This is a genomic window from Streptomyces sp. NPDC096048 (assembly GCF_044763415.1).
Taxonomy (GTDB): Bacteria; Actinomycetota; Actinomycetes; order Streptomycetales; family Streptomycetaceae; genus Streptomyces.
In genome coordinates, this window is the sequence record NZ_JBIWGG010000012.1 from 114,656 (window position 1) to 170,625 (window position 55,970).

Genomic DNA, 55,970 nt, shown 5'->3' on the forward strand with positions numbered 1-55,970 from the left:
GCGGCCCGGATCTTCCAGTTCGTCCCCGTTCACATCCCCCTTTTGCGGGCGTCGACTGCGTGCTGGTGGGCTCGGTTGATGGTGGAGTCGACGGAGACGGTCCATTCCACCCGGCCCACCGCGTCATCGCGGACCTGAACGTGCTCCAGCAACCGTGCCCAGGTGCCGTGCCGTCCGCCTCCCAGCGGGCGAACCGCTCGTAGACGGTCTGCCACGGCCCGAACCGGTCGGGAAGATCCCGCCACGGAGCCCCAGTCCGCAGCCGCCGCAGCACCCCGTTGACCACCTGCCGGTGATCACGCCACGGACGGCCCCGTCCGTCCACCTGAGGCAAAAGGGGCTCTATCCGCCTCCATGCCGCATCCGTCAACTCACCTCGACCTGCCACAAGATCAATTATCGGACCGGCTATAGAGTCCTGCCCGTGGCGAATCATCGGGACGAGACTAGGACGGCCTACGACGGTGTCGTCGAGCTGTACGCATCGCTGTTCGCAAACCGGCTGGAAACACAGCCTTTCTCCCGGGCCATGATCGGCACCTTCGCCGAACTGGTGCGCGCGACGGGCAACCTGCGGACAGCGGACGTCGGGTGCGGGCCCGGACATCTGACGGCCATGCTGCACGAACTCGGCCTGGACGCCTTCGGACTAGACCTTGCCCCCGGCATGGTCGACCACGCCCGGCAGGCCCATCCGGCGCTGCGCTTCCAAGAGGCGCGGATGGAATCCCTGCCGATCGAGGACGCCGCGCTCGGCGGCGTGCTGGCCCACTACTCAATGATTCACACCCCTCCGGGGGAACTACCGGAGCTGCTCGCCGAACAGGTACGCGTCCTGGCACCGGACGGTCTGATCCTGGTCTCCTTCTTCGGGACCGACGGACAAGTACCGGTCCGGTTCGACCACAAGGTGGCGCCCGCCTACAGCTGGCCGGTGGATCGCCTCGCCGAACTGCTGGGCGATGCTGGGCTCGATCCCTTCGCACGGCTGCTCCACGATCCATCCTCTGATCGGGGCTTCCTCGACACCCATCTACTGGCCCGCCGTTCGTAGCCACTGCCCAGTTCCCCCAGCCGATCGGCGCACCTCCGGATTGCCAGCTCAGCCGAATCTCGCTGATCAGACCGGAATTGTCAGACACCCCCTAGCAACGGTCGGGGCCGAAGTTCGGGGCCGTCCCGGGGCCGTCGGAGGGTGCTCAACGACGACCAACGTTGACAACCACCGACAGCCAAGTCGCAGGTCGCAGCGTTGATCGATCACGTGGCCGCAGGTCAGAGACCCGGCCCCACACTTCTTCGGCTACTAGCGGTACCCCCGGGGAACGCTGGAGCGCTGTCCGGGGCTCAGCGCGACCTGCGGCTCAGCGCTGCGCTCACGTACGCTGGGCGTATGTCGACCACGCAGGAGCGCACGGAGGAGCAGGACTTCCCGTACGACGTGTTCTCCAGGGCCTGTCCCTCGCGCGGCACCCTGGAGCACGTCACGGGGCGCTGGGGCGCGCTGACGCTCGGCGCGCTGTACGAGGGCTCGTTCCGGTTCAACGAGCTGCGGCGCCGCGTCGACGGCGTCAGCGAGAAGATGCTGGCCCAGACCCTGCACGCGCTGGAGCGCGACGGTCTGGTGCACCGCGAGGCCCAGCCCACCAACCCGCCCCGCGTGGACTACGAACTCACGCCCCTGGGACACACGGTGGCCGGACGACTCGTCGCGCTCATCCAGTGCCTGGAGGAGCGGATGGACGAGGTGCTGGCGTCGCGTGAGCGGTACGACGCCCGGCGGACCCCTACGGTGTGATCCTCGGCGCCCGCTGGCACTTCGGGCAGAAGTAGCTGGAGCGGTTCATCCACGGCCGACGGCGCATCGGTGTGGCACAGCGGCGGCAGGGCAGGCCCTCGCGGCCGTACGCGTCGAGCGACCGGTCGAAGTAGCCGGACTCGCCGTTCACGTTGACGTAGAGGCTGTCGAAGCTGGTGCCGCCCGCGGCGAGGGCCGCGTTCATCACGTCGCGCGCGTGGCCGAGGAGTTCGGCGGTGCGGGGGCGGGTGAAGGTCGCGGTGGGGCGTTCGTAGTGCAGGCGGGAGCGCCACAGGGCCTCGTCGGCGTAGATGTTGCCGACGCCGCTGATCAGTGACTGGTCGAGCAGAGCCCGTTTGATCGTGGTGCGCTTGCGGCGCAGCGCGAGGTGGAACGCCTCGTCGTCGAAGAGCGGGTCCAGGGGGTCACGGGCGATGTGCGCGATGACGTCGGGGAGTCCGTCGGGGCTGGTCTCGTGCAGGGAGAGGCCGCCGAAGGTGCGCTGGTCGACGAAGCGGAGTTCGGTCGACAGGGCGTCGGAGAAGCGGACGCGGATGCGCAGGTGCTTCTCGGCCGGTGCCTCGTGCGGCTGGACCAGCAGCTGGCCGCTCATGCCGAGGTGGGCCAGGATCGCCTGCCCGGTGTCCTCCAGCGGCAGCCACAGGTATTTGCCGCGGCGGCTGGGCATGCCGATGCGGTGGCCCTTGAGGCGCTGGGCGAAGTCGTCGGGGCCCGCGATGTGCCGGCGTACCGCGCGCGGGTGCAGCACCTCGGCGTCGGCGACGGTGCGGTGGGCGACCCAGCGCTCCAGACCGCGCCGGACGGCCTCGACCTCGGGCAACTCGGGCATGGCATCCCCTCGGACGGTCCGGTGGACGAGCCGAACGCCCGCCCCTGGAGCGGGGTGGGCGTTCGGAACGTGCGGTGCATCAGATGGAACGGACGGATCAGGCAGAGGCCGACGGGGCGTCGGCGCTCGGCTGGGCCGCCGCTTCGGCGGCGGGCTGGGCCGCCGCTTCGGCCGCGGTCACCTTGGCGCGCTCGTCCGCCGCGGCCCGGATGGACCGCCACGCGGATTCCGCGGCCTGCTGCTCCGCTTCCTTCTTGCTGCGGCCGGTGCCGGTGCCGTACGAGACGCCTCCGACGCGGGCGGCAGCAGTGAAGGTCTTCTCGTGGTCCGGGCCGGTCTCCGTGACCAGGTACTCGGGGACGCCGAGCCCTTCGGTCGCGGTGAGTTCCTGGAGGCTGGTCTTCCAGTCCAGGCCGGCGCCGAGGTTCGAGGACTTCTCGATCAGCGGGTCGAACAGGCGGTGTACCAGTTCGGAGGCCGCGTCGAGGCCCTGGTCGAGATAGACCGCGCCGATCACCGCTTCAAGGGTGTCGGCGAGGATGGACGCCTTGTCCCGGCCACCCGTGCCCTCTTCACCGCGGCCGAGCCGGATGAAGGAGCCGAGGTCGAGCCCACGGCCCACCTCCGCCAGCGCACGCGAGTTGACCACCGCGGCCCGCAACTTGGCCAGCTGGCCTTCGGGCAGGTCGGGGTGGGTGCGGTACAGCGTGTCCGTGACGACGAGGCCGAGGACGGAGTCACCGAGGAACTCCAGCCGCTCGTTCGTCGGCAGACCGCCGTTCTCGTACGCGTAGGAACGGTGGGTCAGTGCACGCACCAGAAGGGCGGACTCGAGCTGATAGCCGAGCCGCCCTTCCAGAAGCGTGTGGGACGAGGCCTGGGTGTCCGCCTTCTTCTTGGCGGGTGGGTCCGCCTTGGCGTCTTCCGCCTTCTTGGGGACTGACACAGTGCCTCTCACCAGCCGCTCAGACCTCGAGGACCTGGCGCTTGTTGTAAGTGCCGCAAGACGGGCACGCGATGTGCTGCTGCTTGGGCTCGTGGCAGCGCTCGCACGCAACCAGGGTGGGGACCGCAGCCTTCCACTGCGACCGGCGGTGGCGCGTGTTGCTGCGCGACATCTTCCGCTTCGGAACAGCCACGGCTACTTCTCCTGCTTCTCGTCGACGCCAGGTTCGGCGCCGCTCATCTCGTCCTTCTCGCCGTCTCCGAGTGAACCGGCGAGTCCCTGCAAAGCCGCCCAACGAATGTCGACGGCATCGTGGTGGTGGTCCGGGTCCTCTGCCAGGCGTACTCCGCACTCGGAGCACAGACCCGGGCAGTCTTCCTGGCACACCGGCTGCATCGGCAGTGCGAGCACCACCGCGTCGCGCAGCACGGGTTCGAGGCCGATCAGTCCGTCCTCGACGAAGAGCCTGTCCTCGTCTTCCTCGGCGTCGTCGGCCGGTTCCGCCACAGGGCGGCCCCGGTCGTCGGCGTCAGGGTACGAGAACATCTCCTGGAAGTCCGCCACAAGCTGCTGCTCGAGCGGCTCCAGACACCTTACGCACTCCCCCTCGGCCTTGGCACGGGCGGTGCCTGTGACGAGCACCCCTTCCATGACCGACTCGAGCCGGAGATCGAGTTCCACCGGGGCGCCTTCCGGCACTCCGATGACTCCCTGGATACCGAAGTCCTTGGGAGCGTCGACCGTGCGGGTCAGGCGCTGCAGCGCACCGGGCCGCCGCCCCAGCTCGTGTGTGTCGAACACGAGGGGGTTGCGGTGGTCGAGGCGCGCGTTCAGAGCCATTCCTGCTTTCGGTCTTCGTGAGTGTGGGGGTGCCGCCCTCGGTGTTCCCGGGCAGCGGCGATCGCGGACGTACGCGCGACCGAAGAGCCAGGATACTGGACCATTCGCTTTCGGCCCAATCCGGCCGGGTGCGGCGTGCGGGGCGGAGTCCTCGGCTACAGCCCGCGGCCCTGTTCGTAGGCCCTCAGCTGCTCGGCGCTGATCATGCTGGTGTCGAAGAGACTGGTCTCGTCGAGGGCCTGCGGCTGAGCCTGCGGGGGCTGCTGCGGCTGCTGGGGCTGGGCGTAGCCCTGCTGGCCGTCGTACGCCTGCTGCTGGGCGTCGTACTGGTAGGCGTACGGGTCCGCCGTCTGCTGCTGGTAGCCGTACGGGTCCTGCTGGCCGCCGTAGGCCTGCTGGTAGCCCGCGTAGGGATCGGGCTGCTGCTGGGCGTAGCCGTACGCCGGCTGCTGCGTCGGCATCTCCGGCACGGCCTGCGCCGGTACCTGTGCCGCGGCCGGCTGCTGCTCGCCGTACTCCCGCTGCTGCGGCTGCGGCTGCCCGGTGGGGGCGTCGGAGAGGCCGGCGAGGTAGTCCGCGTCGCTGGAGTGCTGGACGGTGGTCATGTCGTCCGCGAGGGCGCCGAGGTCGTCGGTGGCGATCCGGCCGTGCAGCTTCTGGCGGCCCCGGCCGACGGCGTCCAGGGTCTTGGCGAGTACGGCCTCGAAGGCGCCGAGCTTGGTGTCGACGTAGGTGTCGGCGTCGCGGCGCAGGATCTCCGGGTCGTGGCTGCGCTCGGGGGCGTCCTCGTCCTCGTAGCCGTTCTCGTCGAGGCCGGGTCCGGTGCCGAGGAGCTTCTCGCGGCCCCGGCCGACGGAGCCGAGGGTCTTGGTGAGGACGACCTCGAAGTTGGCGAGCTTGGAGTCGACGTAGTCGTCGGCCTCGGCGCGGACCTCCTCGGCCTCCTGGCGGGCCTCGGCGAGGATCCGGTCGGCCTCGGCCTGGGAACGGCGGGCGACCTCGGTGTCGGAGATCAGGGAACCGCGCTCGGCCTGCGCGCTCTCGATGATCCGGTCGGCCTCCTGGCGGGCCTGCGCGACCATCTGGTCGCGGTCGCCGATCAGCTCCTGGGCCTGGGCGAGGGATCCGGGCAGCTCGGCGCGCAGCTCTTCCAGCATCGAGAGCAGTTCGGCGCGGTTGACCACGCACGAGGCCGACATGGGCATGGCGCGGGCGCCGGAGACCATCGCGCTGATCTCGTCGAGCTTCTTCTGCACGTCCACCGTGTGCTCGCCACTCTCTACAGCTGTGTTGGAGACGGACGGGACGACTGTACGACCCTGGGGTGTCCGGGGGACACCGGGTGACGGCTTGTCAGTCTCCGGCAGCTGTACGACGGGGGCGTCAGTCCTTCTTCAGGCGCGCGGAGAGGGCTTCGAGGACCAGCGGAGGCACCAGGTGGGAGATGTCGCCGCCCCAGGTGGCGACCTCCTTGACCAGGGAGGACGACATGAAGCTGTAGGTGGGGTTGGTGGGGATGAAGAGGGTCTCCACGCCCGAGAGGCCGTTGTTCATCTGGGCCATCTGGAGTTCGTAGTCGAAGTCGCTGACGGCGCGCAGGCCCTTGACGATGGCCGGGATCTCGCGCTGCTTGCAGAAGTCGACGAGGAGGCCGTGGAAGGATTCCACGCGCACGTTCCCGTACTCGGCGGTGACCTGGCGGATGAGGTCGATCCGCTCCTCGATCTCGAACAGGCTCTTCTTGGACCGGTTGATCATCACCGCGACGTAGACCTCGTCATAGAGGCTGGAGGCACGGGCGATGATGTCGAGATGTCCGTTGTGGATCGGGTCGAATGACCCGGGACAGACGGCGCGGCGCACTTGAGTTCCCTCGCTCTCCGGTCCGGTCATCGTGCGTCTTCGCACGTAGAGGCGGCGCGACCGTACCAAAACGTTCCCTCGCCGTAGCGACGGGACCGGATCGCGTCGAAGCCCTGGGGCCAGCGGAATTCCCCGCCCCTGGTGCTGCGCTCCACGGTGACGAGCGCTTCCCCGGTGAGCCACCCCTCCGAGCGGAGTGTGAGCAGGATCTCCCGAAGATCGTCGTCCGAGACGGCGTACGGAGGATCGAGGAAGACGATGTCGTACGGCTCGGCCGGGGCCGGGGTACGGATGATCTGTTCCGCTTTGCCCGCACGGACCTCGGCGCCGGGCAGGCCGAGCGACTTGACGTTCTCCCGGACCGTACCGGCGGCGCGGGCGTCGGCCTCGACGAGCAGGACGTGCCCGGCGCCCCGGGACAGCGCCTCCAGGCCGACGGCGCCGGAACCGGCGTACAGGTCGATGACCCGCTCGCCGTCCAGCGGGCCGCCGAGCAGGGACTGCCAGGTGGAGAAGAGCCCCTCGCGCGCACGGTCGGAGGTGGGCCGGGTGCCGGTTCCCCGCGGGACGGCGAGGCGGCGTCCGCCGGCTTTGCCGGCGATCACGCGGGTCATCTTCGGGTCCTTGTCGGTCTGCTCGGGTGTGCGGACGGTGTCCGCTCCCAGTCTGTCAGCCCTTCTCCAGGTACTGCTCCCGCTCGTCGTCCAGCAGTGCGTCCAGAGCCGTCCGCAGCCCGGGCAGGCCCGTCAGCTCCGGGTCGGCGGCCACCACCGCCGCCGCCTCTTCCCGGGCCTCGGCGATGATCTCCTCGTCCTCGATGACGGCGAGGACGCGCAGGGAGGTGCGGGCGCCGGACTGGGCCTGGCCGAGTACGTCGCCCTCGCGGCGCTGTTCGAGGTCGATGCGGGAGAGCTCGAAGCCGTCGAGGGTGCCGGCGACGGCGTTCAGGCGCTGCCGGGCGGCGCTCGCCTCGGGCATCTCGGTGACCAGCAGGCACAGGCCGGGAGCGGAGCCTCGGCCGACGCGGCCGCGCAGCTGGTGGAGCTGGGAGACGCCGAAGCGGTCGGCGTCCATGATCACCATCGCGGTGGCGTTGGGGACGTTGACGCCCACCTCGATGACGGTCGTGGCGACGAGGACGTCGGTCTCCCCGGCCGCGAAGCGGCGCATGACGGCGTCCTTATCGTCGGGCTGCATACGGCCGTGCAGGACCTCGACCCTGAGGCCCTGGAGCGGGCCTTGCGCCAGCTGTTCGGCGGTGTCGAGGACCGCCAGCGGTGGCCGCTTCCCCGCGTCACCCTCGGGGGGCTTGGGGGACCCCTTCTTCGGGTCGTCGTCCTCGTCGCCGATGCGCGGGCACACGACGTACGCCTGGTGGCCGTTGGACACCTCCTCGCGGACCCGTTCCCAGGCGCGGGCGAGGAAGTGCGGTTTGTCGGCGGCCGGGACGACATGGCTGGCGATCGGGGAACGGCCGGCCGGAAGCTGGTCCAGGACGGAGGTCTCCAGGTCGCCGAAGACGGTCATGGCGACGGTGCGCGGAATCGGCGTGGCGGTCATGACGAGCAGATGCGGCGGCTGCTTGCCCTTGCCGCGCAGGGCGTCGCGCTGCTCGACGCCGAAGCGGTGCTGCTCGTCGACGACGACCAGACCGAGGTCGTGGAACTGCACCTTGTCCTCGATCAGCGCGTGTGTGCCGATGACGATGCCGGCCTCGCCGGTGGCCAGGTCGAGCAGGGCGTGACGGCGGGCGGCGGCGCCCATCGAGCCGGTCAGCAGCACCACCTTGGTGGCGTGCTCCGCGCCGCCGAGCATGCCTCCCTCGGCCAGCTCCCCCATCATCTCGACGACCGACCGGTGGTGCTGCTGGGCGAGCACCTCGGTGGGCGCCAGCATCACGGCCTGCCCGCCCGCGTCGACGACGGCGAGCATGGCGCGCAGGGCCACCATCGTCTTCCCGGAGCCGACCTCCCCCTGGAGCAGCCGGTGCATCGGGTGGTCGGTGGCGAGGTCGTCGAAGATCTCCCCGGAGACCTTCCGCTGGCCGTCGGTGAGGGTGAAGGGGAGACGGTCGTCGAAGGCGGTGAGCAGGCCGTCCGGGCTCGGTTTCCGGGGGACGGCGGGGAGTTGGGTCTCCGCGTGGCGGCGGCGGGCGAGGGCGACCTGAAGGACGAAGGCCTCGTCCCACTTCAGGCGGGCGCGGGCGTCCTCGATGTCCGCCTTGGTGTGCGGGCGGTGGATCTTCAGGAGGGCCTCGGGGAGGGAGACCAGGCCGCGTCCCACGCGCAGGGAGTCGGGGAGGGGGTCGACGGCCTCCTGGGCGCTGGGCAGCACCGTCTGGATCGCCTTGCCGATCTTCCAGGACTCCAGCTTGGCGGTGGCCGGGTAGAGGGGGATGAGGGCGCCCGCCCAGGACTCGACGCTCTCGGCAGGGTCGTCGTCGTCATTGCCGCGCAGCAACTCGTACGCCGGATGGGCCAGTTGCAGTCGGCGGTTGAAGACGGAGACCTTGCCCGCGAACATCGCGCGGGTGCCCGGCAGGAGCTCCTTGTGGGGCTTGTGGACGCCGTTGCCGAAGAAGACCAGCTGGAGGCGGCCGTGGCCGTCCGTGATGGTGACTTCGAGGCGCTGTCCCTTGCCGCGCGGCGCCTTCGACGAGGCGAAGGTGTGCAGGCGGGCATCGGCGACCTGGGCCACCACCGTGACGTGCTCGTCCATCGGCAGGTCGGCGAGGTGGGTGAGCTGGCCGCGCTCCTCGTATCTGCGGGGGTAGTGGTGGAGGAGGTCGCCGACGGTGTGCAGGCCGAGATGCTCGGCCATCACCTTCGCGGTGGCGGGGCCGAGCACCTTCTTCAGGGGTTCTCGCAGTGCGGGCACGAGATCCATTGCACACCACGCCACTGACAATGGCCCCACACCGCCCCGGAAACCGGCGGTATCGGCCGGCCGCCTCCCGGGAAACCGGCGGTACCGGCCGGCCGCCTCCCGGGAAACCGGCGGTACCGGCCGGCCGCCTCCCGGGAGACCGGCGGTACCGGCCGCGACCGTCCTACTCCACGCCGATCAGCAGCAGCGAACCCTGTCGGCCGCCTCGGTAGACCACCGTGTCGACGGCGAGATACGCCTCCCGGACGCGGGCCTCCAGGTGGGCGGTGACGGTCTCGGGTGCCTCGTCGCCGAGGACCAGGGTGACCAGCTCGCCGCCTGCCGCGAGCATGCGGTCCAGGACAGTCGCGGCGACCTCCGTGACGTCCGCGCCGATCACGGCCACGTCGCCGTCGACGAGGCCGAGCACGTCACCGGCCTGGCAGATGCCGGCCGTGGTCCACGACTGGCGTTCGGCGACGGCGACCTCGGCGTGGCGGGTGGCGCCCGCCGCCGAGGTCATCGCCACCACGTCCTCGTCGAAGCGCCGCTCGGGCTCGTGCACGGCGAGCGCGGCGATGCCCTGGATCGCGGAGCGGGTCGGGATCAGGGCGACGCGGATGCCTTCGGTGCGGGCCTGCTCCGCCGCCGCGGCGGCGGTGTGGCGCAGTTCGGCGTCGTTGGGCAGCAGGACGACCTCGCGCGCGTGCGCCCGCCGTACGGCCTGGACGAGTTCCCCGCTCGCGGGCGGCTCCCCCGGGCGGGCGAGCACGGTGGTCGCACCCGCCTCGGTGTAGAGCCCGGCCAGACCCTCCCCCGGCACGACCGCCACCACGGCGCGCTGGGTGCGCTCACGGGGCGGGCGCTCGCTCCCGGCGGTGTGCGCGTCGCCGTGCCCGAAGTGGGTGATCCGGATCCGGTACGGCCGCCCGGCCTCGACGCCCGCCTCCACGGCGGCGCCCGCGTCGTCGACGTGCACGTGGACGTTCCACAGTCCGTCGCCGCCGACCACGACGAGCGAGTCTCCGAGGGCGTCGAGCCGCTGCCGCAGCCGCGCCACGGCCGCGTCCTCGGCCTCCAGGAGGTAGATCACCTCGAAGGCCGGGCCGCTCTCGTCGCCCTCCTGCGCGGCGCACTCCCCCGCGGCGGCCTCGTCGCCGTGCGCCACACACGCGCGCGGCACGGCGACCGGCTTCGGCCCCGGCGCACGGCCCGTGAACGTCTCCACCAGGGCCGCGAGGACCGTCACGAGGCCGTGGCCGCCGGCGTCGACGACTCCGGCGCGTTCCAGGACGGGCAGCTGGCCCGGGGTCGCGGCGAGCGCCGCGCGGGCACCGTCGTAGGCCGCCCGGGCCACCGCCGCGCAGTCGTCCTCCGCACCGTCCTCCGCACCGACGGCCGCGTCGTCCGCCGCGTCGGCGGCGGCCGAGGCGACGGTCAGGACGGTGCCCTCGACCGGGTGGGCCACGGCCTGCCGGGCGGATTCGGCCGCGTGCCGCAGGGCCAGTCGCAGGCCCGGACCATCGGTGTGAGCGGGTTCACCCCCGGCGGTGAGCACCTGGGCCATGCCGCGCAGCAGCTGCGCGAGGATCGTTCCGGAGTTGCCGCGCGCGCCGATCAGCGCGCCGTGCGCCATGGCGCCCACGGCATCGGCCAGCGAGGGACCGCCGCCCGCGTCCGGCACCTCGGCGCCCGGCACCTCGGCGCGCGGCTCCCCGGCGTCCACCGCGTGCGCCGCGAACACCGCCTCCACAGCGGCGACGGCCGACTCGACGGTCAGATACAGGTTGGTGCCGGTGTCCCCGTCCGCGACCGGATAGACGTTGATCGCGTCGATCTCCTCGCGTGCCCGCCCCAGTGCCCGCAGCGACAGACCGCACCAGGTACGCACCGCCAGAGCGTCGAAGAACCTCTGCGGCACCTGCGCCACCTGCGCCTCCCTGAGCTGCTGGACGTGGCAGGCAGCGTAGACCTTGGGAGGGCGCCCACCGGAAGTGGGCCGGGGCGGGCCCCTGAGCTGCCATGGTAGTTTCGTTGTACGGGAGCAGCCGTTGTATGCTGCTCCGGTTGCCCGATCCCGATCGGGCTCTCCCCCCTGGCACCGCCACTCAGATACCGGACCGTTCGCGACTCCGGAACCTTGATCCCGGCATGCCGGGGTCAACCGTAAGTGCATCTGAAGTCTTTGGAGTGACCCGTGGCTGCCAACTGCGACGTCTGTGGCAAGGGGCCGAGCTTCGGCAACAACATCTCGCACTCGCACCGCCGTACGTCCCGTCGCTGGAACCCGAACATCCAGCGTGTGCGTACCGTGGTCGGCGGGACGCCGAAGCGCGTGAACGCTTGCACCTCGTGCATCAAGGCCGGGAAGGTCTCGCGCTGACGCGTCAGCTGAGCGCGCGGCCACTGCCTGGTCCGCTGCATGGAGCCGGTCCACCTTGGGTGGGCCGGCTTTTTGCCGTGCCGGAAGCCTTGCCCGGCCGGTAGTCCCGCCCACGCCCCGAACACGCTCCGCCCACACTCCGCCCGTGCCCCGCCCACGCCGCAGGCCACGCCGCAGGCCACGCCGCAGGCCACGCCGCAGGGGGGCGTCCCGCAAGAACGCCCCCAGTGGCCTCGCCCGGACTTTCAGCCGGTCCCGCCCGGACTTTCAGCCGTGGTCCCGCCCGAGCGCCCAGCCGTGGTCCACCGGCCCGATGCCGGCGCCGAGCCCGAAGCCGGCCGCGATCGCCCCGGTGACGTACTCCTTGGCCGCCGCGACCGCCTCGGGTACCGACCGCCCCTTCGCCAGACCGCAGGCGACGGCCGACGCGAGGGTGCAGCCCGTGCCGTGCGTGTGCCGGTTGTCGAGGCGGGGGGCGCGCAGCCAGTGCTCCTCGGATCCGTCGGTGAGCAGGTCGACGGCGTCACCGGTCAGGTGGCCGCCCTTGATCAGCACCCAGCGCGGCCCGTACTCCAGCACGGCCGCCGCGGCCCGGCGCAGGTCGGTGTCCGACTCGACCCGTACGCCGGTGAGTTGCGCCACCTCGTCGAGGTTCGGGGTGGCGACGGTGGCGACCGGGAGCAGCTTGGTGCGGACCGAGTCCAGCGCGGAGGCGGCCAGCAGCGCGTCCCCGTGCTTGGAGACGCCGACCGGGTCGACGACCGCCGGAGCGTCCGTGCCGCCGATCAACTCGGCGACCGCCTCGACCAGTTCCGCGGAGGACAGCATCCCGGTCTTGACCGCCTGGACGCCGATGTCGTCCACGACGCTGCGGTACTGGGCCCGCACGGCCTCCACGGGCAGTTCCCAGGCTCCCTGTACGCCCAGGGAGTTCTGCGCGGTCACCGCGGTGAGCACGCTCATGCCGTGCGTGCCCAGCGCGAGCATCGTCTTCAGGTCGGCCTGGATGCCGGCGCCGCCGCCGGAGTCGGAACCGGCCACGGTGAGGACCAGGGGCGGTGTCATGACTCCACGTCCTCACCGAAGTGGTCCCAGCCGCCCTTGCGGGTCCAGGGCGCCCCGTCGACGGTCACCTGGGGCAGCGCGGAGGGGTTGAGGACCTCGCCGATGACCTTCCAGCGGGCGGGCAGCTTCACGTCCGGCGGGAAGGTGGCCACGATCGCGTGGTCCTCTCCCCCGGTGAGCACCCACTGCATGGGGTCGACGCCGACGGCCTGGCCGATGTCGTTCATCTGGGTCGGGATGTCGATCTGACCGGAGCGGATGTCGATCCTGACCTTGCTGGCCTCCGCGATGTGACCCAGGTCCGCGATCAGTCCGTCGCTCACGTCGCACATCGCGGTGGCGCCCAGGCCCGCGGCGGCCGGCCCCGCGTGGTAGGGCGGTTCCGGGCGGCGGTGGGCCTCGACGAAGGCGCGCGGCGAGCGGAAGCCCCGGGAGAGTACGGCGAACCCGGCCGCGGACCAGCCGAGCCAGCCGGTCACCGCCACGAGGTCGCCGGGCTGGGCGCCGCCGCGGGTGACGGGCTCCTGGTTGCGCAGGTCGCCGAGCGCGGTGATGGAGACGGTGATCGTGTCGCCGCGCACCACGTCGCCGCCGACCACGGAGGCGCCCGCGACCTGGCACTCGTCGCGCAGCCCGTCCATCAGCTCGGTCGGCCAGGTCACCGGCAGTTCAGCGGGCACGACCAGGCCGAGCAGCAGTGCGGTCGGTACGGCGCCCATGGCGGCGATGTCGGCCAGGTTCTGCGCCGCCGCCTTGCGGCCCACGTCGTACGCGGTGGACCAGTCCCGGCGGAAGTGCCGCCCCTCCACGAGGATGTCGGTGCTGGCCACCACCCGGCGGTCGGGCGCGGCCACCACCGCGGCGTCGTCGCCGGGACCGACCCGGACCGCCGGGGTGGTGGTGAGACGGGAGGTGAGCTCCCTGATGAGCCCGAACTCCCCCAGCTCACCAACAGTGCCCTTCATCGCCTTGGCTCCCCTTCTGTCCCTGTCCGTGCCCGGTCGCGCGTCATCTCTGTCCTCGCTACGGTCGAAGTGGCCGTCGCCGCGGTCGGCGTCATCGTCGGCTCGTGTCATTCCCGCACCCCGGCACGCGGGGCCCGCACCCCGCGGGTCTCCCCGCGAAGAGCGGTGACGCGATACCGTGGCGTTCCTTTTCCCCACATGATCCTCGTGGCCGCTCTGGAGGTTCCGTGGTACAGGCGTACATCCTGATCCAGACGGAGGTCGGCAAGGCGTCGACCGTCGCCGAGACGATCAGCAAGATCCCTGGAGTGATCCAGGCCGAGGACGTGACAGGACCCTACGATGTCATCGTCCGCGCCCAGTCCGACACCGTCGACGACCTGGGTCGCATGGTGGTCGCCAAGGTCCAGCAAGTGGACGGCATCACCCGTACTCTGACCTGCCCGGTCGTTCATCTCTGACCCCCCTTCCGCCCGCTCGCTCTCGCTCTGCTGATCGCCGCCGCAGGCTGCTCCTCAGCAGACGACAGCGGGTCGGCGGTGGTTCCCGCCCCGGACACGAGGTCACCGAGCTGTGCCGGAACCCGGACAAGGCGCTGTCACCGACGGACGGCGGGCCGGGGAAACCCGCTGATCATACTGCGGAAGGCGACCCCCGAGGGGATCGCCTTCCGGTCCGGACGTGCGGCAGGATGTCAGCGCAGTCCCGTGGACCGCCGCAGCGCCGCCTGGACCAGCCGGTCCACCAGTTCCGGGTAGCTCACGCCGCTCGCCTGCCACATCTGCGGGTACATGGAGATCGGCGTGAAGCCGGGCATGGTGTTGATCTCGTTGATCACGAACTCGTCGTCCTCGGTGAGGAAGAAGTCCGCGCGCACCAGGCCCTCGCAGGAGGCCGCGTCGAACGCCTCGACGGCGAGCCGCTGGACCTCGGCGGTCTCCTCGGGCGTGAGCGGGGCGGGCACGATGCCGGGTGTGGAGTCGATGTACTTGGCCTCGAAGTCGTAGTACGCGTGCTCCGAGGGCGGCGGGATCTCGGCGGGGACGGAGGCGCGGGGGCCGTCCTCGAACTCCAGGACCCCGCACTCGATCTCCCGGCCGCGCAGCGCCGCCTCGATGAGGATCTTCGGGTCGTGGCGCCGGGCCTCCTCGATCGCCTCGTCGAGGCCGGAGAGGTCGTCGACCTTGGTGATGCCGATCGAGGAACCCGCGCGCGCGGGCTTCACGAACAGCGGCCAGCCGTGCTCACCGGCGAAGTCCACGATCCTCTCGCGGGCGCCGGAACGGTCCTGCTCCCACTCGCGGGGCCGGATCACCACGTACGGGCCGACCTTCAGCCCGTAGGAGGTGAACACCGCCTTCATGTACTCCTTGTCCTGCCCGACGGCGGAGGCGAGCACGCCCGCTCCGACGTAGGGCACACCGGACAGCTCCAGCAGGCCCTGGAGGGTGCCGTCCTCGCCGTACGGGCCGTGCAGCACGGGGAAGACGACGTCGACCTCACCCAGCGCCTTGGGCACCGAGCCGGTTTCGCTGTAGACGACCTCGCGGCTCGCGGGGTCGACGGGAAGCAGCACGCCGCCCTCGGTCGACTCGGCCAGCTCCTCGACGTCGGGCGTACGGCGGTCGGTGATCGCCATGCGTTCCGGTTCGTCGGCGGTGAGGGCCCAGCGGCCGTCCCTGGTGATGCCGATCGGCAGGACGTCGTACCGCGTCCGGTCGATGGCCGCGAGGACGGCGCCGGCGGTGACCACGGAGATCCCGTGTTCGGAGCTGCGCCCGCCGAACACGACGGCCACACGCGGTTTGCGAGGCGGCTGCTCGGGGCTCTGGGGGAGGTTCTCGGTGCTCATATCGCGTTGAGAGTACCCGCCCGCGGTGCCGCGAGACAGCGTCGGCGGGACCGCGTGGCGCGGGTGGACGCCCGGCTTCCGTGCCGGTGCGGCTCAGCGTCGCTCAGCGTCGTTCGGGCTTCGCGCTGCGCGACATCAGCTCCTTGAGCGCGACCACCGGAGGCTTGCCCTCGTGCACGATGCCGACGACCGTCTCGGTGAGCGGCATGTCGACGCCGTGCCTGCGGGCCAGATCGAGCACCGACTCGCAGGACTTGACGCCCTCGGCGGTCTGCTTGGTGACCGCGATGGTCTCCTGGAGGGTCATGCCCTTGCCGAGGTTGGTGCCGAAGGTGTGGTTGCGGGACAGCGGCGAGGAGCAGGTCGCCACCAGGTCGCCGAGTCCGGCCAGTCCGGAGAAGGTCAGCGGGTCGGCGCCGAGGGCGACACCGAGGCGCGTGGTCTCGGCGAGGCCGCGGGTGATGAGGGAGCCCTTGGCGTTGTCGCCGAGGCCCATGCCGTCCGCGATGCCGACGGCGAGCCCGATCACGTTCTTGACGGCGCCGCCGAGTTCGCAGCCGATGACGTCGGTGTTGGTGTACGGGCGGAAGTACGGCGTGTGGCAGGCGGTCTGGAGGCGCTGGGCGACGGACTCGTCCGGGCAGGCGACCACGGCGGCGGCCGGCATGCGGGCGGCGATCTCCCGGGCCAGGTTGGGTCCGGTGACCACGGCGATGCGCTCGGCGCCGACCTTGGCGACGTCGTCGATCACCTCGCTCATCCGCATCGCGGAGCCGAGTTCGACGCCCTTCATGAGGGACACCAGGATCGTGCCGGGCGCCAGCAGGGGTGCCCAGTCGGCGAGGTTGGAGCGCAGCGTCTGGGAGGGGACCGCGAGGACGGTGAAGTCGGCGTTCCGCGCGGCCTCGGCGGCGTCGGTGGTGGCCCGCAGGCCCGCGGGGAGTTCCACGCCGGGCAGGTAGTCCGGGTTGGTGCGGGTGGAGTTGACGGCGTCGGAGAGTTCGGCGCGGCGCCCCCACAGGGTGACGTCGCACCCCGCGTCGGCGAGGACCATGCCGAAGGCCGTGCCCCACGATCCGGTGCCGAAGACGGCCGCCTTGACCGGGTTGCTCACGTGCTCTGCCCTTCTGCCTGCTGCGACTGCCGGGTCTGTGTCTGCTCGTTCGGCGCCTGGTGGTTCTGTGCCTGCCCGTTCAGCGCCTGCTGATTCTGGGCCTGCCCGTTCAGCGCCTGCTGATTCTGGGCCTGCTGGTTCTGGGCCTGTGTCCGGCGCCGCTGCTCGATCCGCTCCCGGCGCGGGTCGTAGGGGGTCTCGGGCGCCTTCTCGCCGCGGATCTCCTCCAGCTGGCGGGTGACGGCGGCCATGATGACCTCGGTGGCCTCCTTCAGGAGCTCCGTGGTCATCTCCTTGTCGTAGAACCGCGACAGGTCGACCGGCGGCCCCGCCAGCACACGGTGGGTCTTGCGCGGGAGAAGGCTGGGCTTCCTGGAGTACGGCGGCAGCAGTTCGTTGCAGCCCCACTGGGCGACCGGGACCACCGGGCACTTGGTCTGGAGGGCGACGCGTGCGGCACCGGTCTTGGCGGTCATCGGCCAGCCGTCCGGGTCGCGGGTGAGGGTGCCCTCGGGGTAGAAGGCGACGCACTCGCCGCGCTGCACGGCGTCGATCGCGGCCCGGAACGCGCTGAGCGCGTCCGTGCTCTCGCGGTAGACGGGGATCTGTCCGGTGCCCCGCATCGCGGCACCGACGAATCCCTTCTTGAAAAGGCCGCTCTTCGCCAGGAATCGCGGGACGCGCCCGGTGTTGTACTGGTAGTGCGCGTACGCGAAGGGGTCGACGTGCGAATTGTGGTTCACGGCAGTGATAAATCCACCGTCGGCCGGAATGTTCTCCATTCCCCGCCAGTCCCGCTTGATCAGAACCACCAGCGGCGGTTTGCAGATCACCGCGGCGAAGCGGTACCAGAAGCCGATTCTGCGGCGGGGCACGCTGACACCTTTCCTCCAGGGCCTGGGGCCGGACAAGTGTCGCCCCGGGCCGCCCGTCTGTCGAGAACACCGTACGCCCCGGAGAGTGAACCGCCAGGTCCCCCAGGTGACAATGACCGCGACGAGAGAAGGACGGAACGCCCGTGCAGTGGACCTTGGTCGTACCCGTGAAGCCCCTTGCCCGGGCCAAGAGCAGGCTGGCGGACACCGCGGACGGCGGGGTGCGGCCGGACCTCGCGCTGGCGTTCGCCCAGGACACCGTGGCGGCCGCGCTGGCCTGCCCGGCGGTGGCGGATGTGGCGGTAGTCACGGACGACGCGCGGGCCGGACGGGAGCTGGCGGCGCTGGGCGCGAGGATCGTCCCGGACGAGCCGGGCGGCGGCCTGAACGCCGCCCTGGCACACGGCGCGGCCGCCGTACGCGCGGCACGTCCCGAAAGTCCGGTGGCCGCGCTCAACGCCGATCTGCCCGCGCTGCGGCCGGCGGAATTGACGCGGGTCCTGGTGGCGGCCGCGCAATTCCCCCGCGCTTTTCTCCCGGACGCGGCCGGAATCGGAACGACCCTGCTGGCCGCGGCGCCGGGCCGGGAATTGACCCCCGCATTCGGTACGGATTCCCGGGTCCGCCACCGGGCGTCCGGCGCGGTGGAACTGAGCCTCGGCTCGGTGGATTCCGTACGACAGGACGTCGACACCGGCGGCGATCTGCGCATCGCGCTGGCGCTGGGGGTGGGGCCCCGTACGGCCGCGGTGGCGGCGCGGTTGCTGATCGCCGGGCAGTAGGCTGCCGACATGCAGGCGACCGCATACACGTACGACCCCGAAAGCCGCTGCGGGCAGGTGCTGCTCGACGACGGCACTCCCGTGCCCTTCGACGCGGCGGCGTTCGACGCGGGGGGCCTGAGACTGCTGCGGCCCGGACAGCGGGTGCGGATCGAGAGCGAGGGCGCGGGCGCCGAGCGCCGGATCACGCTGGTGACGCTCCAGACGTTCTGAGCGTGCCGCTCCGCGGGCTCCCCTGCTCCCCTGCTCCGCCTGCTCCGCCGGGACCTGTGGGACCTACGGGCCCCGAACACGCCGCGGGCCGGACTCCGAGAGGGAGTCCGGCCCGGCGCGTGAGTGCCCCTGTGCCCGGTCGCCTGCTGCTACCTGCTGCTACCTGCTACTTCTTGCGGGCGGTGGCCTTCTTGGCGGTGGTCTTGCGGGCGGTCGACTTCTTGGCCGGGGCCTTCTTGGCGGTCGCCTTCTTCGCGGGGGCATTCTTGGCCGTGGTCTTCTTCGCCGCCGCCGTGGTGGTCTTGGCGGTGGACTTCTTGGCGGGGGCCTTCTTCGCCGTCGCCGTCTTCGCCGCGCCGGCGGTCTTCTTCGCGGTCGTCTTCTTCGCCGTCGCGGTCGTCTTCTTGGCCGCGCCCGTGGCCTTCTTGGCGGCGCCCGTGGCCTTCTTGGCGGCGGCCTTCTTGCCCGCGGCCTTGGAGATGGTGGGCGGCGGGCCGGACAGGCTGCCCTTCGGGGCCTTCTTGACCGCGATGTCGTTCTTCGGGAGCTTCTTCGAGCCGCTCACCAGGTCCTTGAAGCCCTGGCCCGCGCGGAAGCGCGGCACGGAGGTCTTCTTGACCCGAACCCGCTCGCCCGTCTGAGGGTTGCGGGCGTAGCGGGCCGGGCGGTCGACCTTCTCGAAGGAACCGAAGCCGGTGACCGAGACCCGGTCGCCCGAGACCACTGCACGGACGAGGGCGTCCAGGACCGCGTCGACAGCGTCGGCGGCCTGCTGCCGGCCGCCCAGCTTGTCGGCAATCGCTTCTACGAGCTGCGCCTTGTTCACGTCTTCCCCTTCGGAGACATCGCCAGAACGAATGTGTTCAAGCTTTTTCGCACGTTAGGCAGATATATACCGCAAATCAAACACGAAACGGGCTAATCACCCTTGTGCCGCAACGGACTCGGGCGGTCCCGGCCTGTTCAGCCTTCCTCTTCGGGGAATCGACCCTCGTCGAGGTCGGCGGTGAACCGATCCAGGCGCCTTGCCGCACCGGCGAGATCGTGTTTGGCCGCGGCCGTAATGACCAGCAGCTTCCGGGTCAGCGCCATCCGTACGCCCTCCGGGACTTGCAGTGCGCGCACTCTTGTGTGCGCTTCCTTGAGCCGGACCGCGACCGCCGTATAGAGCTCGAGTTGGCCGTCGTGTTCCATGCACAGATTGTGCCATCTGGGGCGAGTTGTCGCCTGCGCAGGGGGCAACTGCGGCCTCGAACGGCCTTCCGAGCACACCGAGAAGCCGCGCCTCCGGGACTCGCGTACCCCGGCAACCACGCCTCTAACGTGGGAAGTTGAGCGACTCAACCGTGCCCCGCACGCGCGACCGGGAGCAGAAACGGCTGTACCCCCGATCGGGCCGATCGGGGGTACAGCCGGGGTGTTGGGTGGCCGAAACTCGACCTTGCGGGGGCCTCCGAGGAAGCCCCGCGGTCAGACCTGGAGGGTCTGCGGCTTGAACGACGGGCGCTTCGCCTCGTACGTGGAGATGGCCGCCTCGTTCTGGAGGGTGATCGAGATGTCGTCCAGACCGTTCAGCAGCCGCCAGCGGGAGTTCTCGTCCAGCTCGAAGGAGGCGGTGATGCCCTCCGCGCGGACCTCACGGGACTGGAGGTCGACCGTGACCTCGGCCTGCGGGTCGTTCTCCGTCAGCTCCCACAGGGCGTCCACGATCTTCTGGTCGAGGACCACCGTGAGCAGGCCGTTCTTCAGCGAGTTACCGCGGAAGATGTCGGCGAAGCGGGAGGAGATCACGGTCTTGAAGCCGTAGTTCTGCAGCGCCCAGACGGCGTGCTCACGGGAGGAGCCGGTGCCGAAGTCGGGGCCGGCGACCAGGACCGTGGCGCCCTCGCGCTCGGGCCGGTTGAGCACGAACTGCGGGTCCTTGCGCCAGGCCTCGAACAGCCCGTCCTCGAACCCGTCCCGCGTCACCTTCTTGAGCCAGTGGGCGGGGATGATCTGGTCGGTGTCGACGTTGCTGCGCCGCAGCGGGACGGCCCGGCCGGTGTGCGTGGTGAATGCTTCCATGACTCTCAGACTCCAGCGGGCGTGGGGACGTCGGCGGACAGGTCGGCCGGGGAGGCCAGGTGGCCCAGGACCGCCGTCGCGGCCGCGACCTGCGGCGACACCAGATGGGTACGGCCGCCCTTGCCCTGCCGCCCCTCGAAGTTGCGGTTGGAGGTGGACGCGGAGCGCTCACCCGGGGCCAGCTGGTCCGGGTTCATGCCCAGGCACATCGAGCAGCCCGCGTGCCGCCATTCGGCGCCGGCCTCCTTGAAGACCACGTCCAGGCCCTCGGAGACGGCCTGGAGACCCACCCGCGCGGAGCCGGGGACGACCAGCATCCGTACGCCGTCGGCGACTTTGCGGTCCCGCACGATCTCGGCGGCGGCGCGCAGGTCCTCGATGCGGCCGTTGGTGCAGGAACCTACGAAGACGGTGTCCACCTTGATGGAGCGCAGCGGCTGCCCGGCCTCCAACCCCATGTACTCCAGGGCCTTTTCGGCGGCGAAGCGCTCCGAAGCGTCTTCGTACGAAGCCGGGTCGGGGACGGTGGCGGACAGCGGCGAACCCTGGCCCGGGTTGGTGCCCCAGGTGACGAACGGCGCCAGCTCGGCGGCCTCGATGACCACCTCGGCGTCGAACTCGGCGTCGTCGTCCGTGCGCAGCGTCTTCCAGTACTCCACCGCCGCGTCCCAGTCCGCACCCTCGGGGGCGTGCGGGCGGCCCTGGAGGTAGGCGAAGGTGGTCCCGTCGGGGGCGATCATGCCCGCGCGAGCGCCGGCCTCGATCGACATGTTGCAGATGGTCATCCGGGCCTCCATCGAGAGCTTCTCGATGGCCTCGCCCCGGTACTCCAGGACGTAGCCCTGGCCGCCGCCGGTACCGATCTTCGCGATGATCGCCAGGATCAGGTCCTTGGCCGTGACGCCGTCGGGCAGTTCGCCGTTGACGGTGATCGCCATGGTCTTCGGACGGGCCATGGGCAGCGTCTGGGTGGCCAGCACGTGCTCGACCTGGGAGGTGCCGATGCCGAACGCCAGCGCGCCGAAGGCACCGTGCGTGGAGGTGTGCGAGTCGCCGCAGACCACGGTGGTGCCGGGCTGGGTCAGTCCCAGCTGCGGGCCGACGACGTGCACGACGCCCTGCTCGACGTCGCCCAGCGGGTGCAGCCGGACGCCGAAGTCCGCGCAGTTCTTGCGCAGCGTCTCCAGCTGGACCCGGGAGACCGGGTCGGCGATGGGCTTGTCGATGTCGAGCGTCGGGGTGTTGTGGTCCTCGGTGGCGATGGTCAGGTCGAGCCGTCGCACGGGGCGGCCGCTCTTGCGGAGGCCGTCGAAGGCCTGCGGGCTGGTCACCTCGTGCAGCAGGTGCAGATCGATGAAGAGGAGGTCGGGCTCGCCCTCGGCGCGCCGGACGACGTGGTCGTCCCAGACCTTCTCCGCGAGTGTCCTACCCATCGCTTTCCCTCCGGCCGGCGACGAGGCGCCGACCCAACTAGAGATCTTGGGGAAGCGGCTGCCCTCACCCCTGTGTTTCCGGGCAACCGCCACCAGGCCCACTCGTCACGGGCCGTTGTGACTTCCTGCCATCAAGAGTGGCGGGTTCCATGGAAAATTGAACTTGCGTTTCACAGAGTGAGACGGGAGTATCGTTTCATGGACAACAGTAGCGGCGTCGGCGTTCTGGACAAGGCGGCCCTCGTCCTGAGCGCTCTGGAGTCCGGCCCGGCCACCCTCGCGGGATTGGTCGGTGCGACCGGACTGGCACGACCCACGGCCCACCGCCTGGCCGTGGCGCTGGAGCACCACCGTATGGTGGCGCGCGACATGCAGGGCCGTTTCATTCTCGGCCCGCGCCTGGCCGAACTGGCCGCGGCGGCGGGCGAGGACCGCCTGCTCGCCACGGCGGGCCCGGTCCTCACCCACCTGCGCGACGTCACGGGCGAGAGCGCCCAGCTCTACCGCCGCCAGGGCGACATGCGCATCTGCGTGGCCGCGGCCGAGCGCCTTTCGGGCCTGCGGGACACGGTCCCGGTCGGCTCCACGCTCACAATGAAGGCCGGCTCCTCGGCGCAGATCCTCATGGCCTGGGAGGAGCCCGAGCGCCTCCACCGCGGACTGCAGGGCGCCCGCTTCACGGCGACGGCGCTGTCCGGGGTACGCCGCCGCGGCTGGGCCCAGTCCATCGGCGAGCGGGAGCCGGGCGTGGCGTCCGTCTCCGCGCCCGTGCGCGGCCCCTCCAACCGCGTGGTGGCCGCCGTGTCCGTCTCCGGCCCGATCGAGCGCCTGACGCGCCACCCGGGCCGCATGCACGCCCAGGCCATCATCGACGCCGCCGGCCGCCTCTCGGAGGCGCTGCGCCGCACGGGCTGACCGCGCCCACACCTCGGTACGTCACCGGGAACGGGCCTGCCTCAACGCCGCGGCGGGCCCTCCCCCATGCCCTCAGGCCTCCCCGGACGCCGCCCGCTCCCCCGAGCGGTACGCGAGCCGGCCCCCGGCCCGCTCGCCCCGCCGCTCCGGCGGCACCTGCCCCGCGCCGCCGCCGGCCCGAAGGCCGGCATGGCCGCGTAGATCGACTCGTACGACCCCTCGGACACCAGGTACGCCGCGTGCCGCGCGGGCCGAGGCGGGCCGGCCGCTGGAGCTGCTCGGCCGGGAGGCCTCCCGGGAGTTGGCCTCCCTCTCCCCCGGACACCGTTCGCCGGCGACGGCGGTGGCCGCGCCGAGGCGGCTGGACTACCCCTGGGACGCCGAACTGTTGGCTCCGTACGCCGAGTTGATGATCGAGGTGGCCCGGCGGGACCTGGACTTCATGGCAACCCACGGCTCGGAGGCGGAGAAGGCCCGGCTCGGAGGCGGAGAAGGCCGAGACGGCGGTCGCGTCGGCGGTGATCTTCCGGCCGGTACCCCCCGGCGCTGCACCGGCCGGCGCAGGAGGAGGAGTCGGCGCGGCGCTACGGCATCGAGTGAACGCCGAAGGGGGCTCCCGCCTGAGCGGGAGCCCCCTTGGGCTCATGTACCCCCGACCGGATTCGAACCGGCGCTACCGCCTTGAGAGGGCGGCGTGCTAGGCCGCTACACAACGGGGGCGAGGAACTGCGTTTCCGCAGATCCGAGCTGGTCTACCAGGACTCGAACCTAGACTAACTGAACCAGAATCAGTCGTGCTGCCAATTACACCATAGACCAATGTGGTTTAGACCAGTTCGTACCCCCGACCGGATTCGAACCGGCGCTACCGCCTTGAGAGGGCGGCGTGCTAGGCCGCTACACAACGGGGGCCCTAGCGATCCTGCGTCAGCGACGGCGGGAGCTACCCTGACCGTCCCCGCGGGAAGGATCTGTACCCCCGACCGGATTCGAACCGGCGCTACCGCCTTGAGAGGGCGGCGTGCTAGGCCGCTACACAACGGGGGCCTTGCGGATGATCTCCGCGGCGCAGATAAGCTCTGCGAGCTGGCCTACCAGGACTCGAACCTAGACTAACTGAACCAGAATCAGTCGTGCTGCCAATTACACCATAGGCCACTGGAACGCAAGCCCCGGGGGGGATCTTGTTCTAGCGTTGCGCTTCCGGTTCCCGGCCTTTTCGGCCCGCTCACCGGCGGCGCAGGAAGAACATTACCCGAAGGTGGACGGGGCTCCAAAACGGGTATCGGCGCCGAGGAGCGCGGGGAGTTCGGAGAGCGAGGCGATACGGCGGGGCCCGACGGGCGGATCGACGGTCGCGTACACGCCGCCGCGGTCGATCCACACCGACAGCAGCCCGGCGTCGGCGGCGCCGCGTCCGTCGATCTCCGGGTGGTCGCCGACGTAGGCCACCTCCGGCGGGGCGAGACCGAGGGCGTCGCAGGCCGCCAGGAAGGCACCGGGCTCCGGCTTGGAGACGCCCAGCTCCGCGGCGCACAGGATGGCCTCGAAGCGGTCGTGCACGCCGAGGACGCGCAGTTTGCGGTCCTGGACCGTGAGGCTGGAGTTGGAGAGCACCGCGTGCCGGTGACTGGCGGCGAGGGCGTCCAGGACGGGCAGGACGTCCGGGAACAGGGACCAGGCGGCCTCGTAGTGCGTGACGTACCGCTGGAACCAGTCGTCGGCCTCGGCGTCCGTCAGCCCGGGCCTGCCCAGGAAGACCCGGGTTCGGTCGCGGCGCTGTGTGACGAAGTCGACCTCGCCGGCCGCGAACCGGGTCCACTGCTGGTCGGTGATCTCCCGCCAGCGCACGAGGGCCTCCTCGGCCGTGCCGTACCCGGCGAGGAGCCCTTCGGCCACCAGATGGGCGCGCATGCCCTCGCGGTCGGCGGTGGTGTAGTCGAAGAGGGTGTCGTCGACGTCCCAGACCACGGCGCGAATGCTCATGATCCGACGGTAACGCCGCCGGTCCCGCCGTGTCCGGCCGTACGACGCGGGGGCGGCCCCCGGAAGTCCGGGAGCCGCCCCTCGGTCGCGGGTACGTGCGCTCAGGCCGCGAGCCTCGCCAGCGCCGCGTCGATCCGGGCCAGCGCCTTCTGTCTGCCCAGGACCTCCAGGGACTCGAAGAGGGGCAGGCCGACCGTGCGGCCGGTGACGGCGACGCGGACGGGGGCCTGGGCCTTGCCGAGCTTGAGGCCGTGGGCCTCGCCCGCGGCCAGGACGGCCTCCTTGAGGGACTCGGGGGACGTCCAGTCGGCCGCGTCCAGCTTCTCGCGGGCGGTGCGCAGCAGGGCGTCCGAGCCCTCCTTCATCGCCTTGGTCCAGCTCGCCTCGTCGAAGACCGGCTCCGGCAGGAACAGGAAGTCGACGTTGTCCGTGATCTCGGCAAGGACCTTCAGGCGGGTCTGCGCGTGCGGCGCGATCGCCTGCCACTTGGTCTCGTCGAAGTCCTCGGGCGCCCAGGGGGCGACGGGAGCCTTCAGCCACGGGCGGCAGCGCTCGGTGAAGTCCTTCACCTCGAGCATGCGGATGTGGTCGCCGTTGATCGCCTCGCACTTCTTGAGGTCGAAGCGGGCCGGGTTGGGCTGGACGTCGGAGACGTCGAAGGCCGCGACCATCTCCTCGATCGTGAAGATGTCCTGGTCGGCGGAGAGGGACCAGCCGAGCAGGGAGAGGTAGTTGAGCAGGCCCTCGGGGAGGAAGCCGCGCTCGCGGTAGAGGTTGAGGCTCGACTGCGGGTCGCGCTTGGAGAGCTTCTTGTTGCCCTCGCCCATGACGTACGGCAGGTGGCCGAAGGCGGGGGTCTCCTTGGCGATGCCCAGCTCGGTCAGCGCCTTGTACAGGGCGATCTGGCGCGGGGTGGAGGAGAGCAGGTCCTCGCCGCGCAGGACGTGGGTGATCTCCATCAGGGCGTCGTCGACCGGGTTGACGAGCGTGTAGAGCGGGGCGCCGTTCGCGCGGACGATGCCGTAGTCCGGGACGTTCTCGGGGAGGTAGGTGATCTCGCCGCGGACCAGGTCCGTGAAGGTGATCGGCTCGTCGGGCATCCGGAAGCGGACGATGGGCTCGCGGCCCCGCGCCTTGTACTCCTCGACCTGGGCGTCGCTCAGGTCGCGGCAGTGGCCGTCGTAGCCGGAGGGCTTGCCGGCGGCGCGGGCGGCCTCGCGGCGGGTGTCCAGCTCGTCCTGGGAGCAGTAGCAGCGGTAGGCGTGGCCGGCGTCCAGGAGCTTCTGTGCGACATCCTTGTAGATGTCCATGCGCTGCGACTGGCGGTACGGCGCGTGCGGGCCGCCGACCTCGGGGCCCTCGTCCCAGTCGAAGCCCAGCCAGCGCATCGAGTCCAGGAGCTGCTGGTACGACTCCTCGGAGTCCCGGGCCGCGTCGGTGTCCTCGATGCGGAAGACCAGAGTGCCCTGGTGGTGCCGGGCGAACGCCCAGTTGAACAGGGCGGTGCGGACCAGGCCCACGTGCGGGTTACCGGTGGGGGACGGACAGAAACGGACGCGTACGGGGGAGCCGGATGCGCTAGCCACGCTTGACAACCTTGTTGGTGAGAGTGCCGATGCCTTCGATGGTGACGGCGACCTCGTCGCCGACGTTGAGGGGGCCGACGCCGGCCGGGGTGCCCGTGAGAATCACGTCGCCGGGAAGCAGCGTCATCGCCTCGGAGATGTTGACGATCAGATCCTCGATCGAGTGGATCATCTCGCTGGTGCGGCCGAGCTGCCGCTGGCCGCCGTTGACCGTGAGCTGGATGGTCAGGTCGGCCGGGTCCAGGTCGGTCTCCACCCAGGGGCCCAGCGGGCAGGCCGAGTCGAAGCCCTTGGCCCGGGCCCACTGCTTCTCGCGGCGCTGCACGTCGCGGGCGGTGACGTCGTTGGCGCAGGTGTAGCCGAAGATCACGTCCTTGACGCGTTCGCGCGGGACCTCGCGGCACATGCGGCCGATGACGACGGCAAGCTCGGCCTCGTGGTGCAGTTCCTCGGAGAAGGAGGGGTACTGGATCGCGTCGCCGGGGCCGATGACCGAGGTGGACGGCTTGAAGAAGGCGAACGGGGCGTCGGGCACCTCGTTGCCGAGTTCGCGGGCGTGCTCGGCGTAGTTGCGGCCGAAGGCGACGACCTTGTTGGGGAGGACGGGCGGCAGCAGCCGCACCTTGCTCAGGGGCACCTTGGTGCCGGAGAGCTCGAAGTCCGCGAACGGGATGCCCTTGATGATGTCGAGGACGAGCTGGTCCGGCTGGTCGCCCTCGACCGCGCCGAAGGCGACGTTCCCGTCGATGGAGAACCTGGCGATGCGCACGGGTTGCTTGGCCCCTTGCTGAGCTGGCTGGAGTATGACGCTCCAGGCTAACGCGGCAAGGCAGGGGGCGCCGCGCGCATTGCGTGCCGTGGCCCCGGGGACGGCGGTTCGTGAGCGCGGGCGCCCGTGTGCCCGGACGGCCGCCCTGAACGTCCGGCGGCCGGGTGACGTACTACTCTGCGACGGAGGCCGCGACGGGGATCTCCATGAGCGTCGTACGCCGGGGGTTGGCGGTCTGGGCGGGGAGCTCGACGGCATGCTCCGGCTGCTCCGGCGTCCGCAGGTCGTCGACGCCGTCGAGGTGCGCCAGCGTCGTGCGTCGCGGGTTGGCGATCTTGTGGAACATCATCGTCGTCTTCACGGTTGTACGAGACCCTGTCGTGTCCGGGCGCCGGAGGGCTGCAAGAACCCTTGCGAGGGCGCGGGTTGTCGGTTTTGCCTTCTCTGTAAAGCGTCAGGCTAAACATGCGATTCCCCGCCAACCCGAGCGAGACCCCTGATCTGCATGTGAGTTTGCTCACTTATCAAGGGTCAAACCGGTCAATTCAGGCTCGCGCAACACCGCGACGAAAGCGACATTGCCCACCTGAACCCACCATTCCGCTCCTGATCATGTCGACTGGGACACCTTCCGGGCACTGACGACTCGCGGACATACGTCCGTTTTGCGGGTGATCACTTTCTACGTCCGGTGACTCGTCCCTCACGTGCTGTCACCTATGTCACGGGGTGACCCATGGGCCTTGTTGGAGATCCTGCACTGTGCTGGAATTCCACGGACCGCTGCGGGATCGAACCGGCGCACAGGGGGCGCACACCAGCGCCGAGCGGCGGCGAGATGGGGGAACCAGCGCCGGTCACTCACGACCGCCACGGGGGCGTATTCAGGGCGCCCCTATGACGCCGACACCGTGCCCGTCCGTTCACGCGGAGGGGCGCCTGGTCCAGAGGTTGCGACGCTAGTGCAGGGACGTTTCAAGAGGGATGGCAGCGCTTCGGCGGAGCCGGAGCCGCAGCACGGCGGGACTGGCCCCAAGGCCGTCAGCTCCTCGCCCCAGCACGCCCAGAACCCGGGCCAGGCCCAGTCCGGCGACAACGGCGACCGCTCCGGTCAGGCCGGGACGTCGTCCGCCGCCGGCCAGAAGCCGCCCGCGAAGCCGGCCAAGGGCTCGACCGGCCCCGGCCCGCGAATAGCCCTGCGCAACTGGCGGATCTCCACCCGTCTGGTGTCGCTGCTCGCGCTCCCGGTGGTCGCGGCCACCTCGCTGGGCGCGCTGCGCATCAACCAGTCGATGGACGACATCCAGCAGCTCGACAACATGAAGCTGCTGACCGAGATGACCAAGCAGGCCACCGAGCTGGCCGCCGCGCTCCAGGAGGAGCGCGACCAGTCCGCCGGTCCCCTGGCGCACGGCTCGACCTCCAGCGCGATCGCGGTCAAGGGCGACCGGGAGAAGACCGACCGGGCCCTGAAGAACTTCCTCGACAGCTCCGAGGAGATCGACGCCGCCAGCAAGGACGGCAACCTCGTCGGCGTCCGCGACAGCCTCGTCGGCCTCGCCAGCGACCTGAACGACCTGAACAAGATCCGCGGCACCGCCTACAAGGCCAAGGAGAACTCGACCCAGACCGTCGAGGCCTACCACCGCCTGATCACCCACCTGCTCGACCTCTCGCAGGACATGGCGGAGGCGACCAGCAACCCCGACATGATCCAGCGCACGCGCGCCCTGTCGGCCTTCTCCTCGGCCAAGGAGTACGCGTCGATCCAGCGCGCGGTCCTCGCGGCGGCGCTCCCCGCGAACACCACGAGCAAGGGCAACCTCTCCGAGAACGACCGGCTCTACGCCCAGTCGGCGCTGCAGAGCCAGACGTCCGAGATCCGCAGCTTCACCAGCATCTACGGCGACGGCGCCGAGGAACTCCTCAAGCCGATCTCCGAGGGCAACCCGGTGATCGAGACGTCCGACCAGTACGCCGGCCGCGCCCTCGGCCAGGTCAACGGCCTGGCCGACCTGAAGACCAGGTCGTACCAGGACTGGCTGGACGACAGCTCCACCAAGATCCAGCAGATGAAGAACATCGAGCTGAAGCTGCTGGAGGACATGGAGCAGCAGGCCCGCGAGCTGCGCAACGAGTCCGAGCAAGAGGCCATCATCTCGGGTGTCCTGATCCTGCTCGTGCTCGGTGTCTCCCTGGTCGGCGCGTTCGTCGTGGCCCGGTCCATGATCCGGTCGCTGCGCCGCCTGGAGGACACGGCGACCAAGGTCGCCCAGGACCGCCTGCCCGAACTGGTCAAGCAGCTCTCCGAGACCGACCCGCAGGACGTCGACACCTCGGTGGAGTCGGTCGGCGTGCACTCCCGGGACGAGATCGGCCGAGTGGCCGCGGCCTTCGACGACGTGCACCGCGAGGCGGTCCGCCTCGCCGCCGAGCAGGCCCTGCTGCGGGGCAACGTCAACGCGATGTTCACCAACCTCTCGCGCCGCTCCCAGGGTCTTATCCAGCGCCAGCTGTCGCTGATCTCCGAACTGGAGTCCCGCGAGGCCGACCCGGACCAGCTGTCCTCGCTCTTCAAGCTCGACCACCTCGCGACGCGCATGCGCCGTAACGGTGAGAACCTCCTCGTCCTCGCCGGTGAGGAGCCCGGCCGCCGCTGGACCCGTCCGGTCCCGCTGGTCGACGTGCTCCGCGCCGCCGCCTCCGAGGTGGAGCAGTACGAGCGCATCGAGCTGGCCTCGGTGCCGACCACCGAGGTCGCCGGCCGCGTGGTCAACGACCTCGTGCACCTGCTCGCCGAGCTGCTGGAGAACGCGACCTCGTTCTCCTCCCCGCAGACCAAGGTCAAGGTCACCGGTCACGCGCTGCCCGACGGCCGCGTGCTGATCGAGATCCACGACACCGGCATCGGCCTCTCCCCCGAGGACCTCGCCGCGATCAACGAGCGGCTCGCCTCGCCGCCCACCGTGGACGTCTCCGTCTCCCGCCGCATGGGTCTGTTCGTGGTCGGCCGCCTCTCGCAGCGCCACGGCATCCGCATCCAGCTGCGCCCGTCCGACTCCGGTGGTACGACCGCGCTGGTCATGCTGCCCGTCGACGTCGCCCAGGGCGGCCGCAAGCCGCAGCCCAAGCAGGGACAGCCCGCCACGGGCAACGGCGGTCCCGCCGCCGCGCAGGCCGCGGCCGGTGTCGCGGCGGCCCGGCGTGGTGGTGGCCAGGGCGGTGCCTTCGGCGGTGGTGGCGGTGCCCTCGGCGCCGGTGCGCCGGGCGGCGGCCGGCTCGGTGCCGGTCAGGGGCCGCGTGCCGCACTGCCCGGGCGGGACGCGGGCGGTCGCCCGGGTGCGCCGGGCGGCGCGCGCGGGCCGCAGTCCCCGACGGGACCGAACCAGCAGAACCGCCCGGCTCCGGCCGGCGCGGGAGCCGGTGCCGGCGCCGGTCAGGCGCCCGGTGCTCCGCAGGGCATGCAGGCCGCGGGCATGAACGCACCCCAGGGCAACGCGCCGCAGGGCGGCCAGGATGCCTTCGGCGGCGGACGCGCCCCCTCCGCGCCCCCGCAGCGCGGCAAGCGCCGCGGCAAGGGGAACGGCGACGCCGAGCAGGGCCGCCCGCAGCTGCCGCCGCGCGGCGGTCCGCGGGCCGAGCTGCCCGGCGGCAACCCGCAGCCCCGCACGCCCAGCTGGAGCGACGAGAACGCGCAGCCGCCCGTGCCGCGCCCCTCGCTGGACGCCCCGCGCGGCCACGAGGAGCCGGGCAGCTCGCGTACGGACCGCACGCCGCGCTTCGACGACCGGCAGGGCCCGGGCTCGACCACCGAGATGCCGGCGGTCCCCCGGCTCGGCGAGTCCCAGGGCCCCGGCGCCACGGCCGAGTTCGCCCGCCCGGACTTCGACGCCCCGGCACCTCGCCGGGACGACCCGCAGAACACGGGGCGCTTCGCCCAGACGGGCCAGAACCAGCCCGGTCAGAACCAGGCGGGCCAGAACCAGGCCGGCCAGAACCAGTACAGCCAGGACCAGTACAGCCAGGACCAGTACGGCCAGGACCAGTACGGCCAGGGCGAAACGCACGGCGCCCCGCAGAACGACCAGTTCGCGCGGTCCGAGCCGGCCGCCCCGCAGCAGAACGGCGGATCCTTCGTCCGCTCGGACGTCTTCGGCGGTCAGCCCGGTCAGCCGGGCCCGACCGGCCCGGCCTCGACGGGACCGTTCACCGGCGCCCAGGGCTTCGACAACGGCTCGACCGGGCAGCACCGCCTGCCGGAGCGCCAGAACCCGGCCCCCACCGGCCAGTTCGAGCGCCCGCAGGTCAACGGCGCGCACGGCGGGAACGACTTCGGCGCCCCGCAGCAGCGTCCGGCCCACCAGGAGCCCGCGGACGGGAACGCCAACGGGAACCTCAACGGCACCGCCGCGCAGCGGCCGAGCGACGGATGGGCCCTGCCCCCCGCCTCCGGTCCCGGTGACGGACGTACGCCGCTGTACGACACGCTGGAGACCAACTGGTTCCACGGCGACCGCGAGGCGAGGGCCCAGCAGGGCCCCCCGGCCGCGGCCCCGGAGCCGCAGGCCCCCCAGCCCCAGACCCCGGCGGCCCCCCAACGGCCCGCCACCTCCTCCTGGCGCAGCTCGCCGAACGACGACCTCGTCCGGCAGGCCGAGCGCGTCCGGCAGCCGGCGGCCGGCGGGATCACCACATCCGGCCTGCCGCGCCGGGTGCCCAGGGCCAACCTGGTCCCGGGCACGGCTCAGCAGCAGTCGCACCAGAACGGTCCGCAGGTATCACGTGCGCCCGACGAGGTGCGCGGCCGGCTGACCAATCTCCGTCGGGGAATCGCACAGGGCCGTCAGGCCGGTACCAACCAGACCGGCAGCTATCCGCGGCCCACTCACCAGCAGGAGCGTTAGTTGAGCCCGATGAGCCAGGCGGCACAGAACCTCAACTGGTTGATCACGAATTTCGTGGACAACACCCCAGGGGTGTCCCACACCGTCGTCGTGTCCGCCGACGGACTCCTTCTGGCGATGTCGGAAGGCTTCCCGCGCGACCGCGCCGACCAGCTCGCGGCCGTCGCCTCGGGGCTGACCTCGCTGACCGCCGGGGCATCCCGGATCTTCGAGGGCGGCAACGTGGCACAGACGGTCGTGGAGATGGAACGCGGGTTCCTTTTCCTCATGTCCGTCTCGGACGGCTCGTCCCTGGCCGTCCTCGCCCACCCGGAGTGCGACATCGGCCTCGTCGGCTACGAGATGGCACTCCTGGTCGACCGCGCGGGGGCGGTACTCACGCCCGACCTGCGCGCTGAACTACAAGGAAGTCTGCTCCACTGATCGGCCCCGGCACCACCCGTGTTACCAAATCACCGTCCGGCCGCCACAATCCCCCCACCGGCCTCGTCAGACGGCACGACTGACCGACCTGCTGTCCCGCCCGGAGGATTCATGACCCCGCCCACCGCCTCTCATGATCCGTACGCGGAGCCGTACGAGGACGAGGGCGACCAGCCGCTGGTACGTCCGTACGCGATGACCGGCGGCCGGACGAGGCCGCGCTACCAGCTCGCCATCGAGGCGCTGATCAGCACGACGGCCGACCCGGCAGCGCTCATGGGGCTGCTTCCCGAGCACCAGCGCATCTGCCATCTGTGCCGCGAGGTGAAGTCGGTGGCCGAGGTGTCGGCCCTGCTGGCGATGCCGCTCGGCGTGGCCCGGATCCTCGTCGCGGACCTCGCGGAGGCCGGGCTCGTCGCCATTCACCAGCCGGGCGGCGACGAGAACAACGGCGGTGCGCCGGACGTGACACTGCTCGAAAGGGTGCTCAGTGGACTTCGAAAGCTCTGACGGGGGTCGGGCGACCACCTCCGCGAAGATCGTGGTGGCCGGCGGCTTCGGCGTCGGCAAGACCACGTTCGTGGGCGCCGTCTCCGAGATCAACCCGCTGCGCACCGAGGCCGTGATGACCTCTGCCAGCGCCGGGATCGACGACCTCACGCACGCCGGGGACAAGACGACCACCACGGTCGCCATGGACTTCGGCCGCATCACGCTCGACCAGGACCTGATCCTGTACCTGTTCGGCACGCCGGGCCAGGACCGCTTCTGGTTCATGTGGGACGACCTGGTGCGCGGCGCCATCGGCGCCGTGGTGCTGGTGGACACGCGGCGGCTGGCCGACTGCTTCCCCGCGGTGGACTACTTCGAGAACTCGGGCCTGCCGTTCGTCGTCGCGCTCAACGGCTTCGACGGCCAGCAGCCGTACAACCCGGACGAGGTGCGCGAGGCGCTGCAGATCGGTCCGGACACGCCGATCATCACGACCGACGCCCGGCATCGCGCCGACGCGAAGAGCGCTCTGATCACGCTGGTGGAACACGCGCTGATGGCGCGGCTGCGGTAGGTCTGCGGCCGGTCACAGCCAAGTCGGCGGGGTTCTACGGCACTTGTCGTAGGCGGGACGGAGCCGACTGTGTCCTTTGACACGGTCGGCTCCGCCGTTCATAACGTTTCGGCAGAGGAATCGGGTGGTATCGACACGCGACGCGGTCAACTGGTCTCGCTGCGCGCACGAACGCCCCGTCTTTTGACGGGCCTCGCTCTGTTTGACCGTTTTATCTAGGGTTTACATCACGTGCAATCCGCTAGCCCCACTGTTTGGAAGAGCGCAGGCCGCCGTGCTGGAATGCCGGAACTGCCCAATGGTCAAAGACGTACTCAGCGGTAGCGCGTACTCGATGACGAACTGGGCTCTGAGACACAGCGGCACGACGTAGGTGCCGACCGCCGAGAGGTTGTTGGTCGAGTGAGGCGAAGCAAGAACAGTCCCGAGCCATCGGCCCGGGGCAACTTCACCCCGCCGCCGCGCACAGCGGCGCCCGCCCCCGTGCCCGCTTCGGAGCCCCAGGCCGAGCCCGCCGGGAGCGGTGGCCGTTTCTCCCCGCGCAACTGGCGGGTGACCACCCGGCTGAACGCGATCCTGCTCATTCCCGTGCTGGTCGGCCTCGTCATGGGCGGCTTCCAGGTGAAGAGCTCGATCGACACCTGGTCGGACGCCGAGGACGCCGAGAGCACCGCGCGCCTGGTGCGGGCCTCCCTCGACTACGCCGGCGCCCTCTACACCGAGCGTGACATCACGGCCGCCCCGCTGCTCCAGGGCAAGGGAGAGAAGGACGCCACCGTCGCCAAGGCCCGCCAGGGGACCGACGAGGCGGCCGACGCGTTCGACGAGGCGGCCCAGGACATGCCCGGCAAGGCGGGCCTGGAGCGCCGGCTGAAGGTGTTCCGCGAGCAGGAGCCCAAGCTCCAGACGCTGCGGGCGGCCGCGTACACCTCCAAGCTCAAGGGCGTGGAGACCGAGGAGGGCTACACCGGGATCGCCCACCCCCTGATGGAGTTCGCCAACGAACTCGGTCTGGGCACCGGCAACATCACCTCCTACGGCCGTACCGTCTACGCGATCTCGCTGACCAAGGCGGCGCTCTCCCTGGAGCGCTCCATCGGCATGCACATGCTGGTCAAGCCGGGCCCGGACCCCAGCCACCTCGCCAGCCAGCGCGTCGCGCTCTCCTCGTACGCCTACCTGGAGCGCATCGCCATCGAGGAGTACATCGGCGGCGGTACCGAGGCGGACGCGCAGAAGCTCGAGGACGCAGAGGCGCAGCTCAAGACGGACGGGGCGGCCATGGCCAAGGAGGCCAAGGCCAAGGACCCGGACTACGTGCCGCCGCCGGCCAACCCGACCACGATGATCTCGGAGCTGGCACGGCTGGACTCGACGGATCCCAGTGCGCGGGCCGACCTGGCCCAGCAGGGCATCACGCCGGAAAACTGGTGGGCGGTCAACACCCTCAAGTTCGACGCGTACGGCAAGATCGAGTCGGAACTGGCCGACAAGGCGGTGTCCGAGGCGTCCACCATCGCCGACGACGCCGAGCGGGACGCCTACATCACGGGTGCCGCGGTCGTGATCGCGCTGCTCGCCGCGTTCATTCTGGCCGGCATGGTGGCCCGCCAGATGAGCCGCTCGATGCGCCAGCTGCGCAACGCCGCCTTCGGCATCGCCGAGCAGCGCCTGCCGATGCTGGTCGACCAGCTCTCCCGTACCGACCCGGGCCGGGTCGACACCCGGGTCCAGCCGATCCCGATCACCTCGACCGACGAGATCGGCGAAGTCGCCCGCGCCTTCGACCAGGTGCACCGCGAGGCCGTCCGGCTCGCCGCCGAGCAGGCCCTGCTGCGCGGCAACATCAACGCGATCTTCACCAACCTCTCGCGCCGCAACCAGTCGCTGATCGAGGGCCAGCTGAGCCTGATCACCGACCTGGAGAACAACGAGGCCGACCCCGACCAGCTGGAGAACCTCTTCCGGCTGGACCACCTCGCCACCCGTATGCGCCGCAACGGCGAGAACCTCCTGGTCCTCGCGGGCGAGGAGCCCGGCCGCCGCTGGGACCAGCCGGTGCCGCTGGTCGACGTGCTGCGCGCCGCCTCCTCCGAGGTGGAGCAGTACGAGCGCATCGAGCTGTCCGGCGTCCCGGAGGCCGAGATCCACGGCCGTGCCGTGACCGACCTCGTGCACCTGCTGGCCGAGCTGCTGGAGAACGCGACGACGTTCTCCTCCCCGCAGACCAAGGTCCGCGTCACCGCGACCCGGCTGCCGGACGGCCGCGTGATGGTCGAGATCCACGACAAGGGCATCGGCCTGACCGCCGAGGACTTCGCGGACATCAACCACAAGCTGGCCAACCCGCCGACCGTGGACGCCGCGATCTCGCAGCGCATGGGCCTGTTCGTGGTCGGCCGGCTGTCCGACCGGCACGGCATCAGGGTCCAGCTGCGCCCCTCCGGCGAGCAGGCGGGCACCACCTCGCTGGTCATGCTCCCGGACGCCATCACGCACGGTGGCGGTGGCGAGCAGCAGCCGCGCGACGAGTTCACCGTCTCGCAGATCATCCCGGAGCAGAACTTCCAGGGCGGCGAGAGCTTCGGTCAGGTCGGTCAGCCCATGCGGACCGCCGCCGAGCTGGGCTTCGACGACAGCCGGTACTCCGAGGTCCCCGACGACATACGCGAACTCGACCCGGTCGGCCGCTCGCTGATGCGCGAGGAGCGCCGCGCGGCCCTGGAGGCCCAGTCGCAGCCCGAGCTGTCCGGTCCGGCGGAACACGGCGGCCGTGAAGAGGCCGAGGCCCCCGGGTTCCAGGACCAGTTCACCGGTCAGCAGCCGGCGTACGACCAGGGCCGGGGCGGCTACCAGGAGCAGCCGACCGGCGGGTACGACCAGCAGGCGGCGTACGCCGAACAGCAGCAGGCGTACCAGGAGCCGCAGCAGGCGTCGTACGACGAGCAGTACTACGCGCCGAACGGCGGACTGCCGCAGGGCGAGGGCTACCCGGCGGGTGGCGGTTACCCGGACCCCTCCTACGCGGAGCCGGGCCGGAACGGGCACCAGCAGGCGGGCGGCGGCCAGGAGACCTACTCGGCCTTCGAACAGCGGCGCCACCAGGACGACTGGCCCCAGCAGGACGGCTACCAGAACGGCTATCCGGACCAGTACCCCACGGGTGCTCCGGAAGCGGAATCCGCGCAGGCCGCTGACGTGAACGAGGCGGACCGCGTAGGCTTCGACCGTCCGGGGCCGGCCCACTCCGCCGCCCACGAGATGACCGACGCCGGTCTTCCCCGCCGCGGATCCACCGCGAGCGGCGCGGGCGATGCCGGGCACGCGGGCCACGAGGCGCCGGCCGCCGCCACTCCGGGGGCGAACGGTACGGACAACTGGCGGTCGGCCAACGACGACCGCTGGCAGCAGGCCTCGGCGCTGCGCAAGCCCAAGGCGGGCGGGGTCACCTCCTCGGGCCTGCCGCGACGGGTACCCAAGGCCAACCTGGTCGAGGGCGCCGCCGAGACCACTCCACAGGGAGGCCCACAGGTCTCCCGCGCCCCGGAGGACGTCCGGGGCAGGCTGAGCAACCTGCGGCGCGGCGTCGAACGAGGCCGCACGGCAGGCAGTGAAACGAACGGCCAGGACACAAGGAATGAACACCGTGGTCCTGACAGCACCTACAACCAGGAGCGTTAGTGTGAGCCCGATGAGCCAGGCGGCGCAGAACCTGAACTGGTTGATCACCAACTTCGTGGACAACACCCCGGGGGTGTCCCACACGGTGGTGGTCTCCGCCGACGGACTCCTTCTGGCGATGTCCGAAGGGTTCCCGCGCGACCGTGCCGATCAGCTCGCGGCCGTCGCCTCCGGTCTGACGTCGCTGACCGCCGGTGCCTCGCGCATCTTCGAGGGCGGCAGCGTGAACCAGACGGTTGTGGAGATGGAGCGGGGATTCCTCTTCATCATGTCCATCTCCGACGGTTCATCGCTCGCGGTTCTCGCACACCCCGAGGCGGACATCGGTCTCATTGGGTACGAGATGGCCCTTCTGGTGGACCGCGCCGGCACGGTTCTGACGCCGGATCTGCGCGCTGAGCTCCAAGGGAGCCTTCTCAACTAAAGGACAGACGGTGCGTTTTGGCGTCCCGTGGCCGTAAAGTTTCGAGATGCGGCTCCACAGTGATGGACGCCAGGCACAGTCGGAGGAGGAAAAAGTGGCAACACCCCCAGGTGGTCCGTCTTCGGGCAACTGGTCGTACGGCCCTGGCCAGGGCCAGAACGACGGCTCGGCGAACGGATACGGCTACCCCTCCGTGCCGAGCCACCGGCAGCCGTACGCGCCGCAGGGCCCCGGCCCTTCGCCGTACGACCAGCCGCACGCTCCGCGCATCCAGCCTGTGCAGCCGCAGCGCCGCACCCCTGAGCCGGCGCCCGCCGGGGCGTCGAACAACCCCCTGGTGCGCCCGTACGCCATGACGGGCGGCCGCACCAGGCCCCGGTACCAGCTCGCCATCGAGGCGCTGGTGCACACCACCGCGCAGCCGCACCAGATGCAGGGCCAGCTGCCCGAGCATCAGCGGATCTGCAACCTCTGCCGGGAGATCAAGTCGGTGGCCGAGGTCTCGGCCCTCCTGACGATCCCTCTCGGTGTGGCCAGGATCCTCGTCGCCGACTTGGCGGAGGCGGGCCTGGTCGCCATCCATCAGCCCGGCGGCGACGAGAGCGCCGGCGGCCAGCCAGACGTGACACTGCTCGAAAGGGTGCTCAGTGGACTTCGCAAGCTCTAGCGGAGGGCCTTCCCGCTCCACCACTTCCGCGAAGATCGTGGTGGCGGGCGGATTCGGCGTGGGCAAGACGACGTTCGTCGGCGCCGTCTCGGAGATCAATCCGCTGCGCACCGAGGCCGTGATGACGTCCGCGTCCGCGGGCATCGACGACCTCACCCATACGGGGGACAAGACGACCACGACGGTCGCCATGGACTTCGGACGTATCACGCTCGACCAGGACCTGATCCTGTACCTCTTCGGTACGCCCGGCCAGGACCGCTTCTGGTTCATGTGGGACGACCTGGTGCGCGGCGCCATCGGCGCGATCGTTCTGGTCGACACGAGGCGGCTCGCCGACTGCTTCCCCGCCGTCGACTACTTCGAGAACAGCGGTCTGCCGTTCGTGATCGCGCTGAACGGCTTCGACGGCCAGCAGCCGTACAACCCGGACGAGGTCCGGGAGGCGCTGCAGATCGGTCCGGACACGCCGATCATCACGACGGACGCGCGGCATCGGGCTGACGCGAAGTCGGCGCTCATCACGCTCGTGGAGCACGCGCTGATGGCACGGCTGCGCTAGCCGCGCGAGGTGCCGCCGGCGCCGGGTTGCGCGACGCCCCCTGCGGTCACTGGGCTGCCGGGGGCGGTTGTGTGCCGGGTGCGGGTGCGTCGTGGCTGGTCGCGCGGTTCCCCGCGCCCCTGGGTCGGTTGCCCGACCCGCCGTCGAGCAGCAGCCCCGGACACACGTAGAGGCCCCTCCGGTCCGGAGGGGCCTCTACGTGTGTTCAGGTCAGCGCCAGCTGTGCGGGGCGCGGAAGCCCGGCTCGCGTTCCAGGCGGCGCCAGCCCGCTCGGACGGGGCCGCCGCCGTGGGTCGGGGCGATCTCGACGGGGTGGGCGGCGGCGCGGGCCATGAGGAGGGCCGTGATGGCGGCGACTTCCTCGGGCTCGGCGTGGCCCTTCTCGACGCGGATGTCGGGAGTGGACATGGACGTGGCTCCTCGGGTCACTGCGGCGGGTTGCCGTGCTTGCGGGAGGGCAGGTCGGCGTGCTTGGTGTGGAGCATCGCGAGGGAGCGGATGAGGACTTCGCGGGTCTCGGCGGGGTCGATGACGTCGTCGACCAGGCCGCGCTCGGCCGCGTAGTAGGGGTGCATCAGTTCGGCCTTGTACTCCTTGACCATGCGGGCCCGCATGGCCTCGGGGTCCTCGGCGTCGGCGATCTGACGGCGGAAGATGACGTTGGCCGCGCCCTCGGCGCCCATCACGGCGATCTCGTTGGTGGGCCAGGCGTAGGTGAGGTCGGCGCCGATGGACTGGCTGTCCATGACGATGTAAGCACCTCCGTACGCCTTGCGCAGGATGAGCGAGATCCGGGGCACGGTCGCGTTGCAGTAGGCGTAGAGCAACTTGGCGCCGTGGCGGATGATTCCGCCGTGTTCCTGGTCGACGCCGGGCAGGAAGCCGGGTACGTCCAGGAGGGTGACGATCGGGATGTTGAAGGCGTCGCACATCTGCACGAAGCGGGCGGCCTTCTCGCTGGCCTCGATGTCCAGGACGCCGGCCAGGGCCTGCGGCTGGTTGGCGACGATGCCGACGACCTGGCCGTCCAGCCGGGCCAGGGCGCAGATGATGTTGCGCGCCCAGCGCTCGTGGACCTCCAGGTAATCGCCGTCGTCGACGATCTCCTCGATGACCTTGGCCATGTCGTACGGCCGGTTGCCGTCCGCCGGGACCAGGTCGAGGAGGGTGTCGCCGCGGCGGTCCGCCGGGTCGCCGCACTCGTGGCGGGGCGGGTTCTCCCGGTTGTTCTGCGGGAGGAGGGAGAGGAGGTAGCGGACCTCGGCGAGGCAGGTCTCCTCGTCGTCGTAGGCGAAGTGGCACACGCCGGAGGTCTCAGCGTGCACGTCCGCGCCGCCCAGGCCGTTCTGGGTGATCTCCTCGCCGGTGACCGCCTTGACGACGTCCGGGCCGGTGATGAACATCTGCGAGGTGTCGCGGACCATGAAGACGAAGTCGGTCAGGGCGGGGCTGTAGGCGGCGCCGCCCGCGCACGGGCCGAGCATCACGCTGATCTGCGGGATGACCCCGGACGCCTTGGTGTTGCGCTGGAAGATGCCGCCGTACCCGGCGAGGGCGCTGACGCCCTCCTGGATGCGGGCGCCGGCACCGTCGTTGAGGGAGACCAGCGGGGCTCCGGCCGCGATGGCCATGTCCATGATTTTGTGGATCTTCGTGGCGTGGGCCTCGCCCAGCGCGCCGCCGAAGATCCGGAAGTCGTGCGCGTAGACGAAGACCGTGCGGCCCTCGACCGTGCCCCAGCCGGTGATGACGCCGTCAGTGTACGGCTTCTTGGCCTCCAGGCCGAAGCCGGTCGCCCGGTGCCGGCGCAGTTGCTCGACCTCGCGGAAGGAGCCCGGGTCCAGGAGCAGCTCGATCCGCTCCCGCGCCGTCAGCTTGCCCTTGGCGTGCTGCGCCGCCGTCGCCTTCTCGCTCGGTCCGGCCAGTGCCTGGGCACGGATCTCGTGCAGTTCGGCCACTCGCCCGCGCGCGTCCGTCGGCTCACCCGGCGCCTCATCCAAAACGGTCATGTAGCGACTCTACGAAGCCGACCAAGGATTGCGAGCCGTCGACTCCGTACAGTCTCCGAGGCGTTTTCCTGGTAGCACTGAACAGAACCCCCACGGCATGCAGCCATTTCGACTGCTCAGAGGGCCTGATGCTTGTAGGGGTCGCACAAAGCCGTCAGCTGAGAGTCACCTCACATTCATGCGTGGTACATACCACCCCTGGAGTGACGCGGAGGTGCAGTCGGCGGCCCGTCGCGACGATCTCGACCGTCTCGTCGGCCCGTACCGTCGTCCGCACCGGGTGGTCCCAGACGATCTCCAGGGGCTCTCCGGTACGCGGTGGTTCGCTGACGCTGAGGGTAGCGGTACGGCCCCGGCGGCGGACCAGCACACTGGCCCCCGCCGTCGCGGTGAGCGGGCCCGCCGTGCCGGCCTGCCAGAAGTTCGCCGCCGTGAGGCCGAGCGAGGGGACGGCGACCGCCTGGCGGCGGTCGTCGTTGGCGAGGACGGTGAACCGGCGGCGGTCGGCGGCGCGGCGTGCGACGTCGCGGCGGGAAGCGCCCGGCATGAGGACGTAGACGTAGTCCGCGTCGGCCGGGTCCGTGCCGTGGTCCAGCCAGAGGGTCTGCCAGCGGCGGGTCCGGCGCTCGGTCGTGCTGGTGGCGTTGATGTCGGACCAGGCGCCGGTGCGGTCCTCGCGCAGGGTCCGCAGTTCGCCCTCGGGCACGATCCAGCCGCCGTGGCCCTCCAGATGGGCCCAGCCACGGCCGCGGACGAGGGCCTGGCGGCCACCCTCCCCGAGGTTGCGGTTGTCGACGACCGTCTCGACCGGGACGCCGTCCGCGCAGGTGATGCCGGCGCCCAGGCAGACCACCTCGTCGTCGAGGAAGAACCAGGACTTGCGGGCTTCGAGGGTCGAGCCGAGCCCTTTGAGGTGCTGCCCGACGGCCGCGTACTCGCCGTCGGTCGTGCCGCCGACCCAGCGGGCGTCGGGCTTGGGCGCGCCCCATTCGCCGCCCGCCCGGTCGGGCAGGCGCTTGGTGGAGGCGGTGGTGCCGGGCAGCCGGTACCAGTCGACGGTCGGCCAGAACCAGTCCGTGTACTGATCGGACCGGCCCGCTCCCGTCCCGTTCGCCCACCAGGTGAGCATGCCCGCGCCGGTGTGCCAGCCGCGCGGGTTCTCGCCGTTGCCGCACTCGTAGTGGGCGATGCGGTCACTGGCCATGGCGAGGTGCGCGGTGAAGGCGGGACGGCGGTGGACGGCACGGTCCATGGCCGCGAAGAGCCGGTGCCCGGTGGGCTCGGGGGCGGCCTCGACGGGGGCGTCCGCGATCTCGTGCAGCCGGGCCAGGTCGGCGACCCCGAACTGGGGTGCCGTCAGGACGGGGGTGACGGTGTCCCGTTCGATCCAGCCCTTGATCCGCGCGTACCAGCGCTCGCGCTCGGCGTCGCTCGCGCCGCCCGCGAGGACCGCCATGGCCGCGATGAGCCGCTGCCCGTGGTAGTGGTCGCCGCGCATGACGTGCAGGTCGTCGCTCTTGAGGTAACCCCGGCTGATGGCCCGGCCGTTGACGCCGTCCATGACCAGCCCGTCGTGGATGAGGGGTGCGTAGGCGTGCTCGACGCTGTCGAGGACGGTCTGCTTGCCGGGGTCCGTCACCTCCCACTCCGAGCCGGCGAGCAGGGTGAACAGCCGGCCGAGTCCGTCCAGCATGACCTGGCCGTACGTCCCCGAGTAGGCGACCCAGGTGTGCTGGACGAACGAGCCGTCGGCGTAGAGGCCGTCGCCCTCGGTGACGTACGGGAAGACCGGCGAGAGGGCGTCGCGGGCGAGGGCGAGCTTGGCGGGGGCCCGGCCCAGGACGCCGCGCAGGGCGACGGAGCGGCACAGGTCGACGCGGTTGGCGCCGGTGGAGGTGCCGGTGTAGTCGCCGAGCATCGAGTCGGGGACGAAGTGGTCGACGGCGGCGCAGGCGGCGGTGACGCGGTCGGCGCCGAGGTGGTCGTACAGGGCGGCGGTGATGTCCATCAGGAGGCGGGGGCTGCCGATCTGCCACTCCCACCAGTTGCCGTAGCGGGTGGTGGCCGGGTGGTAGACGGTGGCCGAGAGGTGGTCGAGGCCGCGCAGGATGTCGGCGAGGAGGGCCTCGTCGCCGGTGGAGCCGGTGCCCTGCTGGACGTACGCCTCGGTCATGGTCCACAGGCGGCCGTAGGCGAAGGTGATACCGGCGGGTGGGTCGAAGGGGTGCCCCGGCCACAGGGAGGTGGGAGTGGGGGCCATGCCGGCGCGGTGGGCGCGGGCGCGGGCGCCGGTCTCCGCGAGGCGGGAGGCGTACGGTTCGGCGGCCGGGTCGTAGCCGTCGCCGAGGGCGAGGCCGAGCCAGCGCCGGCGGAGGGTGTCGTACGGGTCGTCGGCGGCCGCGGCGGGAGCGCCGACGGACGGGGTGCCGAGGGCGGGCGTGAGTGCGGCGGCCAGGGCGGTCGCGAGCAGGACGGTGCGGCGGGTGGGTTCGGCGCCGGTTCGGCGGGCGTACGGCCACTTTGAGGTCATGCCCATGGCCTTTCCCCGATCCGGGGTCCGCCAGGCGGCGGTACACGTGCTGCGGGGGCGGGGTCCGCCGGGTTACCAAGGGGAGGCCTGACCACCGTTCCGGTTCGCCTACGTTCCGGTGCGTTCCGATCCGCGACGAGGTGACCATGCGCCTGCTGCTCGTCCATCCCAGCGCCCTGATGTACTCCGAGATCTTCCTGCGCCTGGAACCCCTGGGACTCGAACGGGTGGCGGGCGCGGCCCGCGAGGCGGGGCACGAGGTCAGGGTCGTGGACCTCCAGGTACTGGACCTGGCGACCCTGCGGGACGAGGTGCGGTCGTTCCGGCCTCAGGCCCTCGGTGTCTCGCTGAACTACCTGGCGAACATCCCGGAGGCGATCGACCTGGCGTCGAAGGTGAAGCGGGAGGTTCCGGACTGCTTCGTCTTCTTCGGCGGGCACAGCGTCTCCTTCGTCGCCGAGGACGTGCTGGAGCAGTCGGCCGGGGCGGTGGACGCGGTGGTCCGGGGCGAGGGCGAACCGGTGATCGCGCCCCTGCTGGAGGCGGTGCGCGACGGCGGAGTGGAGGGCGTCCCCGGGATCATCACCGCCGCCGGACGCGGACCCGCGCCGCTGATGATGCACGGCATCGACTCCCCGCTCCCGGCCCGCGACCTGATGCGCAACCGGCGCCGCTACTTCATCGGCGAGCTGGACCCGTGCGCCTCCATCGAGTTCACCCGCGGCTGCCCCTGGGACTGTTCGTTCTGCTCCGCCTGGACGTTCTACGGCCGCAGCTACCGCAAGGCCTCCCCCGAGGCCGCGGCCGAGGACCTGGCGAGGATCCGCGAGCCCAACGTCTTCATCGTGGACGACGTGGCCTTCATCCGGCCCGAGCACGGCAACGCCATCGCCGCCGAGGTGGAACGGCGCGGCATCCGCAAGCAGTACTACCTGGAGACGCGCAGCGACGTGCTGCTGCGCCACCCCGAGGTCTTCGAGCGGTGGGCGCGGCTCGGCCTGCGCTACATGTTCCTGGGCATGGAGGCCATCGACGCCGAGGGCCTGGACCTGTTCCGCAAGCGGATCAGCCCGGACGAGAACCTCCGGGCGCTGGAGACGGCCCGGCGACTGGGCATCCAGGTCGCCATCAACCTCATCGTGGACCCGGCCTGGGACGAGGAGCGTTTCCGGGTGGTGCGGGAGTTCGCGCTGTCGGTGCCGGAGATCGTGCACTTCACGGTGATGACGCCGTATCCGGGGACGGAGATCTGGCACACCGAGTCGCGCCGCCTCACCACCCGCGACTACCGCCTCTTCGACATCCAGCACGCCGTGGTGCCGACGACGCTGCCGCTGGACCGGTTCTACGAGGAACTGGTGCGCACCCAGGCCGTGATCAACCGCAAGCACCTGGGCCTGCGGACGGCGTTCGGCGCGGCCCGGATCCTCGGCCGGAACCTGCTGCACGGGCAGACGAACTTCGCTCGCATGCTGTGGAAGTTCAACCAGGTCTACAACCCGCGCCGGCAGTTCGCGGACCACAGCAGGCCCGTGCGGTACGAACTCCCCCTGCCGCGACCCGTCGGCGTCGGCGACCGGCGGCAGTTGTACGTCCACACGCGGACGGCACCTCAGGCGTCGCGGACATCGCCGCCACCCCGCACGCAGTAGTTGAACGCTGAACGGAATAGGTCTACAGTCGGGACCGTTGAACTGGTTGAACATTCAACATCGTGTTCGACGTCAGGTGCCCTTCGGTACTCCGACTCGACCGTTCCCAGGAGGACCCCATGACCACGACCCCCGACCTCGCCACCCTGACCGGCGAGTACACGATCGACCCCGCCCACACGACGATCGGCTTCACGGCGCGCCACGCCATGGTCACCAACGTCAAGGGCAAGTTCCTCGACTTCAGCGGCGACCTGCACCTGGACGGCGTCGACCCGACCCGCTCCACGGCGTCCCTCGACATCACGATGGACAGCATCGACACGGGTTCCGCCGACCGCGACGGTCACCTCAAGAGCTCCGACTTCTTCAAGACGGACGAGTTCCCGAAGATGACCTTCCGCTCCACCGAGGCGGAGACCCTGGGCGGCGACGACTACCGCATCACCGGCGACCTCACGATCCTCGGGACCACCAGGCCGCTCACCATCGACCTGGAGTTCAACGGCGCCGCCAAGGACCCGTTCGGCAACGAGCGTGTCGGCTTCGAGGGCAAGGCGGAGATCAAGCGCTCGGAGTGGGGGCTCACCTGGAACGCGGCACTGGAGACGGGCGGCGTGCTGGTCTCCGACAAGATCAAGCTGAACTTCGACATCTCGGCGATCAAGCAGGCGTGACGCCACCACCGGCGCACCGGCCGCCCGGGCCCGCTCGCCCGGTCCCGCGATCGCGGCGACCGTCTCGGCGGCCCGGTGCGCCATGGCGACCACGGCGTTCCGCGCGTCGATGACGAGGCGCGCGGCAGTGGAGGACCCGGGCTCACCGGAGCGGTGCGCCCCGCCCGGCCGCCGCCCCGTTTTCCAGCAGGTCCCGCGCCTGGTCGAGGGCCTGGCCGAAGGGGTCCGGGAAGACGCCCAGCCCGTGCGTGACCAGCGCGCCCTCGTGCAGCAGCATCAGCGTGCGCGCCAGCCGGTCCACCCCCGCCCCGCCGGCCGCGTCGCCCCGGCCGGCCGCGCCGGCCTCCCGGGCGAGGCGGGCGAACAGGTCGAGCATCCACCGCTTCTGCCCGGTGATGACCGGGTACGCCGGGTGGGCCGGGTCGCTGATCTCCGCATGGGCGTTGATCATGCTGCACCCCTTGGCCCCGTACTCCGCCGCCCACGCGCGCGAGGCCTCGAAGACGGCCAGGACCCGGGCGGCCGGGCCCTGCCCCGAGGCCGCCTCCAGACGGTCGGCCAGCATCTCCCGCCAGCGCTCGTCGCGCGCGGCCAGGTACTCCACGACGATCTGCTCCTTCGAGCCGAACCGGTCGTACAGCGTCTTCTTGGTCACCCCGGCCTCGGCGGCGATGAGGTCCACGCCCACGGCATGGATGCCGCGCTCGTAGAACAGCCGCTCGGCGGCTTCCAGGACGCGTCGCGCGCCGGGCGTCATGCGGACGCGGTGCGGCTTCTCCACAGGCTCCATATCCACGAGTATACCGACCTGTATAGTGGGCACCCGGAACGTAAGTAAACCGATCTGTCTACTTCAACCCGGATGTGGTCGACGTGAACGCACTGCTCTCGGTCGCCTTCGTACTGTGCTGGAGCTCCGGCTTCATCGGCGCCAAGCTCGGCGCCGGAACGGCGGACGCGACCACGCTCCTGATGTGGCGCTTCCTGCCACTCGCCGTGGTCCTCGTCGCCGTCGCGGCCGTCTCCCGCGCGGCGTGGCGGGGCCTGACGCTCCGGGACGCCGGCCGGCAGATCGCCGTCGGCGCCCTGTCGCAGAGCGGGTATCTGCTCAGCGTCTACTACGCCATCCAGCTCGGCGTCTCCAGCGGCACCACCGCGCTGATCGACGGTGTCCAGCCGCTCGTCGCCGGTGCGCTCGCCGGCCCGCTGCTGCGGCAGTACGTCTCGCGCCGGCAGTGGCTCGGACTGTGGCTGGGGCTGGCCGGCGTCGCCACGGTCACGGTCGCCGACGCCGCGGCGGCGGGAGCGGACGTGGCCTGGTGGGCGTACTTCGTGCCCTTCCTCGGCATGCTGTCGCTGGTGGCGGCCACCTTCCTGGAGGGCCGCTCACGCCTGCCGGTCGAGCCCCGGGTGGCGCTGACGATCCACTGCGCGACCAGCGCCGTCCTCTTCTCGGGCCTGGCGTTCGGCACCGGGGCCGCGGCCCCGCCGGCCGAGTCCTCGTTCTGGGTGGCGACCGCCTGGCTCATCGTGCTGCCCACCTTCGGCGGCTACGGGCTGTACTGGCTGATCCTGCGACGGTCCGGAATCACCGAGGTCAACACCCTCATGTTCCTCATGGCCCCGGTCACGGCCGTGTGGGGCGCCCTGATGTTCGGTGAACCCTTCGGCGTACAGACCGCGCTCGGCCTGGCCGTCGGCCTCGCGGCGGTCGTCGTGGTCCGGCGCGGGGGCGGCGGCGGGGGCGGCGACGGGTCGCGGACCCGTCCCGTCCGGTCCACCCGGCCCGCCCGCTCGGCCGCCGCATACTCGGTCGTGTCCTGTGCCGAGAGGCGCTAATCTGTCCGACGTGAACAGCCCCGAAGCGTCCAGACTCCGGCCACCGGTCCTCCGGTGGCCGTTCGTGATGCCGGGCTGAGGGACGCGCCGCGCGCGTACCCGTAGTCGCCGCTGTCTCCACCGCCGCCCGCCGGACGACCGACCGCCGTGTCGTGTTCGACGTCGACTTCCGGGTGCGGAGTTTCCTCATGCCGTTCGCTCTTCTTCTGCTGGGCCTTGCCGTGTTCGCCCAGGGAACGTCCGAGTTCATGCTGTCCGGGCTGGTGCCGGACATCGCCAGGGACCTACAGGTCACCGTGCCGGCCGCGGGGGCGCTGACCTCCGCCTTCGCGGTGGGCATGGTCGTCGGGGCGCCGCTGATGGCGGCGCTCGGCCGGCGCTGGTCACGACGGGGCGCCCTGCTGGGCTTCCTGATCGTCTTCCTCGCCGTCCATGTGGTCGGTGCCGCCACCGACAGTTTCGGAGTGCTGCTGGCCACGCGGGTGGTCGGGGCGCTGGCCGACGCCGGGTTCCTGGCCGTCGCCCTGGTGGCCGCCACGGGGATGGTCGCCCCGGAGGCGAAGGGGCGGGCCACGTCCACTCTGCTCGCCGGGGTCACGCTGGCCTGCGTGGTCGGGGTGCCCGCCGGGGCACTGCTCGGGCAGCTGTGGGGCTGGCGGTCGGCGTTCTGGGCGGTGGCGCTGCTGTCGGTACCCGCCGTGGTGGCGGTCGCCCGGTCGGTTCCGGGCGGGGCCGCCGACGTCGCTCCTCCCCCGCTGCGGGGCGAGGTACGGGCCCTGCGCAGCCCGCACCTCCTGGTCACGCTGCTGCTGGGAGCGCTGGTGAACGGGGCGACCTTCTGCGCGTTCACCTACCTCGCGCCGCTGGCCACCGAGGTCGGCGGGCTCGACGACGCGTGGGTGCCCGGCGTGCTGGCGCTGTTCGGGGCGGGGGCGTTCGCCGGGGTGAGTGCGGGCGGGCGGTTCGCCGACCGGCGTCCGCTGCCGGTGGTGACGGCGGGCGGTGCCACGCTGTGCGCCGGGTGGTGCGCGCTCGCGCTCGGCGCCGGTGACCCGGTTCCGGCCCTCACCCTCGTGTTCCTGCTGGGCGCCCTCTCCTTCGGGGTCGGCTCCACGCTCATCTCGCAGGCGCTGTACGCGGCGCCGGGTGCGCCCACGCTGGCCGGGGGCTTCGCGACGGCCGCGTTCAACGTGGGGGCGGCGTTGGGTCCGTGGGCCGGGGGTGCGGCGATCGGCGCGGGGTTCGGGTACCGGTCGCCGGTGTGGGTCAGCGCGGGACTCGTCGCCGCCGCCCTCGTTCTCGCCGTCGCGGCGTCGGCTGTGCGGCGGGCGTCCCGGGCACCGCGGTCGTCCCGCGTGACGCCGGTCTGAATATCTCGATACCGGTCCGACTCCGGCCCCGCCCGGCGGCGGGGCACCGTCGGGAGCGCCGTCAGAAGCCTCCGCCGAAGTCGCCTCCGCCGCCGAAACCGCCGCCCCCGCCGAAGTCGCCGCCCCCGAATCCGCCGCCGAAGTCGCCCGGGTCGAAGTCCGCGCCGGAGACGTCGCCGCCCTCGTGGCCGCCGAAGTCGCCGTAGCCGGCACCGTAACCGGCTCCGTAGGCGGGGCCCGCCATCATGCTGCCCAGCATGGTGCCGACCAGCAGGCCGGGCAGGATGCCGCCGCCGAAGTAGCCGCCCGCCCAGGGTCCGTAGGCCGGGCCCGCGTCCCAGTAGGGGCGGCGGCCGTACTCGGTGTCCACCTCGCGGATCATCGGGTCGCGTCCGTCGGAGAGGCGGGCCTGGTCGGCGGCGCAGACCGGGACCTGGCGGGTGGCACCGCCCTGCGGGGTCCAGGTGACGTCGGCGACCGACGGGCCGTGGCGCGGGTCGAAGAAGCAGGGCGGGCGGCGTTCGGGCAGCTGCCTGCCCTCGCGGCGGGCGGCGAGCTGTGCGAGCGAGAAGCGGCCGTCCTCCAGGGCCTGGGTGACCGCGCGGACGTCCTCCGGTTTACGGGCGTCGCCCATGAACGTCTTGGCCTGCTCGTAGGCGTCGAGGGCGCGTTCGTAGTCCGTGCGCATCGCGTCGTCGGCGCGCGGTTCCGCCGGGTGGAAGTCCAGACGGTCGAGTTCCTCGCCGAACGCCGTGATGTCCTCGTCGACCACCACGCGCAGCCTCTCCAGCGCCTCCCGCTGCTCCTCCTCGCGGCGGCGCCGATTGCGCCGGGAGAGCGCGTAGACGCTCGCGCCGCCGATGGCCACGACCGCGCCGGCGGTGATCAGCGCACCGGTCGGCGCCGAGGCGCCGCCGGAGTCCCAGGACGAGGGTGCGGAGCCGCGCACGCTGCGCAGCGCGTCGTCGACGAAGTCGTTCAGCTGGGCCTTGGTGTCGCCCGCGCCCTGCGCGGCCGTGACCAGGTTCTCCACGCCCTGGCGGCTCAGCACCCTGCTGTCGGCGCGTGCGTCGAACTGATCGCCGAGCCGGACGCCGTACAGACCGGTGATGCCGGTCTCGGTACGCAGGTTCCGGAAGAGGTTCTCGGTCGGGTAATCGGCGGGGAGGACCGCCACGAAGACGGGTTCGTTCGCGTCCTCGATCTTGTCGGCGAGCGCTTCCGCGTCCGCCGACGACAGCAGGTCGGCGGCGGCCGGGTCCACGTACACGGGACTCTCGCGCAGGGCCGCGCCGATCTCGGAGACGTCGGTGGCCGCCTGGGCGCCCGGCGCACCGGCCATCAGCACCGCCAGCGCGGCGATGACCGGCGCGACCAGGAGGCGTATGAGGACTCGAACACGTGCGTCCTTCATACGTTCGAAAGTACCCGAATCGACCCCAATAAGACATCAGTACGGGTCAGGAAACCGACCGGGACACCGTCGGGAGGACCGGACCGGGCACCGGCTCACCCGGCGGGTGCGACCCCCGCCCGCAGCAGCCCGTACGTGTAGGCGTCCTCCAGGGCCTGCCACGAGGCGGCGATGACGTTCTCCGCGACGCCCACCGTGGACCACTCCCCCGTCCCGTCGCTCGTGGAGATGAGGACCCTCGTCGTGGACTGGGTGCCGTGCACGCCCTCCAGGATGCGGACCTTGTAGTCGACCAGGTCGAGCTTGGCCAGCTCCGGGTAGATCTTCTCCAGGGCGACCCGCAGGGCGCGGTCCAGGGCGTTGACCGGCCCGTTGCCCTCGGCCGTGGCGACGATGCGCTCACCCTTGGCCCAGAGCTTGACCGTGGCCTCGTTGGCGTGGGTGCCGTCGGGGCGGTCCTCGGCGATCGAGCGCCAGGACTCGACGTCGAAGTACTCGAGGGGGCTGCCCTCGGCCTCGGCGCGCAGCAGGAGTTCGAAACTCGCGTCCGCGGCCTCGTAGGTGTAGCCCGCCAGCTCGCGTTCCTTCACGCGCTCGACGACCCGGCCGACCAGTTCGCGGTCGCCGCCGAGGTCGATGCCGAGTTCCTTGCCCTTCAGCTCGATGGAGGCGCGGCCGGCCATGTCGGAGACCAGCATCCGCATGGTGTTGCCGACCAGCTCGGGGGCGATGTGCTGGTACAGGTCGGGATCGACCTTGATCGCGGAGGCGTGCAGACCGGCCTTGTGCGCGAAGGCGGAGACGCCGACGTAGGGCTGGTGGGTGGAGGGGGTGAGGTTGACGACCTCGGCGACGGCGTGGGAGATGCGGGTCATCTCGCGGAGCCTGCCCTCGGGGAGGACCCGCTTGCCGTACTTCAGCTCCAGCGCGGCCACGACCGGGAACAGGTTGGCGTTGCCGACGCGCTCGCCGTAGCCGTTCGCCGTGCACTGGACGTGGGTCGCGCCCGCGTCGACCGCGGCGAGGGTGTTGGCGACGGCGCAGCCGGTGTCGTCCTGGGCGTGGATGCCGAGCCGGGCGCCGGTGTCGGCCAGTACCGTGCCGACCACGGCCTGGATCTGCGCCGGGAGCATGCCGCCGTTGGTGTCGCAGAGGATGACGACGTCGGCGCCCGCTTCCGAGGCGGCGCGGACGACGGCCTTCGCATACTCGGGGTTGGCGCGGTAGCCGTCGAAGAAGTGCTCGCAGTCGACGAAGACCCGGCGGCCCCGCGCGACGAGGTGGGAGACGGTGTCCCGCACCATCGCCAGGTTCTCGTCGAGCGTGGTGCGCAGGGCGAGTTCGACGTGCCGGTCGTGGGACTTGGCGACCAGGGTGATCACCTGGGCGCCGGACTCCAGGAGCGCTTTGACCTGGTGGTCCTCGGCGGCGGTCGCACCCGGGCGGCGGGTGGAGCCGAAGGCCACCAGCCGGGCGTGCTTGAAGTCGATCTCCTGCTGCGCGCGGGCGAAGAACTCGGTGTCCCGCGGGTTCGCGCCGGGCCAGCCGCCCTCGATGAAGCCCACACCGAAGTCGTCCAGGTGCCGTGCGATGGCCAGCTTGTCCGCGACCGTGAGGTTGATGCCCTCGCGCTGCGCACCGTCGCGCAGGGTGGTGTCGAAGACGTGGAACGAATCGTCGAGTTCGCTGGGTGCGGTCATGATCTGAAGACTCCTGTTGGGGATCTCGGTCTACCGGAATGACCGGTTCCACCGTCCGTCTATGATCCCGCACGCTCTCTTCCCGGCTGGGGGTGGGCCAGGAAAACGAAAAACCTCTCGCGGGTGCGAGAGGTCTGCGCGCGGGTCGAGGACGACGGTGTCCACCCGTACCTTGGTCGTACGTGGTGGTCACTGCGGACCGGCGCGCCTGCTGCCAATAATCGTGGCGAACGAGAGCACGGGGGCAGTCTGGCACAGACCGCCCCCGTGTTCACCGACCGTCTCAGGATGCGAGCGCCGTGCTGGTCACGCGTGCCGTAGGCCCGCGGTCGGCCCGGGCGCGTGGTCAGGCGTCCGGGCCCAGGCTCTCGTCCAGGAACTCCCGTACATGGCCGAGAACCCGCCCCCGGTCCGTCCCGCGCAGTCCGATCGCCACGTGGATGGCGAAGCCGTCGAGGAGGGCGCGCAGCCGGGCGGCGAAGCGGTCGGGGTCGACGGGGCGGAACTCGCCGCGCGAGACGCCCTCGGCGAGCAGGGCCACCAGGTCGCGGTGCCAGGCGCCCTCGATGGCGGCCTGCCGGTCGCGGGCGGCGGATTCGTCGGCGGCGCTCTGCGAGCGGTTCCAGACCTCCATCCACAGCGTCCAGTGCGGATCGCGGTGGCCCTCGGGGACGTACAGGCCGACGTAGGCGTCGAGGCGTTCCCGGGCCGTTCCCGGCCGGGTCAGCAGGCGGCCGCGTTCGACGCCGAGCCGGCCCTCGCTCCACTCCAGGGTGCGCAGCAGCAGTTCGTCCTTGGAGCGGAAGTAGTAGAGGAGGTGGCCGCTGCTCATGCCGACCTCGCGGCCGAGTGCCGCCATGGTGAGTTTCTCCAGACCGCGCTCGGCGATCATCTCCATGGCGGCGGCGAGGACGTCCTCGCGCGGTGGGGCGGTGTTGCGGCGGCGGGCGCCCGGGGTGCTCATGCCGAGGCCACCCGGACCGCGTCCGGGAGGAAGCGGATCTCCCACGGCCCGTAACACTCGCTGTGCCAGGTGGCCACCGCTGCTCCGCACCCCCCGCACACCTGGTTGGGCCCTTCCATGCCGAGTGCTCCGCAGCACCCCGACTCCTGGACGTCCGGATTGCCGGACAGCCGCTCGCGGGCGTCCTCCGGGTTGACCACCAGGGTGCCGCGCGGCCCCCTGGAGACCATGGTGCGGGGGCCGTCCAACTCCCCCACCGAGACTCCGGGCAGGGTCGCCCCTTCCCACTCCGGGTCCGGGTGCGGCACGTACGGCGCCCCGCTCGGCTCGGGGTCCACCGCGTACCCGCCGGGCGGCAGGGTCGGCGGGGCGTGCCGCGAGCCGTCGGGGTTCTCCAGTCCGTCGTACTCCGGGTGCGGTGGCACCTCGGGCAGAAGACGCAGCGGCTCGGTCAGTCGGTGTCCGCAGGCCGTGCAGAGCAGTACATCCACCCGTACGTTCTACCCGATCGCCGAAGCCGCCCCGCCGTCAGCCCGTCCTCGGCTGCTGCTGCGTGATGCAGTGGATGCCGCCGCCGCCCGCGAAGATCGTGCGCGCGTCCACCAGGGTCACCGTGCGCCGCGGGTGGAGCCGGCGGAAGATGCCGGCCGCGATCTCGTCGCGCGGGTCGTCGAAGCCGCAGAGCACGACGCCGCCGTTGCAGAGGTAGTGGTTGATGTAGGAGTAGTCCGCCCAGTGCCCGTCGGCCTCCAGGACGGTCGGGGCGGGCACCTCGACGACCTCCAGGCGGCGCCCCCGGGCGTCGGTGGCCGAGCGCAGGATGCCGATGGCCTCCTTGGTCACCTCGTGGTCGGGGTGGGCCGGGTCGGGCTGGTGGTGGGCGACGACGACGCCGGGGGCGGCGAAGGCGGCGACGATGTCGACGTGGCCGAGGGTGCCGAAGCCGTACGGGGGGTAGTCGCCGGCGAGGCCGCGCGGCAGCCAGATCGCCTTGCGGGTGCCGAGGTGGGCGTGGATCTCCGCCTCGACCCGCTCCTTCGTCCAGCCGGGGTTGCGCTCGGGCCCGAGCTGCACGGTCTCGGTGAGCAGGACGGTGCCCTCACCGTCGACGTGGATGCCGCCGCCCTCGTTGACCAGCGGTGAGGTGTACGTCCGGGCGCCCGCGAGGTCGGCGACGTGCGCGCCGATCTTCGCGTCGTGGTCCCAGCGGGCCCAGTCCTGGGCGCCCCAGCCGTTGAAGGTCCAGTCGACGGCGGCCAGTTCGGTGCCGTCCGTGAGGAAGGTGGGGCCGATGTCGCGCATCCAGGCGTCGTCCAGGTCGCGCTCGACCGTGTCGATCCCGTCGCCCAGCAGGGTGCGCGCCTCGGCCGACTGACCCGGGCCGCACACCACCGTGACCGGCTCGAAGCGGTGGACGGCACGGGCGACGGACGCCCAGGCGATACGCGCGGCGGACAGCTCCTCGGGGCTCTCGAAGGTGGGGTTGGGGCCCGGCCACGCCATCCAGGTGCGCTCGTGCGGAGCCCATTCGGGGGGCATGCGGAAGCCGTCGGCGGCAGGGGTCATCGCGGGTACCTTCACAGGAAGTAGAGGCGGTTGAGGGAGACGGACTCGGCCGGTTCGGAGCGCAGCGGGTCGCCGTCCAGGGTGACCAGGCCCGTGCGCTGGTCGACGTCGACCGCGCCGGTACGGGAGTTCAGGCGCAGGTCGGCCGGGCCGATGCCGCGGGTGCCGCGCACCGCGACCCGGCGGCGACGGGTCGGCATCGTGTCGCCGCCCTGGTCGAGAGCGGCCTGGGCGACGAAAGCCACCGAGATGTCGGCGGGCGTGGCGCCGTGCGCGCCGAACTGCGGGCCCAGCACCAGGGGTTCGCAGGTGTCGGTGGCCGCGTTGGGGTCGCCGACCACGCCGTACGCCGGGAAGCCCGACTTGAGGACGAGCTGCGGCTTGGCACCGAAGTACTCCGGGCGCCACAGGACGATGTCGGCGAGCTTGCCGACCTCGATCGAGCCGACCTCGTGGGAGAGGCCGTGGGCGATGGCGGGGTTGATGGTCAGCTTCGCCATGTAGCGCAGGACGCGCTCGTTGTCGTGGTCGTCGTCGGGGGCGCCGAACTCGGCCTTCATCTTGCCGGCCATGGCGAAGGTGCGGCGGACCGTCTCACCGGCCCGGCCCATGCCCTGCGCGTCCGAGGAGGTGATGCCGATCGCGCCGAGGTCGTGCAGCACGTCCTCGGCGCCCATGGTCCCGGCGCGGATGCGGTCGCGGGCCATGGCGGCGTCGCCCGGCAGGTCGGTCTTCAGGTCGTGGACGGAGACGATCATGCCGTAGTGCTCGGCGACCGCGTCCCGGCCGAAGGGCAGGGTGGGGTTGGTGGAGGAGCCGATGACGTTGGGGACACCGGCCATCTTCAGCACGTTGGGGACGTGCCCGCCGCCGCAGCCCTCGATGTGGAAGGCGTGGATGGTGCGGCCCTCCAGGACACGGAGGGTGTCCTCCACGGAGAGGCACTCATTCAGGCCGTCGCTGTGCAGCGCCACCTGGACGTCGTGCTCCTCGGCGACGCGCAGGGCGGTGTCGAGGGCGCGGGTGTGGGCGCCCATGTCCTCGTGCACCTTGAAGCCGCTCGCGCCGCCCTCGGCCAGCGCCTCGACGAGCGGCGCCTCGTGGGACGACGAACCCCGTCCGAGGAACCCGATGTTGACCGGCCAGGCGTCGAACGCGCCGAACGCGTGCTTCAGCGCCCAGGGCGAGTTGACGCCGACGCCCCAGACGGGGCCGAACTCCTGGCCGATGATCGTCGTCACGCCGGACGCGAGCGACGCCTCCATGACGCGCGGGGAGAGCAGGTGGACGTGGGTGTCGACGGCGCCGGCGGTGGCGATGAGGCCCTCGCCGGAGACGATGGACGTGCCCGTGCCGAC

51 protein-coding genes, 5 tRNA genes and 1 pseudogene (2 of these 57 running past the window's edge) are annotated in these 55,970 nt (G+C 71.3%); 19 read left to right on the forward strand and 38 right to left on the reverse strand.

What is annotated here, in order from left to right:
• Positions 1 to 388 (reverse strand): annotated as a pseudogene (locus ACIQ6R_RS30450) (IS5 family transposase) (it extends 529 nt beyond the left edge of the window).
• 36 nt (positions 389 to 424) lie between these two features.
• On the opposite strand from ACIQ6R_RS30450, the gene ACIQ6R_RS30455 reads away from it, so the two are divergent.
• Positions 425 to 1,054, forward strand: a complete 630-nt coding sequence (locus ACIQ6R_RS30455) for a class I SAM-dependent methyltransferase (protein ID WP_404224805.1) — start codon at positions 425 to 427, stop codon at positions 1,052 to 1,054.
• Positions 1,055 to 1,393: 339 nt separating this feature from the next.
• On the forward strand, positions 1,394 to 1,798 hold the full coding sequence (locus ACIQ6R_RS30460) for a winged helix-turn-helix transcriptional regulator (protein ID WP_404183158.1): 405 nt from the start codon (positions 1,394 to 1,396) through the stop codon (positions 1,796 to 1,798).
• Here the strand turns inward: ACIQ6R_RS30460 and mutM are convergent.
• The 9 genes from mutM to ACIQ6R_RS30505 all read right to left on the reverse strand — a co-directional run bounded on the left by mutM (position 1,788) and on the right by ACIQ6R_RS30505 (position 11,092).
• Positions 1,788 to 2,648 (reverse strand): bifunctional DNA-formamidopyrimidine glycosylase/DNA-(apurinic or apyrimidinic site) lyase, encoded by an 861-nt coding sequence (mutM, locus tag ACIQ6R_RS30465; protein ID WP_404183161.1) that lies wholly within the window; start codon positions 2,646 to 2,648, stop codon positions 1,788 to 1,790. The two genes, ACIQ6R_RS30460 and mutM, sit on opposite strands and share 11 nt — an antisense overlap.
• A 97-nt stretch (positions 2,649 to 2,745) precedes the next feature.
• Positions 2,746 to 3,606 (reverse strand): ribonuclease III, encoded by an 861-nt coding sequence (gene rnc, locus ACIQ6R_RS30470; RefSeq protein WP_310871012.1) that lies wholly within the window; start codon positions 3,604 to 3,606, stop codon positions 2,746 to 2,748.
• Between the two features lie 7 nt (positions 3,607 to 3,613).
• Positions 3,614 to 3,787, reverse strand: a complete 174-nt coding sequence (rpmF, locus tag ACIQ6R_RS30475) for a 50S ribosomal protein L32 (RefSeq protein WP_003951102.1) — start codon at positions 3,785 to 3,787, stop codon at positions 3,614 to 3,616.
• A gap of 2 nt (positions 3,788 to 3,789) precedes the next feature.
• On the reverse strand, positions 3,790 to 4,434 hold the full coding sequence (locus ACIQ6R_RS30480) for a YceD family protein (RefSeq protein ID WP_404183164.1): 645 nt from the start codon (positions 4,432 to 4,434) through the stop codon (positions 3,790 to 3,792).
• Positions 4,435 to 4,589: 155 nt separating this feature from the next.
• Complete coding sequence (locus ACIQ6R_RS30485; protein ID WP_404224807.1) at positions 4,590 to 5,696, reverse strand: cell division initiation protein; 1,107 nt, start codon at positions 5,694 to 5,696, stop codon at positions 4,590 to 4,592.
• A 121-nt stretch (positions 5,697 to 5,817) separates the two neighbouring features.
• Positions 5,818 to 6,297, reverse strand: coding sequence for a pantetheine-phosphate adenylyltransferase (gene coaD / locus ACIQ6R_RS30490; RefSeq protein WP_404183484.1), 480 nt, complete (start codon positions 6,295 to 6,297; stop codon positions 5,818 to 5,820).
• A gap of 26 nt (positions 6,298 to 6,323) precedes the next feature.
• A complete protein-coding gene (gene rsmD, locus ACIQ6R_RS30495) occupies positions 6,324 to 6,911 on the reverse strand; it encodes a 16S rRNA (guanine(966)-N(2))-methyltransferase RsmD (protein ID WP_404224808.1) in 588 nt (195 codons plus the stop codon).
• 55 nt (positions 6,912 to 6,966) lie between these two features.
• Complete coding sequence (gene recG, locus ACIQ6R_RS30500; RefSeq protein ID WP_404224810.1) at positions 6,967 to 9,183, reverse strand: ATP-dependent DNA helicase RecG; 2,217 nt, start codon at positions 9,181 to 9,183, stop codon at positions 6,967 to 6,969.
• 163 nt (positions 9,184 to 9,346) lie between these two features.
• Positions 9,347 to 11,092: a DAK2 domain-containing protein gene (locus tag ACIQ6R_RS30505; protein ID WP_404224812.1), complete on the reverse strand. Its 1,746-nt coding sequence runs from the start codon at positions 11,090 to 11,092 to the stop codon at positions 9,347 to 9,349.
• A gap of 267 nt (positions 11,093 to 11,359) precedes the next feature.
• Between ACIQ6R_RS30505 and rpmB the strand changes: the two genes are divergently transcribed.
• Positions 11,360 to 11,545 carry a 50S ribosomal protein L28 gene (rpmB, locus tag ACIQ6R_RS30510; protein ID WP_013000438.1) on the forward strand — a complete coding sequence of 62 codons (186 nt, stop codon included), beginning with the start codon at positions 11,360 to 11,362 and terminating at the stop codon, positions 11,543 to 11,545.
• A 267-nt stretch (positions 11,546 to 11,812) separates the two neighbouring features.
• Here the strand turns inward: rpmB and thiD are convergent, their stop codons facing one another.
• Both thiD and ACIQ6R_RS30520 read right to left on the reverse strand, forming a co-directional pair.
• On the reverse strand, positions 11,813 to 12,610 hold the full coding sequence (gene thiD / locus ACIQ6R_RS30515) for a bifunctional hydroxymethylpyrimidine kinase/phosphomethylpyrimidine kinase (RefSeq protein ID WP_404224814.1): 798 nt from the start codon (positions 12,608 to 12,610) through the stop codon (positions 11,813 to 11,815).
• Entirely contained in the window at positions 12,607 to 13,575 is a 969-nt protein-coding gene (locus tag ACIQ6R_RS30520) for a thiamine-phosphate kinase (protein WP_404183182.1), read from the reverse strand. Before ACIQ6R_RS30520 ends, thiD begins: the two co-directional genes overlap by 4 nt.
• Positions 13,576 to 13,802: 227 nt before the next feature.
• Here ACIQ6R_RS30520 and ACIQ6R_RS30525 point away from each other — a divergent pair, with 227 nt between their 5' ends.
• Entirely contained in the window at positions 13,803 to 14,036 is a 234-nt protein-coding gene (locus ACIQ6R_RS30525; RefSeq protein WP_053137604.1) for an Lrp/AsnC family transcriptional regulator, read from the forward strand.
• 233 nt (positions 14,037 to 14,269) lie between these two features.
• Here the strand turns inward: ACIQ6R_RS30525 and ACIQ6R_RS30530 are convergent, their stop codons facing one another.
• The 3 genes from ACIQ6R_RS30530 to ACIQ6R_RS30540 form a co-directional block, all read right to left on the reverse strand.
• Positions 14,270 to 15,427, reverse strand: coding sequence for a D-alanine--D-alanine ligase family protein (locus tag ACIQ6R_RS30530; RefSeq protein WP_404224815.1), 1,158 nt, complete (start codon positions 15,425 to 15,427; stop codon positions 14,270 to 14,272).
• A 103-nt stretch (positions 15,428 to 15,530) separates the two neighbouring features.
• A complete protein-coding gene (locus ACIQ6R_RS30535; protein ID WP_404183188.1) occupies positions 15,531 to 16,541 on the reverse strand; it encodes an NAD(P)H-dependent glycerol-3-phosphate dehydrogenase in 1,011 nt (336 codons plus the stop codon).
• Complete coding sequence (locus ACIQ6R_RS30540) at positions 16,538 to 17,416, reverse strand: lysophospholipid acyltransferase family protein (RefSeq protein ID WP_404224817.1); 879 nt, start codon at positions 17,414 to 17,416, stop codon at positions 16,538 to 16,540. The genes ACIQ6R_RS30535 and ACIQ6R_RS30540 overlap by 4 nt, the downstream gene beginning before the upstream one ends.
• 143 nt (positions 17,417 to 17,559) lie before the next feature.
• Between ACIQ6R_RS30540 and cofC the strand changes: the two genes are divergently transcribed.
• Positions 17,560 to 18,198, forward strand: coding sequence for a 2-phospho-L-lactate guanylyltransferase (gene cofC, locus ACIQ6R_RS30545; RefSeq protein WP_404183194.1), 639 nt, complete (start codon positions 17,560 to 17,562; stop codon positions 18,196 to 18,198).
• Positions 18,199 to 18,207: 9 nt separating this feature from the next.
• On the forward strand, positions 18,208 to 18,411 hold the full coding sequence (locus tag ACIQ6R_RS30550; RefSeq protein ID WP_404183197.1) for a hypothetical protein: 204 nt from the start codon (positions 18,208 to 18,210) through the stop codon (positions 18,409 to 18,411).
• A 166-nt stretch (positions 18,412 to 18,577) separates the two neighbouring features.
• Here the strand turns inward: ACIQ6R_RS30550 and ACIQ6R_RS30555 are convergent, their stop codons facing one another.
• The 4 genes from ACIQ6R_RS30555 to leuC all read right to left on the reverse strand — a co-directional run bounded on the left by ACIQ6R_RS30555 (position 18,578) and on the right by leuC (position 21,908).
• Complete coding sequence (locus tag ACIQ6R_RS30555) at positions 18,578 to 19,237, reverse strand: HU family DNA-binding protein (RefSeq protein ID WP_404224818.1); 660 nt, start codon at positions 19,235 to 19,237, stop codon at positions 18,578 to 18,580.
• A 137-nt stretch (positions 19,238 to 19,374) separates the two neighbouring features.
• Positions 19,375 to 19,605, reverse strand: coding sequence for a hypothetical protein (locus ACIQ6R_RS30560; RefSeq protein ID WP_121749361.1), 231 nt, complete (start codon positions 19,603 to 19,605; stop codon positions 19,375 to 19,377).
• Positions 19,606 to 19,881: 276 nt separating this feature from the next.
• A complete protein-coding gene (gene leuD / locus ACIQ6R_RS30565; protein ID WP_404224819.1) occupies positions 19,882 to 20,475 on the reverse strand; it encodes a 3-isopropylmalate dehydratase small subunit in 594 nt (197 codons plus the stop codon).
• 5 nt (positions 20,476 to 20,480) lie between these two features.
• On the reverse strand, positions 20,481 to 21,908 hold the full coding sequence (gene leuC, locus ACIQ6R_RS30570; protein WP_404183206.1) for a 3-isopropylmalate dehydratase large subunit: 1,428 nt from the start codon (positions 21,906 to 21,908) through the stop codon (positions 20,481 to 20,483).
• A 198-nt stretch (positions 21,909 to 22,106) separates the two neighbouring features.
• Between leuC and ndgR the strand changes: the two genes are divergently transcribed.
• Entirely contained in the window at positions 22,107 to 22,823 is a 717-nt protein-coding gene (ndgR, locus tag ACIQ6R_RS30575) for an IclR family transcriptional regulator NdgR (protein ID WP_121749358.1), read from the forward strand.
• Positions 22,824 to 23,470: 647 nt separating this feature from the next.
• Here ndgR and ACIQ6R_RS30580 read toward each other — a convergent pair.
• From ACIQ6R_RS30580 to ACIQ6R_RS30620, 9 genes are all read right to left on the reverse strand, one after another.
• Positions 23,471 to 23,543, reverse strand: a tRNA-Glu gene (locus ACIQ6R_RS30580).
• A 27-nt stretch (positions 23,544 to 23,570) separates the two neighbouring features.
• Positions 23,571 to 23,642 (reverse strand) — tRNA-Gln (locus ACIQ6R_RS30585).
• Positions 23,643 to 23,662: 20 nt separating this feature from the next.
• Positions 23,663 to 23,735, reverse strand: a tRNA-Glu gene (locus ACIQ6R_RS30590).
• A gap of 62 nt (positions 23,736 to 23,797) precedes the next feature.
• Positions 23,798 to 23,870 (reverse strand) — tRNA-Glu (locus tag ACIQ6R_RS30595).
• 39 nt (positions 23,871 to 23,909) lie between these two features.
• A tRNA-Gln gene (locus ACIQ6R_RS30600) sits at positions 23,910 to 23,981 on the reverse strand.
• Between the two features lie 93 nt (positions 23,982 to 24,074).
• Positions 24,075 to 24,809: an HAD family hydrolase gene (locus ACIQ6R_RS30605; RefSeq protein ID WP_404224821.1), complete on the reverse strand. Its 735-nt coding sequence runs from the start codon at positions 24,807 to 24,809 to the stop codon at positions 24,075 to 24,077.
• 101 nt (positions 24,810 to 24,910) lie between these two features.
• The gene (gltX, locus tag ACIQ6R_RS30610; RefSeq protein ID WP_404224823.1) at positions 24,911 to 26,395 is read right to left on the reverse strand and encodes a glutamate--tRNA ligase; all 1,485 of its coding nucleotides are present in this window, start codon (positions 26,393 to 26,395) and stop codon (positions 24,911 to 24,913) included.
• Positions 26,388 to 27,164 carry a fumarylacetoacetate hydrolase family protein gene (locus tag ACIQ6R_RS30615; protein ID WP_271320535.1) on the reverse strand — a complete coding sequence of 259 codons (777 nt, stop codon included), beginning with the start codon at positions 27,162 to 27,164 and terminating at the stop codon, positions 26,388 to 26,390. The genes gltX and ACIQ6R_RS30615 overlap by 8 nt, the downstream gene beginning before the upstream one ends.
• Positions 27,165 to 27,336: 172 nt before the next feature.
• Positions 27,337 to 27,525 (reverse strand): hypothetical protein, encoded by a 189-nt coding sequence (locus ACIQ6R_RS30620; protein ID WP_404183218.1) that lies wholly within the window; start codon positions 27,523 to 27,525, stop codon positions 27,337 to 27,339.
• Positions 27,526 to 28,126: 601 nt separating this feature from the next.
• On the opposite strand from ACIQ6R_RS30620, the gene ACIQ6R_RS30625 reads away from it, so the two are divergent.
• The 8 genes from ACIQ6R_RS30625 to ACIQ6R_RS30660 all read left to right on the forward strand — a co-directional run bounded on the left by ACIQ6R_RS30625 (position 28,127) and on the right by ACIQ6R_RS30660 (position 38,891).
• The gene (locus ACIQ6R_RS30625) at positions 28,127 to 32,068 is read left to right on the forward strand and encodes a nitrate- and nitrite sensing domain-containing protein (RefSeq protein WP_404224825.1); all 3,942 of its coding nucleotides are present in this window, start codon (positions 28,127 to 28,129) and stop codon (positions 32,066 to 32,068) included.
• A 9-nt stretch (positions 32,069 to 32,077) separates the two neighbouring features.
• Positions 32,078 to 32,491 carry a roadblock/LC7 domain-containing protein gene (locus ACIQ6R_RS30630; RefSeq protein ID WP_003973453.1) on the forward strand — a complete coding sequence of 138 codons (414 nt, stop codon included), beginning with the start codon at positions 32,078 to 32,080 and terminating at the stop codon, positions 32,489 to 32,491.
• Positions 32,492 to 32,602: 111 nt separating this feature from the next.
• On the forward strand, positions 32,603 to 33,001 hold the full coding sequence (locus tag ACIQ6R_RS30635) for a DUF742 domain-containing protein (RefSeq protein ID WP_003973454.1): 399 nt from the start codon (positions 32,603 to 32,605) through the stop codon (positions 32,999 to 33,001).
• Complete coding sequence (locus tag ACIQ6R_RS30640) at positions 32,982 to 33,557, forward strand: ATP/GTP-binding protein (RefSeq protein WP_055421789.1); 576 nt, start codon at positions 32,982 to 32,984, stop codon at positions 33,555 to 33,557. The genes ACIQ6R_RS30635 and ACIQ6R_RS30640 overlap by 20 nt, the downstream gene beginning before the upstream one ends.
• Before the next feature lie 402 nt (positions 33,558 to 33,959).
• On the forward strand, positions 33,960 to 37,238 hold the full coding sequence (locus ACIQ6R_RS30645; RefSeq protein WP_404224827.1) for a nitrate- and nitrite sensing domain-containing protein: 3,279 nt from the start codon (positions 33,960 to 33,962) through the stop codon (positions 37,236 to 37,238).
• A 10-nt stretch (positions 37,239 to 37,248) separates the two neighbouring features.
• Positions 37,249 to 37,662: a roadblock/LC7 domain-containing protein gene (locus tag ACIQ6R_RS30650; RefSeq protein WP_004983065.1), complete on the forward strand. Its 414-nt coding sequence runs from the start codon at positions 37,249 to 37,251 to the stop codon at positions 37,660 to 37,662.
• A gap of 94 nt (positions 37,663 to 37,756) precedes the next feature.
• Positions 37,757 to 38,329 (forward strand): DUF742 domain-containing protein, encoded by a 573-nt coding sequence (locus ACIQ6R_RS30655; RefSeq protein WP_121749353.1) that lies wholly within the window; start codon positions 37,757 to 37,759, stop codon positions 38,327 to 38,329.
• Positions 38,310 to 38,891 carry an ATP/GTP-binding protein gene (locus tag ACIQ6R_RS30660; protein ID WP_009314218.1) on the forward strand — a complete coding sequence of 194 codons (582 nt, stop codon included), beginning with the start codon at positions 38,310 to 38,312 and terminating at the stop codon, positions 38,889 to 38,891. Before ACIQ6R_RS30655 ends, ACIQ6R_RS30660 begins: the two co-directional genes overlap by 20 nt.
• Positions 38,892 to 39,101: 210 nt before the next feature.
• Here the strand turns inward: ACIQ6R_RS30660 and ACIQ6R_RS30665 are convergent, their stop codons facing one another.
• From ACIQ6R_RS30665 to ACIQ6R_RS30675, 3 genes are all read right to left on the reverse strand, one after another.
• Complete coding sequence (locus ACIQ6R_RS30665) at positions 39,102 to 39,299, reverse strand: acyl-CoA carboxylase subunit epsilon (protein WP_404183229.1); 198 nt, start codon at positions 39,297 to 39,299, stop codon at positions 39,102 to 39,104.
• Positions 39,300 to 39,316: 17 nt separating this feature from the next.
• Positions 39,317 to 40,900, reverse strand: a complete 1,584-nt coding sequence (locus ACIQ6R_RS30670) for an acyl-CoA carboxylase subunit beta (RefSeq protein WP_404224829.1) — start codon at positions 40,898 to 40,900, stop codon at positions 39,317 to 39,319.
• A 154-nt stretch (positions 40,901 to 41,054) separates the two neighbouring features.
• Entirely contained in the window at positions 41,055 to 43,436 is a 2,382-nt protein-coding gene (locus ACIQ6R_RS30675; RefSeq protein WP_404224831.1) for a polysaccharide lyase 8 family protein, read from the reverse strand.
• A 140-nt stretch (positions 43,437 to 43,576) separates the two neighbouring features.
• On the opposite strand from ACIQ6R_RS30675, the gene hpnR reads away from it, so the two are divergent.
• Together hpnR and ACIQ6R_RS30685 are read left to right on the forward strand one after the other, a co-directional pair.
• Positions 43,577 to 45,082 carry a hopanoid C-3 methylase HpnR gene (gene hpnR / locus ACIQ6R_RS30680; RefSeq protein WP_404224833.1) on the forward strand — a complete coding sequence of 502 codons (1,506 nt, stop codon included), beginning with the start codon at positions 43,577 to 43,579 and terminating at the stop codon, positions 45,080 to 45,082.
• A gap of 119 nt (positions 45,083 to 45,201) precedes the next feature.
• Positions 45,202 to 45,759, forward strand: a complete 558-nt coding sequence (locus ACIQ6R_RS30685; RefSeq protein ID WP_404183241.1) for a YceI family protein — start codon at positions 45,202 to 45,204, stop codon at positions 45,757 to 45,759.
• A 142-nt stretch (positions 45,760 to 45,901) separates the two neighbouring features.
• On the opposite strand, the gene ACIQ6R_RS30690 is transcribed toward ACIQ6R_RS30685, so the two are convergent.
• On the reverse strand, positions 45,902 to 46,549 hold the full coding sequence (locus ACIQ6R_RS30690; RefSeq protein ID WP_404224834.1) for a TetR/AcrR family transcriptional regulator: 648 nt from the start codon (positions 46,547 to 46,549) through the stop codon (positions 45,902 to 45,904).
• An 83-nt stretch (positions 46,550 to 46,632) separates the two neighbouring features.
• On the opposite strand from ACIQ6R_RS30690, the gene ACIQ6R_RS30695 reads away from it, so the two are divergent.
• Together ACIQ6R_RS30695 and ACIQ6R_RS30700 are read left to right on the forward strand one after the other, a co-directional pair.
• Positions 46,633 to 47,598, forward strand: a complete 966-nt coding sequence (locus ACIQ6R_RS30695; RefSeq protein ID WP_404224835.1) for a DMT family transporter — start codon at positions 46,633 to 46,635, stop codon at positions 47,596 to 47,598.
• Positions 47,599 to 47,786: 188 nt separating this feature from the next.
• Positions 47,787 to 48,968 (forward strand): Cmx/CmrA family chloramphenicol efflux MFS transporter, encoded by a 1,182-nt coding sequence (locus ACIQ6R_RS30700; protein WP_404224837.1) that lies wholly within the window; start codon positions 47,787 to 47,789, stop codon positions 48,966 to 48,968.
• Positions 48,969 to 49,029: 61 nt separating this feature from the next.
• Here ACIQ6R_RS30700 and ACIQ6R_RS30705 read toward each other — a convergent pair whose 3' ends face one another.
• From ACIQ6R_RS30705 to ACIQ6R_RS30730, 6 genes are all read right to left on the reverse strand, one after another.
• Complete coding sequence (locus tag ACIQ6R_RS30705; RefSeq protein ID WP_404224838.1) at positions 49,030 to 50,382, reverse strand: hypothetical protein; 1,353 nt, start codon at positions 50,380 to 50,382, stop codon at positions 49,030 to 49,032.
• 95 nt (positions 50,383 to 50,477) lie between these two features.
• The gene (cimA, locus tag ACIQ6R_RS30710) at positions 50,478 to 52,082 is read right to left on the reverse strand and encodes a citramalate synthase (RefSeq protein WP_404224840.1); all 1,605 of its coding nucleotides are present in this window, start codon (positions 52,080 to 52,082) and stop codon (positions 50,478 to 50,480) included.
• A gap of 346 nt (positions 52,083 to 52,428) precedes the next feature.
• A complete protein-coding gene (locus tag ACIQ6R_RS30715) occupies positions 52,429 to 53,046 on the reverse strand; it encodes a TetR/AcrR family transcriptional regulator (protein WP_404224842.1) in 618 nt (205 codons plus the stop codon).
• Complete coding sequence (locus ACIQ6R_RS30720) at positions 53,043 to 53,537, reverse strand: hypothetical protein (RefSeq protein WP_404183259.1); 495 nt, start codon at positions 53,535 to 53,537, stop codon at positions 53,043 to 53,045. The genes ACIQ6R_RS30715 and ACIQ6R_RS30720 overlap by 4 nt, the downstream gene beginning before the upstream one ends.
• A 37-nt stretch (positions 53,538 to 53,574) precedes the next feature.
• Entirely contained in the window at positions 53,575 to 54,612 is a 1,038-nt protein-coding gene (locus tag ACIQ6R_RS30725; RefSeq protein ID WP_404183262.1) for an agmatine/peptidylarginine deiminase, read from the reverse strand.
• Positions 54,613 to 54,623: 11 nt separating this feature from the next.
• Positions 54,624 to 55,970, reverse strand: partial view of an urease subunit alpha gene (locus tag ACIQ6R_RS30730; RefSeq protein WP_404183265.1) — the 3' portion only. It continues 369 nt past the right edge of the window; the window shows 1,347 of its 1,716 coding nt (coding positions 370–1,716); the start codon falls outside the window, past its right edge — the gene reads right to left on this strand; it ends in the stop codon at positions 54,624 to 54,626.

What these genes read in the sequence shown, in the direction of transcription:
- cimA (WP_404224840.1), bottom strand. Translation starts at nt 52,082, where the DNA reads ATGACCGCACCCAGCGAACTCGACGATTCGTTCCACGTCTTCGACACC.
- ACIQ6R_RS30725 (WP_404183262.1), bottom strand. Translation starts at nt 54,612, where the DNA reads ATGACCCCTGCCGCCGACGGCTTCCGCATGCCCCCCGAATGGGCTCCG.
- thiD (WP_404224814.1), bottom strand. Translation starts at nt 12,610, where the DNA reads ATGACACCGCCCCTGGTCCTCACCGTGGCCGGTTCCGACTCCGGCGGC.
- ACIQ6R_RS30635 (WP_003973454.1), top strand. Translation starts at nt 32,603, where the DNA reads ATGACCCCGCCCACCGCCTCTCATGATCCGTACGCGGAGCCGTACGAG.
- recG (WP_404224810.1), bottom strand. Translation starts at nt 9,183, where the DNA reads ATGGATCTCGTGCCCGCACTGCGAGAACCCCTGAAGAAGGTGCTCGGC.
- rsmD (WP_404224808.1), bottom strand. Translation starts at nt 6,911, where the DNA reads ATGACCCGCGTGATCGCCGGCAAAGCCGGCGGACGCCGCCTCGCCGTC.
- ACIQ6R_RS30460 (WP_404183158.1), top strand. Translation starts at nt 1,394, where the DNA reads ATGTCGACCACGCAGGAGCGCACGGAGGAGCAGGACTTCCCGTACGAC.
- ACIQ6R_RS30560 (WP_121749361.1), bottom strand. Translation starts at nt 19,605, where the DNA reads ATGGAACACGACGGCCAACTCGAGCTCTATACGGCGGTCGCGGTCCGG.
- ACIQ6R_RS30665 (WP_404183229.1), bottom strand. Translation starts at nt 39,299, where the DNA reads ATGTCCACTCCCGACATCCGCGTCGAGAAGGGCCACGCCGAGCCCGAG.
- ACIQ6R_RS30715 (WP_404224842.1), bottom strand. Translation starts at nt 53,046, where the DNA reads ATGAGCACCCCGGGCGCCCGCCGCCGCAACACCGCCCCACCGCGCGAG.
- mutM (WP_404183161.1), bottom strand. Translation starts at nt 2,648, where the DNA reads ATGCCCGAGTTGCCCGAGGTCGAGGCCGTCCGGCGCGGTCTGGAGCGC.
- ACIQ6R_RS30605 (WP_404224821.1), bottom strand. Translation starts at nt 24,809, where the DNA reads ATGAGCATTCGCGCCGTGGTCTGGGACGTCGACGACACCCTCTTCGAC.
- hpnR (WP_404224833.1), top strand. Translation starts at nt 43,577, where the DNA reads ATGCGCCTGCTGCTCGTCCATCCCAGCGCCCTGATGTACTCCGAGATC.
- ACIQ6R_RS30700 (WP_404224837.1), top strand. Translation starts at nt 47,787, where the DNA reads ATGCCGTTCGCTCTTCTTCTGCTGGGCCTTGCCGTGTTCGCCCAGGGA.
- leuC (WP_404183206.1), bottom strand. Translation starts at nt 21,908, where the DNA reads ATGGGTAGGACACTCGCGGAGAAGGTCTGGGACGACCACGTCGTCCGG.
- ACIQ6R_RS30705 (WP_404224838.1), bottom strand. Translation starts at nt 50,382, where the DNA reads ATGAAGGACGCACGTGTTCGAGTCCTCATACGCCTCCTGGTCGCGCCG.
- ACIQ6R_RS30685 (WP_404183241.1), top strand. Translation starts at nt 45,202, where the DNA reads ATGACCACGACCCCCGACCTCGCCACCCTGACCGGCGAGTACACGATC.
- ACIQ6R_RS30480 (WP_404183164.1), bottom strand. Translation starts at nt 4,434, where the DNA reads ATGGCTCTGAACGCGCGCCTCGACCACCGCAACCCCCTCGTGTTCGAC.
- ACIQ6R_RS30670 (WP_404224829.1), bottom strand. Translation starts at nt 40,900, where the DNA reads ATGACCGTTTTGGATGAGGCGCCGGGTGAGCCGACGGACGCGCGCGGG.
- leuD (WP_404224819.1), bottom strand. Translation starts at nt 20,475, where the DNA reads ATGGAAGCATTCACCACGCACACCGGCCGGGCCGTCCCGCTGCGGCGC.
- ACIQ6R_RS30690 (WP_404224834.1), bottom strand. Translation starts at nt 46,549, where the DNA reads ATGGAGCCTGTGGAGAAGCCGCACCGCGTCCGCATGACGCCCGGCGCG.
- ndgR (WP_121749358.1), top strand. Translation starts at nt 22,107, where the DNA reads ATGGACAACAGTAGCGGCGTCGGCGTTCTGGACAAGGCGGCCCTCGTC.
- ACIQ6R_RS30650 (WP_004983065.1), top strand. Translation starts at nt 37,249, where the DNA reads ATGAGCCAGGCGGCGCAGAACCTGAACTGGTTGATCACCAACTTCGTG.
- ACIQ6R_RS30675 (WP_404224831.1), bottom strand. Translation starts at nt 43,436, where the DNA reads ATGGGCATGACCTCAAAGTGGCCGTACGCCCGCCGAACCGGCGCCGAA.
- ACIQ6R_RS30520 (WP_404183182.1), bottom strand. Translation starts at nt 13,575, where the DNA reads ATGAAGGGCACTGTTGGTGAGCTGGGGGAGTTCGGGCTCATCAGGGAG.
- ACIQ6R_RS30550 (WP_404183197.1), top strand. Translation starts at nt 18,208, where the DNA reads ATGCAGGCGACCGCATACACGTACGACCCCGAAAGCCGCTGCGGGCAG.
- ACIQ6R_RS30630 (WP_003973453.1), top strand. Translation starts at nt 32,078, where the DNA reads ATGAGCCAGGCGGCACAGAACCTCAACTGGTTGATCACGAATTTCGTG.
- ACIQ6R_RS30530 (WP_404224815.1), bottom strand. Translation starts at nt 15,427, where the DNA reads ATGAGCACCGAGAACCTCCCCCAGAGCCCCGAGCAGCCGCCTCGCAAA.